Origin of the sequence: Tamilnaduibacter salinus (assembly GCF_003096655.1) — a bacterium.
Taxonomy (GTDB): Bacteria; Pseudomonadota; Gammaproteobacteria; order Pseudomonadales; family Oleiphilaceae; genus Tamilnaduibacter; species Tamilnaduibacter salinus.
In genome coordinates this window covers 230,501-288,171 of sequence record NZ_QEKQ01000004.1, presented here as the reverse complement: position 1 = coordinate 288,171, position 57,671 = coordinate 230,501, and the positions used below count along the sequence as shown (strand labels likewise).

Below are 57,671 nucleotides of genomic sequence, written 5' to 3'. Positions count from 1 at the left end.
GAAATGCCCGAGGACAAGATCCGCAAGGTGCTCAAGATCGCCAAGGAACCGATCTCCATGGAGACACCGATCGGCGACGACGAGGACTCGCATCTGGGCGACTTCATCGAGGACATCCAGGCGCTGTCCCCGGTCGACTCCGCTACGGCAGAAGGCCTGCGCGAGTCCACGCGCTCCGTTCTGGGCGGCCTGACAGCCCGCGAATCCAAGGTGCTGCGCATGCGGTTCGGCATCGAGATGAATACCGACCACACGCTGGAAGAAGTCGGCAAGCAGTTCGACGTCACCCGCGAGCGGATTCGTCAGATCGAGGCGAAAGCGCTGCGCAAACTGCGCCATCCGTCCCGCTCCGACCACCTGCGCGGCTTCCTCGACGAGCAGGGCTCGTCCTCCTGACCCGGTGGCGGGCGCCTTCCCGCCTTCGTATAATGGCGCCCGCTTTCAGATTTCGTTTTTCAGGTTGGGCCTTTAGCTCAGTTGGTCAGAGCAGTCGACTCATAATCGATTGGTCGCTGGTTCAAGTCCAGCAAGGCCCACCATTCCTTTTCCTGAACTCAGACCATCAATCGACCTCGAGTCAGGAGCGCGCCGGAGAGTCGCTGGACTAATCCGGCCCCACATCACAGATGTGGGTCGCTCAGGCCATGCAAAGCGATGCTTTGCGAACGGCATGGCCTTCGCCCAGCATTAAGCCAACTTACAGAAAGCCAGCGTACTCTCGCAGGCGAGACACCGTCTGGGGAAGCTGTTGCCTCTGAAGGATCGCCAGAAAATCGTCAACGCAATACTCGGGGTTCGTCAATGCGGCACGCTGGGCATGAATAGCCCGACAGCAAAGGGCAGGCGCCATGTCGATCTGGTAAAGAATAAAGTCGTCGGGATGGATGATGTCGATGTCGTACGGGCGGACGAACTCTTCAGGGAAGTCTTTGAGGTTGAATGTGATGATCGCATTGGCATTGCAACGTATGGCAGCCGCCAGCACGTGCCGGTCGTCAGGGTCTGGCAAAGTCAGACAGTCTATAAGAACCTCATAACCGTGGACCTTCGCATCCCGGACATGCCGATCCATCAGGTCTCTGGCCCGTTCAAGCGTCGTCCGGGAATGCTTCCCTGAGCGAAGAAGGGCATTGATCCACTCGTCGTGAATCGCATCCGTCCATTGCGCTTTGAACAGATCTGTCAGGGCAAGACGCATCAATGTATCCCGCAAGGGGGCGGGGTACAGCACGCAAGCATCGTAGACAACCGTGAACTTGCTCATGACTCTCTAGTACCCCATGCCCTCTTGCTGAGATAACTCGGCCAGTTCATCCAGCGCGACACGTCGTTGCTCGTCGGTCTGCTCCTTGTACGCCAATACGTCCTGCAGTTTGACCCTCCGATGCGAACCGACTTTACGAAAGGGAATATCGCCCTCCTCAAGCAGGCGAACCAAAAACGGTCGGCTGACATTCAGCAAGTTCGCAGCGTCCTGCGTGCTGACCTCCTGGTGATAAGGGATCAGGCTGATTGCATTACCCTGTGACACCTCGCCGAGAACATCCAGCAGGATCTGCAGGATATGGCCCGGCAACACCATCTCATCAGACTCACCACCGTCGCCACGCAACGACAGATTGACCCGGTCGACATTCGCGTACTTTGACAGAGTACGACTGGATTGCTTGGCCTGCTCAACCTCCGCCGGCGTAGGCAAATGGACAATTTTCTGAGCCGACATCACATGTCTCCCGATGCTGAAATGACGATCTTTCTTGAGAGGTATTGTGGCTCACAAACGAAATATTCGAAACAATCGAAATAGACGAAATAATTATAAGGCCTGAAGGAAATCGGGAATAAACGTCGTCAAAACCGTCGACGACGTTACCCGAGCAGCAAAGGCTGCGTCGTCACGCCTCACCCGCCCCGGGATACACCGAGCTCGGAGCACTGTGCTTCGCCAACAACAGCCGCAACACCAGGTGCGCGAGCTTGTCTTCGGCCTCAGTCGTGGCCATGGCGCGTTCAGCCATGCTGGCGTGCTCTTCCATGTCATCGAGGATGAAATCGCGCAGGCGCTCGGGGAAGGAGCCGTGCATGATCTGGTTGGGGTCGTTGTGGCGAACCTGGCTCATGACGGATTCATCGCGTTCAATCCGTCCGGCCAGCCCGTAGGCGTAGTGGAGCTGATCGTCGTCGTTGATTTCGCTTCCGAAGATTTCGTTGAGCGAGTCGATGATTTCAGACAGACGCTTCTTCTCCGGGTCGTGCGGTTTGCCGGAGCCAAGACCGCTCACCGGCTGAACGGTGTACTCCTCGCCGTCCTCGCCCAACGCTACCTGATGCTCGGCCTGTTTGTTCAGGCGGTAGTGCGTCAGCGACAGATCGGACACGTCGATGTCGTCGTCCAGGCGCTCCATGCGCAGGAGTGGGTGCAAGCCCCGGGCATACACGCACAGCCGTTCGAGATCCGCGTCATCGTAGAAGATGATCTGTGAGAGGAATTCATACGCCCGCACGTAGCTCTGAAGGTCCTTTCGGAAGGTGTCCAGGGCGTCCCGCGCCTCTCCGGCCTCCTTGAGCTCGTGCTCAGCGCGCTTGAGGCCGTGCTCATCGCCATTTTCCTCAGCTTGCTTGGCCTCGGCTTTCGCGCGATCCATTCGGGTCTGTGCGTCTTCATAGCGAGCCCGAAACCGGTCTTTCGCTGGGCGGCAGGCGTGATTCAGGCGGGCCTGCCTGGCGTCCGGGTCGAAGAAGGCGTTCGCGTAGGCGGTGACTTCATCCCAGGTGTAAATCCCGGAGTCGTTCAGCTTGTCGAACAGGTCGTAGACCACCTGCGCATCGGACACGTCCGCCAGCTCGGTCTGCTGATAAAACGGCTCGAACGCCTCACGGATGTCTTCAATGTCATTCACGAAATCAAGAATGAACGTGTCCTTGCCGGGGAAGATCCGGTTGAGCCGGGAGAGCGTCTGCACGCACTCGACACCCTTGAGCTTCTTGTCCACGTACATCGCGCAGAGCTTGGGCTGGTCAAAGCCGGTCTGGAACTTGTTCGCTACCAGCATAACGTTGTAATCGCCGGTATCGAACGCCTCGGCATGGTCACGCCCGTGGAGCCCCGGGTTCAGAAGCGCACTGGTTTCAGTGACTGACTCCGGAATGACATCGTCCGCGGCCACCTCGCCCGAAAACGCCACGAGCGGGAACACGTTGTCGTAGCGATGCTCCTTAACATACTCACTCATCGCGAGCATGTAACGCACCGCCTCCTGGCGACTGGCGGTGACCACCATCGCCTTTGCCTGGCCGTCCAGCAGGTGGCGCACGTTGGCTCGAAAGTGCTCGACGATGACCTCCACCTTCTGGCGGATGTTGTACGGGTGCAGTCGGACCCAGCGCGCCAGCGTCGCCGACGCTTTGCGGGATTCGACCTCCTCGTCATCCCCATACGGATGGGCCAGCCGCCACGCGACACTGTAGGTGGTGTAGTTGCGCAGCACATCGAGAATAAAGCCTTCCTCGATAGCCTGGCGCATGGAGTACAGATGGAACGGCTCGGGCCGATTGTCCACGCTGGCCGGTTCATCCGGGTTGGGTGGCCGGCCAAACAGCTCCAGCGTCTTCGCCTTCGGCGTGGCCGTGAACGCGTAATAGCTCAGTTTGGTGGGCGGTTGGCGTGACGCCACCGCCGCATCCAGCATGGCCTCCGCGCTGACTTCCTCCGTCTCGTCGTCCGCCTCATGACCCAGAATCGCCTTGAGCTTGGTGGCAGAGCTGCCCGTCTGTGAGGAGTGGGCCTCGTCCGCAACTACTGCGTAGCGGCCTTGCGCCAGGCTCTGATTCGCCTCTAGCGCGTCATACAACGCCGGGAACGTCTGGATGGTCACCACGATGATGCGGGTGCCCCGGGCGAGCGCCTCCGCGAGCTGCTCGGATTTGCTCTGGGTGGTTTTCTCATCCCGGGTAATCGGGCACACCATGCCCTCGGTGCGCTCGAACTGGCGGATGGTGTTCTGAAGCTGGCTGTCCAGCACCGTGCGGTCGGTAATTACGATGACGGAGTTAAAGAGCTTGTTGTCCTGCTCGTCATAGAGCCCGGCGAGCTGGTGCGCCGCCCAGGCAATGGAATTGGACTTGCCGGAACCGGCACTGTGCTGGATGAGATAGCGCTCACCGGCGCCTTCGTTCCGGGTGGTGTCGATAAGACGGGTCACCGCATCCCACTGATGATAACGCGGGAAGATCATCGTCTCTTTCTTGCGGATGTTGCCGTGGAAGTCCGGCTCTTCCTCCTGCTCCAGATGCAGGAAGCGCTGAAGAATCCGCAGCCAGGCGCTCGGGGCGAACACCTCGTTCCAGAGATACCCCGTCGCATAGTCATCGGGATTGGCCGGGCTCGGATTGCCTGCCCCACCCTCCAGTGTGCCCTTGTTGAATGGCAGAAACCGGGTGTCCTTCCCCGCCAGTTTGGTGGTCATGGCCACCTCGTCCTGGCTGACAGCGAAATGCACCAGCGCCCCCGTCTTGAACGCGAGCAACGGCTCATACTGACGGGAGGTAGGCGCCTTCAGCGGTCGGTCGAACTGGTACTGCCGCTTGGCGCGTTCCACCGACTGTTTGAACTCGCTCTTGAGCTCCAGCGTCGCTGTGGGAATGCCGTTCACGAACAGCACCAGATCCAGCCGAGGGTTGTAGGTACCCTCCTTCGCGTACGGCGAATAGGACACCTCCGGCACCACGCGCAGCCGGTTGGCGGTAAAGCGCTGCTCCGCCTCCGGGTTCATGCCGTGGTCGGGCTGGAAGGCGCAGGTGTCGATGTAATGGCCGGGCAGGCGCACCGGATTGCGCAGGACGAAGAGCGTGCCTTTCTTGCGCCGCTCCCGGTCCACCGCCACGCACAGCTGACGCTCCGGATTCCCGGGGTAGGCTTTGGCGAACTTCTGCCAGCGATCCGGATAGGCCTCCTTGAAGAAATCCACCAGATCCTGGGTGTAGAGCGCCAGCTCCCGGTCATAGCCGTCCGCCTTGCCGGTCTGCCACCCCTGGGCGGTCATCTCGTTGATGATGTCCTTCTGGAACTGGTGCTCTCGTTCGTCGGCCATGACGTTGCGCTTTGCTCTGTCTTATCGAATTGCTCCCACTCTAGACCATAAGCCGTATTCGTTGAATCGGGCTTAGGCCGGAGCTTCTTCGCTGGCGGTGGATTGAGGGAAGGTTTCGGAGACCGGTGGTTCCCAGTTGCGGACATCGATCTTGCCGGTGACAGCTGCCGATATCAGGGCTGACCGGCGCTCTTTCATGAGGGCAATAGATCTCTCTGCTTTGTCAACAAGGGCATCTGACTTCGCGAGCTTGGCCTCTACCTCATCAACGATCCCTTTCTGTTCCCGAATGCCAGGTAGAGCTATTTTCACCTCTTTTAGGTCGGCCACCCCAACGTTTTCTTGTGTGTTTGCGTTGATCGCATTTGAGATTCCCTGAATGAAAGCATCAGACTGAAAGTAGAAGAATAGATAGATCCCAGATACTAGGTTGACTTGTGGCCTGATCGTCACGCATGAGTAAGAAACAACGAATTCTTTACTAATGTCGACATAAGAGACAGTCCCAATAGTTGCATAGCGAGCCATAATGACATCGCCTTCCGATGTTCTTATTTTTCTGGTCAACTTCAGGAACTCATCACGCGAGATCTTTTTGCACGAGTCAAGGTCAATTTCGCTTGCAAACCTACGAAGGTCTCCAGTCATGACGTACGGAATACCGGAATCGACCGGAGTAGGCATGTAATGATCTACGTCTGCAACAAGTTCAAGAGCGTGTTTTAAAGAGGCTACACTCCAATGCTCGGGCACCTCGCCCAGCCACTCCACCCCGGAATCCTTCATCGCCACATCCGGATCCAGTCCCTTGGTCACAGCATGGGAAATCACCGCCTGGCGCTTTTCCTTGAGCAGCTCGATCAGGCGTTGCTGTTCGGCGATCAGGGCGTCGATGCGGGCGGTTTGGTGGTCGAGGAAGCGGGCGATTTGGGTTTGTTCGTTTAAGGGCGGATACAGGCCTGTGAGCCTCCCAAATACTTCCGGATACAACCTCAATCGTGAATCGATAACTCCCGAAGAAAAAGTTTTGAAATAGCCAATATACTCATCACTTCGGAGCAGATAATGGTAATATCGAGCATGAACCTCACACACAAAACGGAAGACTGCATATGACGGACTCACGATTCCATAGTGATCAGAAACACCGAGCCCGCGCTTCCATGCGAGCATGATGTTCATGACTAGATCGGTGGGTTCGCAAAGCTTATACCCCTCTAATGATTCGGCCCGACTTAGATGCTCGCCATCTTCCATTACCTCCATGCGAGGCTTTACCCCATAGTACTCGGAAACAGAAAGGAGCTGCTCTTCCCCGGTTTGAGAGCCTCGGTTAACCTCCTTGAGAATCTGCTTAAACCTTACAATTGCCCAATGACTGGGAACTTGATCAAGCCCGACGAACCCCGCGTCTTTGTACTCTGGATAACTCGGATAGCTCATACCGCCATCTCCTCAATCATCCGCTTGACCATGTCCGTGCATTCCTTGATGCCTGCATCGATCCCAGCATGTCCGTTCTCTGAATCGCTTGGAAAAATCATCCCTCTCCCCTTGTGTTCAACACGGCGTCACGCCAGAACGGCTCGTCGCCCCAGGTTGCCGGGAAGCCCATGTGCGGTCTGGATACCTGCGGGTAACGATTGAGCAAAGCCACCTACCGTTCAGCACATCATCAAAGCGGCTGCCCTGCAGAAAACGATGCTCCGCCCGATTCGGTTGATAGAAAGGGCGTGTGTACGCGGATAACCGAAAGTAGCTGATATTGGCGAGAAAGTGTCGGGCGCGATCCGCATCAGGCACATTCAACCCACGGTCACGCAGCGTCTGGATTTGTTCGTCAATACTGTGGGCAGGCTTGTGGAAGTCGGTCATTGACGACCCCCAGACACAAAAAACCCGCCAAAGTGTGCATCGTGGAGAGGCATGGCGGGTGTGTTATCCAGCATATTAAGAAACACGGCCCCACCCGTCAAGGCACGGGGGGCGGCATGAGTAACGGTCCCATCCACCCGCATCATCACGCCGAGAGTTCCTCAATCATCTGCTTGATCCGGTCGGTGCACTGCTTCAGATCCGCATCAATCTCTTCCAGCGGCCTGGGCGGTTCGAACACGTAGAAGTGGCGGTTGAAGGGGATTTCGTAGCCGACGATGCCCACTTCGCCGTCCTTGTCATCAGTTTTGGACTCATCGATCCAGGCGTCCGGCACATGGGGCAGGACTTCGCGCTCGAAGTAGTCGTAGACGGACTCGCCGAGCGGGACGTTCTCGTTGTCACGCAGGTCCGGATTGGGTTCGATGCGGCCTTTTTTGTCCCGGCAGTAGTCGGCCTCGTCGTCGTGTTCCCCCAGGGCCTTCCAGATGTTCTTGAGCTGCGCCGCGCTGGGGTAGAACTGCGCGTCGGTGCAGGCGTTTTTCAGGGCGGCGAGGAAGTCTTCCCGATTACGGTAGATTGTGTCGCCCAACGTGTCACAGGCAGCCAGTAGGGCGTTCTGTTCGTCCTCCGAGAGTTTGCCGAAGAACTTTTCCTCCTGCAGGCGGGCCAGGCGCTCCTCGCTGGCCTGGAAGTTGAGCTGCAGTGGGCGCTCCACGGTGATGCGCCGGTAGCCAAAGGCCTGGGTCGGGAAGATCTTGCTCTCGTCCGTCTCCTCGAACCGGCCGTACTGGCGCACGATCGCGTCCTGCTCGGACTCGGGGATGTAGTGGCGCTTGCTGCCCAGCGATTTGCGCATCTTGGCGTAGCGGTCCGTCGCGTTGATCAGCTGCACTTTGCCTTTGCGTACGTCTGGCTTTTGGTTGGACAGCACCCAGACGTAGGTGTTGATGCCGGTGTTGAAGAAGGCATCGGAGGGCAGCGCGACAATGGCCTCCACCAGGTCGTGCTCCAGCAGGTAGCGCCGGATCTCGGATTCACCGCTGCCGGCACCGCCGGTAAAAAGCGGCGAGCCATTCAGGATGATGCCAATGCGTGAGCCACCGTCCTCGCGGGCACGCATCTTCGCGACCAGGTGCATGAGGAACAGCAGGGAACCGTCGGACACACGCGGCAGGCCTGGGCCAAATCGCCCGTTGTAACCCTGTTGTTTGTGCTCCTTTTCCACCTGCTCGCGCACCTTCTTCCAGTCCACGCCGAACGGCGGATTGCTGAGCATGATGTCGAAGTGCTCGCCCCGGAGCTGGTCATCGGACAGCGTGTTGCCGCGCCTGATATTCCGAACCGGCTGACCTTTGATCAGCATGTCGCCCACGCAGATGGCGTAGGACTCCGGGTTGAGCTCCTGACCGCTCAGTGACACCTGCACGTCGTTGCTGATGGCATTGACGTAGGCCTCGCCTTCGGAGAGGAAGCCCCCCGTCCCGGCTGTCGGGTCATAAATGGTCAGGATGCGCCCCGGCTGGAGCCGGTCTTCCTCACCGGTGAGCACCAGTGATGTGGCGAGGTGCACGATATCGCGCGGCGTGAAGTGTTCCCCGGCCGTTTCGTTGGAGCTCTCCGCGAATTTGCGGATCAGCTCCTCGAAGATCGCGCCCATGCCGTAGTTGGAGATGCGCTGGGGGCTGAGATCCACGGCGCTGAAGGCCTGAACCACCTGATAGAGAAGGTCGCTGCCCTCGAGCAGCTGCACAAAGTCCTCGAAGTTGAAGTGTTCGAAGATCTCCCGCGCTTCCTCACTGAACGAATGCACGTAGCTCAGCAGGTCTTCACCGGTCTGGGTGTCGGACAGCTGGGACAGGGTGAGCTTCGAGGCGTTGTAGAAGTCCTGCCCGGAGGCCCGGCGCAACAACCGGTCTCGGGCCGTCTCCGGTTTGTTCTCGTGCTGCTCCGCTGCCGCCAGCACCGCTTCCTTGGTCGGCGCCAGCACACATTCCATCCGCCGCAGAAGCGTAAACGGCAGAATGACCCGCCCGTACTGGGACTGCTTCATATCACCGCGCAACAAATCGGCGATGGACCAGATAAATGAGGCCAGTTCGGAATGGTTCTCCGTGTTCATGACTGCTCCCTGGTGAGGTGATACCGCGCGAAGAACAACACGCGCCTGCGACAGGTCGTGTCGGTTCGGTTTGCGCGTTTTGGCGCATAGCGTGTCCTGAAATCAGGATGGCGTCAAAGGATCGGCCCCCGGTTGAGTCGTTGTGCCGGGCTGAACCAATACCGGGGCTTAGTCACTCGCTCCAGGGAAGACGTTTTGTGGCACTATCATGGCGATGATGAACGACTGGCAAACCATCTGCCGTCGCTCCCCGGGCAAGACTCTCAGCGGGCGCTATCTGTAATGGATATGGGCGTACCGGAAAACTGGAAAAGCTGGTGGTAACACGGGGAGGCAGACAATAAGAACCCCCGCGTTAGTTTCTTTCGAAACCAAGAGGCAGGGGCCGTGTTGGCAACGATAGTAGTGCCGTAAGACTGGCTTATCAACCAGCTTGTTAGACACTTTTTGCATAAAAGGGATCATCAGCCCATGGCCATCGAGCAAGGCATCTGTGAACTCAAACCATCAATCGGCCTCGGGTCTGGACCACGCCGGAAAGTCGCTGGACGACGCCGGTACTTGCAAGAGCATCGGCGAGCCATCCCTGCATTACACTGACGACGTGACGCTCAGGTCCGGCAAGGGGCCCCCTCAGGTTTGCGCCAGCTGCTCCCGTCGCCGCGAACGTTCCAGGCGCTCGTACGTTTCGTTCTGCTCTCCGAGTACGCTCGCCACGTACTCGATGTGCTGCCCGGCACACTCTCGGGCGTCTTCTGCCCGACGTTCCACAATGGCTTCGAACAGGCGACGGTGCTGCGCCATGAGCTGACTCTGAGTCTCGGCATCCTTCGCGTACATGCCGCCGATGTTGGTGACCACATTCACCTGCAGCAGACTGAAAATGCCGCGGATGGTATGCAGCAGAATCGCGTTGTGACTGGCTTCGGCGATGGCAAGGTGGAAGCCCGCATCGGCCTCACCTTCCTCCTTCAGGCTGGTCTCGTCGCATTCCGCATAGCAGGCCTGAAGCGCTTCGTAGGCTTTTCGGATATGAGCAAGATCCGGCTCCGTGGCCCTCAGGGCCGCATAGTAGGCGCAGTCTGCTTCGACCGTCCGGCGGAATTCGAGAAGATCGCTCTGAGCGCTGGCACGGTTGCGCAGGAGTGTGATCAGCGGATCACTGAAGCTTGACCCGAGTGATTCGGAGACGTAATTCCCGCCTCCATGACGACTGACAAGAAGCCCGTTTGCACCCAGCTTCTGAACCGCCTCACGCAGGGACGGGCGGGAAACACCAAAGCGCTCAGCCAGGACCCGTTCGGCAGGAAGTCGCTCACCAGGCTGCAACGTTCCCTCCAGGATCATGGTCTCCAGCTTTTCAACGATCGTGTCAGCAATACGTGTCGGCGCAATTCGTTCGACAGCCATAGCCTCTCTTATCCGTGTGATCCGGCCCTCTATTCTGCGCTCTGATCGAGCGGCGTGGAAGATTCCAGCGCCACATTGCCACCAAAGTCTGACCAATTTCCTTTGACAGCCCACTCTGAGCGACCCTAATGTAGAGGCGCCAAAGTTGTTAATTGGTATTACCAGTTAACCGAAAAACAACGATAGACGCAACTGCGCCGAAGCACCGGCGTCTCAGGACCACCCGTCATGACAGATCTGTTCTACGATGCCTCGCCCAACGCGACGCGCATTGTCCAAAGCAACAAAGCCGGACGAGAGTACCCGGAGAAGCCGGACCGAGTTGTGCTGTTTGGCACCTGTGTCGTTGACCTGTTTTTCCCGGAGGCGGGAATGGACGCGATCCGACTGCTCGAACACCAGGGCATACAGGTCGATTTTCCACAGAACCAGAGCTGTTGCGGACAACCTGCCTGGACATCCGGCTATCGCGAACAGGCGGAGTCCGTGGCCAGAGCCCAGCTGGCACTGCTCGACACCGGCACGCCGGTCGTTGTGCCTTCCGGTTCCTGTGCGGGCATGATCCGCCACCACTACCCTGGACTGTTCAATCACGAACCCCAGACCCGGGACCGCGCGTTGCGTGTCGCCGAGAATACGTTCGAGCTGACGGAGTTCCTGCTGAATGTCTGCCGGGTTCGCCTGCAGGACCGTGGCCGCCATCGCCAGGTGGCGCTTCATACCTCATGCACGGCACGCCGTGAGATGCAGACGCACCATCACGCCAGAGGCCTACTGGCGCAGCTTTCCGGCGTCACACGAGTCGATCACGATCATGAAAGCGAGTGCTGTGGCTTCGGGGGCACCTTCTGTGTCCGCATGCCCGATATTTCAGGCGCTATGGTGGCGGACAAAACCCAGTCACTGAGCCAGTCGGGTGCGGACGAACTCATCAGCGCCGATTGCGGCTGCCTACTCAATATCAATGGCGCGATGAACAGACAGAACCTCAATCTCAAGGGGCGCCATATAGCCAGTTTCCTTTGGGAGCGTTGTCAGGAGGGCTCATGACACAATCCATCCCGGTGACCAATCTCGACGGCGATTTCAAGACTCGGGCGCGCCACGCGCTGGATGATGCACAGCTGCGCAACAACTTCCGCACCGCGATGGATGGTCTGATGCACAAGCGCGAACAGGCCTTCAGCGACCCACAGGAACGTGAAGACCTTCGGGATCTGGGCAACCGCATCCGTGCCCGCGCCCTGTCCCAACTCCCGGACCTGCTCGACCAGCTGGAGCAGAGGTTGACCGCCAACGGCGTCCGGGTGCACTGGGCGGAGACCACCGAGGAAGCCAACGAAATCGTTCATCGGCTAATCGAAGCCCAGGAGGGGCGGCAGGTGGTCAAGGGCAAGTCCATGGTCAGCGAGGAAATGGAGCTGAACGACTACCTGGCGGAACGAGACATCGAATGCCTGGAATCGGATCTGGGCGAATACACCGTTCAGCTCGACCATGAAAAACCGTCACACATCATCATGCCAGCCATCCACAAGAACGCCCGGCAGGTTGCACGGCTGTTTCAGGAGAAGCTCGGCGGGGAACTCAGTGACGATATCCATGAGCTGGTCGGCACCGGTCGCCAGATACTGCGACAAAAGTTCATGGAAGCCGACGTCGGCGTCTCCGGCGTGAACTTTGCCGTGGCTGAGACCGGTACGCTGGTGCTTGTGGAAAACGAGGGCAACGGCCGAATGAGCACCACGGTGCCACCGGTGCACATTGCCGTGACCGGCATCGAGAAAGTGGTGGCCAACCTCCGGGATGTGGTCCCATTGCTGTCACTACTGACCCGCTCGGCGCTGGGTCAGCCCATCACCACCTACATCAACATGATCTCCGGACCGCGCAAGGACGACGAACGCGACGGGCCGAGGGAGGTTCACCTGGTCCTGCTGGACAACGGCCGTAGCCGCGCCTTTGCGGACGCCCAGCTCAGACAGACGCTCAACTGTATCCGCTGCGGGGCGTGCATGAACCACTGCCCGGTCTATACCCGCGTGGGAGGCCATACCTACGGCGAGGTCTACCCTGGCCCCATCGGCAAGATCCTCACCCCGCACCTGGTCGGCCTGGACCGCGTCCCGGACCATCCCTCGGCGTCGTCGCTTTGCGGTGCCTGCGGAGATGTCTGCCCGGTCAAAATACCGATACCGGAATTGCTCCAGCGATTGCGCGAGGAGAACGTCAGACACCCCGAGGACTCGGAGGCGGCCGTCGCTGGCGCGGGAAGCCGGTACTCCAACCGCGAGCAACTGATCTGGAGGGGCTGGCAGTGGCTGAATACCCACCCGCGAATCTATCGCCTGTTTCTTTGGGGCGTCACCCGTTTGCGTCGACTTCAACCCGCGCGGCTGCGCCCCTGGACCGATTACCGCAGCGCACCGACGCCGGCAGCTCGATCGCTGCATGAACAGGCTCGCAACCACATGAGGAGCAAATCATGAGCGCCCGTGACGGGATTATGCGTCGGCTACGCGCCGGCCTTGAGGGGAGTCAGCCTCGACCGGACGAGTTCGACGCAACCCTCGTCACCAGGACATGGCGCTATGACAGCACTGAAGCCAGAGTCGAGCGGCTCACTCGCCTCTTGGAAGCCGTCCACACAGAGGTACACCGGACAACTCAGGGCGACTGGCCTCAGCGTCTTTATGAGCAACTGCGCACGCGAGGAATCCCCAATCTTCTGTTTGCGCCGGAAACCCCACACGGCTCCCAACTGAGCAAGGCCTGGGAGGTCAACGGGTCAGAGATCCACCTTACCCCTTGGGACGGCCCGATCGAAGAGTGGAAAGAGACGCTGTTCAACGACGTTAGTGCGTCTCTCACCGGCTCCGTCGGGGGCATTGCCGCCACCGGCACCCTGGCGATCTGGCCGGATCGTCATGAACCAAGGTTGATGAGCCTCGTCCCGCCGCTGCACATCGCGTTGCTGAAGGCCAGCACCATCGCCGACAACCTCTATGACCTGATGCAGACCCAGGACTGGGCGTCGGGAATGCCTACCAATCTACTGCTGGTCTCCGGTCCATCCAAGACCGCCGACATCGAGCAGGTTCTGGCCTACGGCGCTCATGGGCCGAAAGAACTGATTACGCTCATCCTGGAGGATGCATGACCCTGCCAGAGGAGGCCCTTGAGGCCATACGAGATCGCATTCCCGCCAGGCGAGTCTATACCGATGACATTTCAACTCTGGCCTATGGCACCGACGCCAGCTTCTATCGGCTCATCCCCAAGGTTGTCGTCAGGGTCGAGCAGGAGTCGGAGGTCGTTCACCTTCTGGGCATTGCCCGACGATACCAGGTTCCACTGACGTTCCGGGCCGCCGGGACCAGCCTGTCAGGCCAGGCAATCAGCGACTCCATTCTGGTCCTGCTGGGCGATCACTGGCAGGGTTACGACATCCGCCACAACGGTCGCCAGATCCGGTTACAACCCGGCGTGATCGGCGCGCAGGCCAATGCGTGGCTGGCGCCCTATGGCTACAAGATCGGGCCAGATCCTGCCTCCATCAACAGCTGCAAGATCGGAGGCATCGTTGCCAACAACGCCAGCGGCATGTGCTGCGGGACCGCCCAGAACAGCTACCAGACCATCCGTCACATGCGGCTGGTACTGGCCGACGGCAGCGTGCTCGACACCGAGGACCCCGCAGGCGTCCAGGCATTCCGAGCCAGGCATGCCGAACTGTTGGCACGACTGAATCAGCTGGCCCGGGAGACACGAGCGGACACCACTCTGAGACAGACCATTGAACACAAGTACCGTCTGAAAAACACGACGGGGCTGTCGCTCAACGCGCTGGTGGATTTTGACGATCCGCTCGACATTCTTGTCCACCTGATGATTGGCTCGGAGGGCACGCTTGGGTTTGTCAGTGCCGCCACCTACGACACGGTTCCTGACCCCGCTCATAAAGCCACAGCACTCATCATCTTTCCGGACGTGGAAACCTGTTGCCGGGCCGCATCCGACCTTCGGAAACAGCCTGTTGATGCCGTCGAACTGCTTGATCGCCGGAGCCTTCGCTCGGTGGAGAGTAAGCCGGGCATGCCCGACTGGATTCGTGACGTGTCTGACAGCGCCTGTGCGCTTCTTGTCGAGACCCGGGCGAGCAGTCCTGACAGCCTTGAAGAGCGGCTTGATAAGACCCGCGAGGCACTGGCCGCTTTCCCCGTCGAGCAGTCCGCCGACTTCACCACCGACAGAGCCAGATCGGAGCAACTCTGGGCCATCCGCAAAGGCACCTTCCCGGCGGTTGGTGCCGCCCGCCCGGTCGGTACCACCGTCATCATTGAGGACATCACCTTCCCGCTGGACCGATTGGCAGAGGGCGTGATGCGCCTTCAGACGCTGTTTGAGAAGCACGGCTATCACGACGCCATCATTTTCGGCCACGCGCTGGAGGGCAACCTTCACTTCGTTTTCCCGCAAGGATTCGATGATTCCGCAGAAGTGGCCCGCTATGAGGGCTTTATGCAGGAGGTGTCTCACCTGGTCGCCCGCGAGTTCGGAGGATCACTCAAAGCCGAACATGGTACCGGGCGCAACATGGCGCCGTTCGTCGCACTGGAGTGGGGCGAGCAGGCCTGGAACCTGATGTGGTCCATCAAGGGGCTTCTGGACCCCGATCATATCCTCAACCCGGATGTTGTCCTCTCCCGCGATCCGCAGATTCATCTGAAGAATCTCAAACCAATGCCAGCGGCCGATCCTCTTGTGGACCGCTGTATCGAATGCGGCTTCTGTGAGCCGGTTTGCCCCTCACAGGGACTTACCCTTTCGCCCCGGCAACGGATCGTTGTCTGGCGTGACATCCAGGACCGCCGGGCAGCAGGCGAGGATACCCGAAAGCTGGAGCACGCCTTCCACTATCGGGGCATCGACACCTGCGCCGCCACCGGCCTGTGCGCCCAGCGCTGCCCGGTGGACATCAACACCGGCGATCTGGTACGCCAGATTCGGGCACAAAACGCCCGGGGCCATACGGGGGCACAATGGCTGGCCGACCACTTTGCCGGCATACTGACGACAACCCGGCTTTCCCTTAAATTGGCAACCGCGACTGAAACCCTGCTGGGCGCACCGATAGTCCATCGTTTCAGCCAGAGAGCGCACCAACTCTCCGGAAAACGCCTGCCAGTGAGTAGTCTGGCCATGCCCCAACCGGTCCGGTTTATCCCATCGCCCACAGCGCCCCGGACGACCAAACCCCGAGTCGTGTACCTGCCCGCTTGCGTGTCCCGCGTGATGGGCCCCAGCCGGAGCGATGCCGAACAGGAGCCATTGATCGATAAAACACGCCAGCTGCTGGAAAAGGGCGGCTTTGAAGTCATCATTCCAGAGGGACTGGACTCCCTGTGCTGCGGCCAGCCTTTCGCTTCGAAGGGGTATCCAGACCAGGCACGACAAAAGCGTGAGCAATTGATAGCAACCCTCCTCCGGGCCACAGGGGATGGCCGGGACCCGGTATACTGCGACACCAGCCCATGCACACTGCAGCTGCAGGACGCCGCCCGGGAGGCCCGCATCAGGCTCTACGATCCGGTTCGCTTCATTCATGAATACCTTCTGGATCGATTGGCCATTGAGCCCGAGGACACCCCCATCGCCGTTCACGCGACCTGCAGCACCCAACACCTTGGCGAAGCGAGCGGGCTGATCGACATCGCTCGGCGCTGTTCAAACAACGTGGTTGTTCCCGAAGGCATTCACTGTTGTGGATTCGCGGGGGACAAGGGATTCACGACACCGGAACTGAACGAGCACGCGCTGCGGACTCTACCGGCACAGGTGCAGGGCTGCCGGGAAGGCATCTCGACCAGCCGGACCTGCGAAATCGGGCTCAGCGGCCATAGTGGGCTGGACTATCACAGCATCGTCTACCTGCTCGACCGTGTCAGCCAACCGCTGACACACCACCCCTGATAGCGTCCCGTCTGGTTAATTCGCTGACCGACTGAGAGCCCTGCCCCTCATCGGGGCCCCCTGAACACCCCGGAGCAATTGGTCAGTCCACTTCTGCAAAGAACCGCCACAAACCGCTGGCAATGCAGCGACGTCATCGTCAACCCAGGGAACATCGGCCGACTCGATGGGTATCCATTAGTCTAAGACGATCCGCAGCGCTGACGATTAACGCAAATCTCGCATCACCTTCTTAATCGATTTTATCCATTTTTCGATACGAACCACGCGATTTTCGGAGGACTTCGACCAATATGCGTCACTCTGCCGCAACAATGGAGCAACTTATTATTGGTCATACCAATTTACTTTTTGCCTTGAGTCATCAGCCAGACACCGCTACCTTCTGTCACACGGTCTGATTGAAATTCGATCAGGCAAACGGTTGTCACGACAACACCCCGGGTAGAGCCATTGAGAGGCACTACACTGAAGGGAACCAAGGAACCAACAATCACAACAAGACAGTTCGGAGAACACAACGATGAAACTAGTCCGATCGATTATCGCCTGCGCCAGCGCAGTGGCACTGTCCACAAGCGTTGCCTTCGCGGAGGATCTGCGCTGGAAGATGCCAGTGGCCTTCTCATCCAACCTGCCCGGCCTGGGCTCACCGTCCGCCTGGGTCGCCGACAACCTGACGACGGCATCCAACGGTTCCATCCAGGTTCGGCTTTATGAGCCTGGCAAGCTGGTACCCGCATTCGACATTCTGCAGGCCGTTTCCGATGGCAAGGTGCAGGCCGGTTATACCTGGATTGGCTATGACCAGGGCAAGGTACCGGCAATACCGCTGTTTGCGGCGGTCCCTTTTGGCATGAAGCCGTGGGCCTACATGGCCTGGTACTACCACGGTGGCGGACATGAGCTGCTTCAGGAAGTCTACGCCAACAAGGGCTTCGACGTTCACGCCCAGCTGTGCGGCATCATCGGCCCCGAGACGGCCGGCTGGTATTCCGAACCCATCGAAACCCTTGAAGACTACAAGGGCATGAAGATCCGCTTTGCTGGGCTTGGCGGCAAGGTTCTCGAGAAACTCGGAGCATCCGTCACGATGATGCCCGGAGGGGAACTGTTCCAGGCGCTGGAGAAGGGCACCATCGACGCGACGGAATTCTCCATGCCCGCCATCGATCAGATTCTGGGTTTCAACCAAGTCGTCAAATACAACCTCTTCCCAGGTTGGCACCAGCAGTTCACCGCCCAGTACATGCTGATCAATCAGAACGAGTGGGATAAGACGACCGAGGCCCAGAAAGCCCTGGTGGAAGCCTCCTGCACGGCCGCCACAACCCGTGGGCTGGCCGAAGGCGAATACAAAAACGGAAAGGTACTGGAAACGTTCCAGGAGAAGGGGGTCCAGGCCGACCAGATTCCCAGGGACATTCTCACCAAGCTTCAGCAAGTCACCCACGAGGTACTCAAAGAGGAAGCCGCCAAGGACGAGGACTTCAAACGGGTCTTCGAAAGCCAGCAGGAATTCCTCAAGAGCTACTCAACCTGGGCCAAGCGCGCCTACCTGCCCGTCGACATGACCACCATGGACGACAGCCAGTGAAGACATCAGGCAGGCCGGCGGGGATTCGCCAGCAATCCCCGTCGCTGCTTTTAACTTCTCGAGGCCCGAAATGGGCCTCGCTTGGTATTGAGGGGGCGGCTCATGCCCGAGCACGATGACAACCCAACCCTTTATGACGAAAACGCGACGATCGTCGGCGAAGTCGCGGAAGCGTCGTTGCATCATCACACGGAACTACCCCAGACCAGCGCCAGCCAGAAACTTGACCAATTGCTGATCTGGGTCGGCAAAAGCGCTTCCTGGCTGTGGCTTGCCACCGTCGCCGTGATTATCTGGGCGGTCATCGGGCGCTACGCCTTTGGCTCTGGCTCGGTGACGCTCGAGGAGTGGCAATGGCACATCGCCGGAACGGCCTGGCTGCTGGGCCTCGCCTACACTCTGGCTACCGACGACCATGTGCGGGTGGACGTCATCCACGAACGGTTGAGCATCCGGGCCCAGGCACGCATTGAGTTGCTGGGCCTTGTCGTCCTCCTTCTGCCGTTTCTGGGCCTCGCTCTGTACGAGATGACCCCCTACGCCATCAGTTCTTTCTCGCAGGGCGAAACCAGCCAGTCGCCGGCCGGCCTGTCCCACCGCTGGATTCTCAAAAGTGTGGTGGCACTGTCTTTTGCACTGCTGATCCTGGCAGCCCTGTCCCGACTGCTACGCGTCACCGCCCTGCTGTTCGGCTTTCCCAAGCCGATCCAGACCCACGACAATAAAAGGAAAGCAGCCTGATGTCTCTGGAAGCTCTTTTCGTCATCGGCATGTTCGCCACCTTTGGCGTCCTGCTGATGACCGGTTTTCCCGTCGCCTGGGTACTGGGCGGTACCGCCGTTATCTGGACGGTGGTGGGTGTGGTCGCGGTGGAACAGTTCGGCGCCAACCTCTGGTTCGACTACTCATCCTCCATGGGGCTGATCCCTGAACGGGTCTGGGGACTGGTTGAAAGCGAAACCCTTGTTGCCCTGCCCATGTTCATTTTCATGGGCATCATGCTGGATCAGTCCGGTATCGCCGAGAAGCTGATGAACAACATGGTCAAGCTGTTCGGGGCCATCCGCGGGGGATATGCCGTCACCGTGATCGCCATTGGCGTTCTGCTGGCAGCCACCACCGGCATCATCGGTGCCTCGGTGGTTCTTCTTGGCATGCTCTCACTGCCGGTCATGCTTGAGAACAAATACGACAAAGGCTTTGCAGTAGGCACGGCCTGCGCCACGGGCACACTGGGCATCCTGATTCCGCCCTCGATTATGCTGGTGCTGATGGCGGACCGCCTGGCCGTCCCGGAGGCCTCGGTAGGTGACCTTTTCATGGGTGCTTTCTTTCCGGGGCTGCTTCTGGGGGCAATGTATGTCGCCTACGCCATCCTGCGTCCGTTGCTACAGCCGCGCATCGCTCCGATTCCGGACGATCTCCCCAAGATCAGTCCCCGGGTCATCTGGGATGTCATCGTGGCGGTCATTCCAACAGCCGCCCTGATTCTCGGCGTTCTTGGCTCCATCTTCGCTGGTATCGCCACACCCACCGAGGCCTCTGGTGTGGGCGCTCTGGGTGCGTTGCTTCTCGCACTGGTGTCGCGGCGACTGACACTGCCGGTCATGAGGGACTCGCTCCACCAGACCACCCGGACCGCGGCCTTCATATTCGCCATCTTCGTCGGAGCAACCGCCTTCTCGGTCGTTCTGCGAGGGCTGGGTGGCGATCGCGTGATTGAGGAAGCCTTGCTGGGCCTGCCACTTGACCCCAACGGCATTATCATCGTGATCCTGTTCGCCGTTTTCCTCCTGGGCTTCTTCCTCGACTGGGTGGAAATCACGCTGATTATTCTGCCGCTTGTTGCCCCGGTCGTGCAGTCTCTGGGCTTCGATCTGGTTTGGTTCACCATTCTGTTTGCCATGTGCCTTCAAACGTCTTTCCTGACGCCACCGGTGGGCTTTGCCTTGTTCTATATAAAGGGCGTCGCGCCGCCAGAGATCAAGGTGACCGACATTTACAGGGGCGTTGTTCCGTTTATTCTCATTCAACTGGCGGCACTGATTCTGGTTTTCGTACTGCCCGCCATTGCGACCTGGTTGCCAAGCGTCGCTTACCAGTAGAACTTAACTGTCCTGATGACGGCAGCGTATATCTCAATGACGACGACGCCTGCATTGAGCCGTTCAACCCGCCAAGTAAGAGCGAACTGACGACACCGCAGTCCACTCGAATCATCTCCTCTGACCCGGGCGTTGCTCGAGTGGGGTGCAATGTGTCCGATCCGCCCTCGACCTGCCCACAGTTGCAGTCCATTTTCCAGACGGGTGGCCTCAATACGGAAATCATCGGGCCTGTCGACCCAAACGATCCCTCCAAAGGGGTGGAAGTACGACTCTATCCGACACTGCTGACCACAACGTCGGTCACGGTATACGCGGACCTGACGGGTCCACTCGCAGGCATTATTGACCTGGGAGGGGTGACGTTTGTGGAAACGCCGACAGGCAAGCAGGTGATTCGCATGAGGTATCAGGATCAAGACAACGATGGCATCCGAGACAGCTTTATTCGCGGGGTTATCAAACCAAACGGCAGCGATGCGCCTATTTTTGAGGCCAAAGTCGATCTCTATCTGGACGCGCCTGACCTTGAACCCACAGGAGGGCTTAGTCACAACGTTCACAGTTCTCCCGTGACCCTGGATCTCCGCGGGCGGGTCAAGTTTCTGACTGACGGACGAACCCTGATCGAACAACGAAACCAGAACACGCCAGCGGTGTCGGTCAGCGTCGGCGGTGGCGCGGTAACCTTCGATCTGCTTCTGCCGGTGGAACAGACCCTGCTGCAATTCCTCTCCAACCCGATCAAGGATCTCATCGCCCCTCCCGAAGAGTCCTGATCGGCGCGAACCCACCGGGCTTGCCATGGGGGCGCCCGGTGGTCTTGAAGCCGGGTCCCGCGCCCGGCTTCCCCGGACCCCGGCAAGGGGGTCTTCGTCCCTTTGGCCGGCCTCTCTCTCGGGCCGGCCCTTTTTTGGGGCGCTATCCCGTCCCGATGTTCAGAGGCATTCAGCCGAGACGCGCGTCGTCCCACGCCTTTGGGACCGCCAACCGGTCTGCGCTCATCATCTGAGCCTGTCACGACGCATCACCGTGCTAGGATAGGAAGCGGAATACCCGTAAGAGGATCGCAGTGAATGATCGGCCTGATTCAACGTGTACTGGTCCAGGTGATTGAAGACCAGGGAGGCGAGGCGGCACTGGACGCCATCTGTGAGCAGGCCGGCCTCCGGGAACGGCCGGATTTCCGGATTGATCAGGACTACGACGACAACGAATGCCTGGCGCTGATTCAGGCCACAGCGGACCATTTCCAGTTGAGCGAGGACGACCTTTTCCGCCTCTACGCCGATTATTTTATCCGGATCAGCCGCCAGCAGTTTCCGATGTTTTACGAGATGTCGGGCAGCGCCCGGGAATTCCTCGAACGACAGCCGCGCATTCATTCCACACTGGCGGCCTCGCTGCGTGACGAGTCATCGAGGGCACGGGTCCGGGACAAGTTCGATGCGTGGCACGACGGCGATTTTATTCACGTCCTCTACCGCTCGCCGAACCGGCTCTGCGGTCTCTACGAAGCCCTCTTCTATCGCCTGCTGGACGAGTTCGGCGAGCGAGGCCACCTGTCCGTGAAGGCCTGCCAGAAACGCGGTGATGAGGCCTGTGAGTTCTGTCTGGATCTGGAGTCCTGATCATGGCCGATTCCGAGAAGGCGCTCAGGGCCAGCATCAACCGGATCGCCGACCAGCTGTGCCAGGCGGTCGACGGCAACTACGACTTCCACGTCAACGCCAGCAGTGATGATCTGGACATCCAGAAGCTGTCGGTCCTCTCCAACTTCGTGCTGGAGTCGGTCCGCCGCAACCTGACGGAACTGGAAGGGGTCCGGCATGACCTGCAACAGCGCGTCGAAGACCGCACCCGACAACTCGATCGAATCATCAAGGGGGCCAACGACGGCGTCTGGGAGTGGGACCTGGCGAGTAACGAACTGACGGTGTCCGAGCGTTGGCGCACGATGTCCGGTTGCGAACACTGGCCGGGCACCTTCGATGCCGACGCCTGGCTGGCACGCATGCATCCGGAAGACCGAGGCCCCTTTCGCACCGCCGTTCTGCAACACACCAGCGGTGTGTCGGAACGCTTTTCTGCCCAGTACCGACTCGAAAACGGCCGGGGAGGCTTCCGCTGGATGGTCGCGCGCGGCATCTGCGATCATGATCCGGCATCGGGAGAGCCCCGTCTGATGGCGGGTACCCAAAGCGACATCACCGAGCAGAAATTCGTACACAGCGCCTCCGGACTGGCGAACAAGGACTATCTTCGGCTCGTTCTTCAACACCGGCTTGCTCCACCAGACGGGCCAGCGCCCTCGCTCATCGTCATCCGGCTGTCGAACCTGCCCCTGGTTCGGGAAAACCTGAGAAGCCAGGAGGAGGGAGAACTCGGCGCGGCCATCCGAAGACGCCTTGAAACGTGCATGGTCCCCAGTGATCTCGTCGCCCGGCTGGTGGACGGAACGCCCGCGATGCTGGTCCACCAGACAGACGCCCAAGAGCTGGAACAGCGGGCCTGCACCGTCCTTCAGGCATTTGACGAGCCCGTCACACTGAGTCGTCGCAGCGTCTGGCTGACCGCCTCAATCGGCATTGTCCAGAGCCACGAAACCGTGGGCCGGGATGCGGATGCCATGCTTCAGGGCGCCCACACGCTGCTGCGCCACATGCGCCAGAGGGCCACGGGCCACATCACCTTCTTCCAGCGCAGCATGCACAACGAGCATGCCCGCCGACTCGAGAGCGAACAGTTGCTGCGCGATGCCCTCGCCCAGCTCTGGGTGGAGCCGTTCCTTCAACCGCTGGTGGACACAGTAAGAGGCACTATTACCGGCTTTGAAGCGCTTTGCCGCATCCGGCACCCGGAAACAGGCCTCGTCTCCCCGGGTGAGTTCATTCCCGTCGCGGAAGAAACCGGGCTGATCCATCCGCTGTCGTTGCAACTGCTCGACCAGATTCTACCACTCCTGTCGGACTCCCGGATGACTGAGCGCTACGGAAACGCGTTTTATATCAGCTTCAATTTGTCTCCCGTACAGCTCCAGGACCCACACATGGGTGAGGAGATTCTCGAACGACTCCGTCACAGCGGTGTGTCACCGGAAAGGCTGAACATTGAACTGACGGAAACCGCCGTCATGGGCGATGCCAATACGGCCATTGAAATCATGGAACGATTCGCCACCGCGGGCTTTGCCATCTCGCTGGACGATTTCGGCGCGGGCTACTCGTCTCTTGGTCTGATACGAAGCCTGCCCCTGCAACAGGTCAAGATCGACCGGTCGCTGGTCTCCAGTGTGGATACGGACGACGAGAAGCGCGCCATCCTCAACATGATTCTTTCTCTCTGCGAACAGCTGGATCTGACGGCTGTTGTCGAGGGTGTTGAGACCGAGACCGAACTGGCCTGCCTGGCCGGCATGGGAGCCCAGCTGGTTCAGGGTTTCCTCTTCAGCCGCCCCCTGCCACCGGAGACGCTGCTCGATCAGGTTCCCCCCCGGGGCCTGCTGTCAGCGGCGGGCTCGTGAGTCCTGTTCGAGCGGGTCGTAAGCGCGTAGTCTTGGGTCAGAAACAACAACAGTCGAGAGAGCGGATTCATGAATACCGGCACTCACTTGCGAACCTGCCACCTGTGTGAAGCCATGTGTGGCGTCGCCATCGAGGTGGAGGACGGCGCCATTCAATCGGTCAAAGGCGATCCCGACGACCCGTTCAGCCATGGCCATATCTGCCCGAAAGCCGTCGCCCTTCAGGACCAGTACAGCGACCCGGACCGGCTGAGAAGGCCGCTGCGGCGCACCGCCGATGGCTGGCAGGAAATGGAGTGGGACGCGGCACTGGACCTGGTGGCCGAACGCCTCGCGCAGGTCCGGCACAATCACGGACGCAATGCCGTCGGCGTCTATCAGGGCAACCCCAATGTCCATAACCACGGGGCCCTTATTGCCGGCCAGTCCTTCCTGCGGGCACTGGGCACCCAGAACCGCTTTTCGGCCACATCCAATGACCAGCTGCCCCACATGCTGGCCAATCTGGAGATGTTCGGCCACCAGGCCCTGTTCCCGGTGCCGGACATCGACCGCGCCGACCTGTTCATCTGCATCGGGGCGAACCCGATGGCATCCAACGGCAGTCTGATGTCCGTTCCGGACTTCCGCGGGCGCCTGAAGGCACTGAAGGATCGGGGCGGCGAGCTGGTTGTTCTGGATCCGCGCCGCACCGAGACCGCACGCCAAGGCAGTGAGTTCCACTTTGTCCGGCCCGGCACCGACGCGTTGCTGCTGATGGGGATGATCCACACGCTGTTCGATGAGCAACTCGTGGACCCGGGAGCGGCCGCTCCCTACGTCAAAGACGCCGATCTGCTGCGGCTTGCCGCCCTGCCCTATGCACCAGAAAGGGTCGCCGAACCGACCGGCGTTGAGGCCGACACGATCCGTTCACTGGCGCGCCGACTCGCGGGAACCCATCGCGGTTTCCTCTATGGCCGCATCGGCACCAGTACCCAGAGTCATGGCGGTGTGGCGACCTGGCTGATCTACGCGATCAACATACTGACCGGTAAGCTCGACACACCAGGCGGGCTGATGTTCACGCATCCGGCAATCGATCTGGTGGCACTCGGTGCCCTATCCGGGCAACACGGTCATATCGGCCGGCGCCACAGTCGTGTGAGGGGACTGCCGGAATTCGCCGGCGAGTACCCCGCCAGCACCATGGCGGACGAGATGCTGACGCCGGGCGACGGACAGATCCGGGCCTTCGTGACGATTGCCGGTAATCCGGTGCTGTCGAGCCCTGGTGGCCAACGTCTGGATGATGCGTTTTCCGGGCTCGATTTCATGGTCTCCGTCGACTATTACCTCAACGAAACGACCCGCCATGCGGACGTGATCCTGCCGCCCACTCATGCTCTGGAGCGCAGCCACTACGATGTCATCTTCAACATGCTGGCGGTCCGAAACGTCGCCAAGTACAGTGAGCCGCTGTTCGAGCCCGACGCGGATGGGCGGCACGACTGGCAGATTCTGCTGGATCTCGCCCACCGGCTGGAGCAGCACAAGCGCGGCGGCGCTCTGCCCCTGCGGCAGGAACTGGGCTGGCGAGCCTTTCGCAAAGCCGGCCCGGACACACTGCTGGACGTCGCCCTGCGAACCGGGCCCTACGGACCCACTCCGGGTCGGCTGACACCTCTGTTCCAGACCGCTCTGGACCGGATTCAGGCCATCCTCCCGGAGAAACACCCGCTGCAGGGTCTGTCCCGCCTGAGCCCACTCGACCGGCGCTGGCGGGAGCGGCCCAAAGGGCTGTCACTCAGAACACTGAAGGCCTCGCCCCATGGTGTGGATCTGGGGCCGCTACAGCCCGCCTTGCCGGACCGTCTCTACACCCGGGATGGGCGCATCCACCTGGCCCCGCGACGGTATCTGAGCGATCTCGAACGACTGTACGAGCGACTGACCCAGACGCCCACCCAGGATCTGTTACTGATCGGGCGCCGCCATGTGCGCAGCAACAACTCCTGGATGCATAACAGCCAGCGTTTGGTGAAGGGCAAGGAGCGCTGTACCCTCATGATCCACCCACGGGACGCCTCCCTGTGTGGCGTGGACGATGGGTCACTGGCGCAGGTGCAAAGCGAGGCCGGTCAGATTGTTGTGGCCGTTGAGGTCACTGACGACATCATGCCCGGCGTGGTTTCGATACCGCATGGCTGGGGCCACCATCGCGAAGGGACGGCCCAACGCGTCGCGGAAGCTCACCCGGGCGCGAGCATCAACGATGTGGTCCGGGACGATCAGGTCGATCCGGTCAGCGGCACATCCGTTCTCAACGGTCAGACCGTATTTGTCCGTAAGGCACGTCGCCAGGATGCCGGCCGGAAAACGGTTGCCTGAGGCGTTGCTGGACCCAATACACTCAAACGACAGGAGCGACGGATGCCCGGTTGGTTGCAATGGGGACTGATTCTGGCGGGGCTCGCGGCCATCGCCTTCCTCGCCCGCTTCATCACACAACGGCTGCGTGCCGAACGTCAGCAGCAGCGCAGCGACGCAAAAACCCGCGCCCTCCAGAAGGAGCGCCGCGACAGCATGGTCGAAAGCATTCGGGTGCTCGCGATGGCCGTGGAGCAGGACCAGATGGAATATTCCGAGGCCTGCCTGCGCATCAAGGGCCTCCTGGACCACGTCAAACCCGAACTGCTCGACGAAACGCCCTACCGGATTTTCCGGGAGATCCACGAGCGCATCGAACACATGCCTACCCACGAGGAACGTCAGCAGACGGATCGTCATTTCGTGCGCAAGATGGACAAGGAACGCTTCGCGCTCGAACAGGAACACGCCGATGCCATTCGACGGGCCGCGACGGCCGTACGTCACCACCCATTCGATTAGTTAAGGAAGTGCTTAGCCGCTGAAGGGCGAGCCGCTGACGGCTCTGGCTGGACGGCAACAGCTATTGACGGACATCCCCCGTCTGAACGCTGTTGCTGTTTCCGTGGCCCGAACCGTCAGAGGCACGCATTCGGTCGGCGAATGAACCAGACGGGACACGAGTGTCCGGCAACGCCCTCACTGGCGGCCTGACTGCCGCTGGCGTCCGCATCCTCCGCGGTCTACTGTGAAAGAAGTCACTGACGAGGAGGAGCTCTTATGAACTGGCCCACACCACGCGACACCGCCATTTCAGTACTGGTACTGTTTTCGTTCACTTTAAGCGCCAGCGCCGATACGGTCTCGATACGGGCCGATTCATGGTACCCAATGAACGGCGACCCCCGCTCAGACAAACCCGGCTACATGATTGAGCTGGCGGAGACCATCTTCGGTCAGCATGGCTACGAAGTCGACTATCAGAATCTGCCCTGGGAGCGCTCTCTCCAGTCTGTGCGACGCGGCAATCACGACTGTGTGGTCGGTGCTTATGAGGCCGATGCGCCCGACTTTATTTTCCCGGACACACCATGGGGATATGACCAATCGGCATTTTATGTCGACAACGACAGCACTTGGCAATACGAAGGGCTCGAGTCGCTGTCATCCGTGACAATGGCCATTATTGGCGGCTATGCCTACGGTGAGGCATTCGATGCCTACGTCCAATCCCATCCAGAACAGGTCCAGTCGCTGAACGCCAACAACGCTCTGGAACAGAACATTCGCAAAGTCGCCGGTGGACGGGTGGATGTATTGATCGAGAGCCCCGCAGTTCTCGAGGCACAGCTCCAGGACATGGGCATGTCCGGTCAGCTCAAGCAGGCCGGCACACTGGGCGACCCGGTACCGATGTACATCGCCTGCTCTCCGGCCAACGCCGAACGCAGCAATCAGCTTGTCGAGCTGGTCAGTCAGGGGACGCGCGCTCTGCGGGATAGCGGGGAACTCGAGCGGATCATGAACCGCTACGGCCTTGACACCTGGTAACGCAGTACCAATCATCCAAAAAAGCCGGCTCCGTCGCCGGAGCCGGCAAGCTCACCCGCTTTTGCAGATCGGGCCGGACGCACGTCGGCCTTTCCTTCTCAGGACGGGATTCGTCAATACGCCTGCCGCCATGAATGACCGCAGCACGCACTCCTCAATGTCGTTTACGCAACACCGGCACCAACCGATCGGTCTTCGCGCAACGGCGCCGGCGCGGCGATGCCATTTTCCTTCACCAGAGCGTCCCCCTGTTCCGGCTCAAGTTGTTGCCAGAAGTGCCGGTAGTATTTCTGGATCACCTGGTCTTCCGACTGCGACGTCAGACGCAAGAGCTCAAGCCGCTCCCTCTCGTCTCCCAGATGGAAGCGCCGACCACCGCGACGCCGGTACTGGGTACCGAGTTGCTGGAGATGAAAAATCGTACCAGAACTGAATATCGGCCTATCCATGGGACCACTCCCTTATTACAAAGACACGACAGCGGGCCGCGTTCAACGCCCTTATTCCCTCTTCTAACCAGTAGGATAGACAACAAAATGGCGGAATGAGCCCCCGATGACAGGCCGTCATACGGGGCCAGGCAGCCCGCCCCACTTTGTGACGGGCTTCACGTTTGTTTTTGCGGGGATTTTTCTTTCGAGAGCCTAACGATTGGTTACATTTCGTTACAAAATATGGAGGCTAGCATCAGGTGCATCAGGTACTGACACCGTCATCGTTGTTCCTGTGACGCCAGTAGGGCCAGCGGCGATGCGTCTTTCCCGAGTAACTTACGGCAATACACCCGAAAGTCATCAACAGAGAAGTCCTCCAAAGCCGCCTCAAGCCGCGCCGCCTCGTCCAACGGCTCACCATGACGCCGGATAACGCTCCACCAGTAGGAACCATACCGCTTCAAGCTCTGCTTCCTGGCACCAAGCGCTTGCCTGAGACCATTCTTGTATTGCTCGAACATTGGTTTTTTCAGGGTGTTCAACCGTTCCAGGAACGAGCGTTTCGCCTCTTGAAGATCAGAAACCACTGCCTGAGAAGCACGGTCCGGTGCCTGCAGAAGCGTCACCAAACCACGCCGCTGATAGCCTTCTGTCAAGGTCGCAAATGCGACGTATCCCTTCTCTTTCCCCTGACGGAATGCCTGGAAGACGTGTCCATGCAGCATCTGGGCGACCAACAGAGCAGGCTCCTCAACCTTCGACGGATCACCGGCCCCGAAATAGAGCAACGCGGCCGCACCCGAGGCCATGACGGACGACTCGCTCTCCCCACTGACTGGCCCCGGCTCTGGCAATCGGTTCGCCAATGGCTTGAAGCCACCTTTCTGGGAACTGGATACCCATTGACCCATCGAGCGTGCCTGATCCGGCGTGTAATTCCCATAAACAAACAGATCAAGTGCCGGACGTCGCCAAAACCGACGGTGAAACCGCGAGAGGTCCTCCACAGTGGCTTGGCGCATCACGGCGTTTTCCGGACCCGGTTCGCCAACTCCGGGATTGAGCCGGACCTGGAGAGAGGCCATGAGTTGTCGGAACGGCTGCGAATCCCTTAATTGGCTGAGTTTCAGCGCCGCTCGGGCTTTGGCGCGTCTGAGCAGGGTCGGCGTCATATCCAGCGACCGGATGTTCTTCAGTACCTGTTTCACAAATTCAGGCTGCTTGGCAGAGAAACCGCTGAAGCCCATCGTCATTCCATGGTTGGTCCGCTGCATGGTCAGCGTCAGACCCGCTTCTGTGCCTTCACGGCTCAGTGGATTCAATGCTTCATGCAGTGCGTGCAAGTAGAGCTGAGTCAGCGCGGGAGATCGTTGACTGGCATTCACGGCATCCGACTCAATCGCCAGCATGATCTGCCCCCGAGGCGTGCGAAACTCAGCGTCCTGCAAATGCCATAGTCGAAAGCCCTCTGAGGATTCCAGAAGTCGGGGTCTATCAGACTTGCTCTCAAGTGGATACACCGATCTGGACGAGGCAAGAAACGGGTTGGCTTTCGCCTGGATGGAAAATGACGTGGGAGTCCCCCCATCACGCCACCGAGCACGGGTGCCCTCGCTGACCATTTCTGCAGCGTAGGACTGGCCAGACGCCGGATCGGATTCCGGGAGATGTTCAACGTCTCCTCGATGGGTAACAATGACTCGACTGGGCCTCAGCGCATCCAACGCTGAGATCACCACCCCCCGGTCAAATTCATGCATTAGGCGGGGACCGGAGAGCACCTTTTCCATCGGGTAGCGTTGCAGAATCGCTGAAAGCTGGGCAAGGTCGGCCATGACTGACTGCTTCTGCGGGTGCCTGAACTGCTCGCGGGCCTGGCGTTGCTGCTGCTGGTAGAGTCGCTCAAGTTCCTTGCTGTTCCGTAAAGCCTCCAGATACGCAAACACCTGTCCGATCACTTGATGTCGGGCGCCTTCACCTTTCTCAGTTAACGACAGTACGATATCGAACGTGGCATAGTGCTCCGTCTGCACTCGCGACGTCACCTCCACATCGCTTACCCAACCTTTTTCACGTAGGGCAGGTACCAGTCGACCCGATGACTGGCTGGTCAGATGCCGACCGATGAATGTATAGGGTTTGACCCGACTCAGCTGATGCTCCGGCATTACCGAAAAGCTCAACATCAGGCGACTGACGTCGCTTTCTTTCTGGAGGCGCAACATCTTCGGTGTCTGCGATGGTTCGATCAACGGCACCTCATTCGTGTCGGCCACGACGGCATCTTTAATTTCTGACGATGCCAGCACCTGAAAATGCTCACGAACCTTCTCCGCCAGCTCCGACGTTGGTGAAGGACCGATCACCACAAGCTTCATTCGCGAGGGCACGTAATAGCGCCGATGCCAAGCTTTAAGGCGTCGCGTCAGCACAGCATTGTCGATCTTTTGATAGGACTTTGCGTTGCCCAGACTGAAACGTGCGAACGGATGGTCCGGGTTGATTTCCCGCTTGAACACAGAAAGCGCGCGCCACGCCGGGTCCATGCGCCGGCCTTCAAACTCGGACTGAATGGTTTCCACCTCCCCGGCAACCGCCTCGGGTTCCAGGGAAGGCGAGGCGAGAAAACTGGCAAATCGAGACAGCCCTTCATCAAGGGCATCCGCCCCTACCTGGAAGAAAAAACTGGTCATGTCAGGCGCCGTATAACCATTAAAGGTCCCGCCGGAGCGATTCACATAGTTGGAAAAACCGCCCTGTTCCGGATAAGCGTCTGATCCGGCGAACACCATGTGTTCAAGCAGATGAGACAGGCCAGGCACATCGTCCGGGTCACGATCACTGCCGACCGATACCGTAAGCCCGGCCCCGGCGACAGTTGTTTCCGGATCGGACACCAACAGCACCTCAAGGCCACTGTCCAACTGAATGGCACTGTACTCGCGCAGGTCCAGCTTGGGCTTATTGATCGCGCCCTGCACGGCGCTGGCAATCAGGGACAGCAGAACAACAACCACTGACAGGCATTTCCTTTGCACAATAGACTCCTTATACAGAATACGAATATAGGGATTGGTCAGCATTACTCCCGTTGAAGGCTTCGATAACCCGCAACACGGGATTCGAGGGTCCGAATGCGTACCTGGGCGCGTAATGCCTCCAGATAGGCCTGGAGCAGCTCACGATTGAAGCCTTGCATTCGCTGCTGGAATTCGAGTTCCGCAACCCGTGAGCCCGCACGCCCCTCTTGGTAGTCGTACCAGGCATCCAGCCGAAAAAGGGGTTGGGTCAACGAGGCCTGATACCGCGTTACAGTGATTTCACGCCGCTGTTCGGTAACAGACCCGGGCGGAGTGGGCTGGTCAGACCACTCCCGTTCCCGGGAATGCTCCCCGGAAAGACTCAGACTCGGAAGTAAGCCGGCACGCCCCTGCGCCAGCGCCTCCGTGCCCGCATCACGCCGATGGCGAGCCGCCTGGAGTTCAGCATCATGCTCAAGTGCAAGCGAATGCACGTCAACAAGGTCGGGCGTCACCTCAGACGCCACGACATGTCCGGCAAAAAAAGAAAGCAAAACCGCACACGAGAGTGCGGCACTCTGCGTCCGTTGCATTGCACCAATCATCCTTTTGGTGTCCATGTGGACAAACTGCCGTTCGGATACAGCTTGCCCGTTCATCCCATAGGAACCGTGCACCAGCTCGAACACACCAAGCAACTCCGTAATACTTGCTATAGGCGCTATGTGACACCCATCACAATTTCTAAAAGGCAAGTATTGAAGGCAAGTAATTACCCGGCCTAGGTTTGAAACCGTTGCTCCATGACCGGTCAGGGACAACACGGAAGTGATTGGTTCAATTAATCAAAGACTGCGCGGTCTTAGCCGGGGCTTGCCAGGGAGGGGGTATGAAGCGAAAGTCAGAGACTATATGGCTTTTCTGCGTTTATATTGTAGGTTCTGGGGTTTCTTTTTGGGCTAGGGGCTATCATTCAGATTTCGAGTACGGAGACATTCCCCTGCTTTTCGTTGTTTTCGGTTTCGGGTTTTTGTTTGTTTATGTATTTGGTCGATTTCTGGATCGATGGTTCCGTTAGGAAGCGACTTTGAAAACCCTCACTCTCGATACTTTATAGGCGACTGTCGGTACCTGGACAACCTGAGCTCAAGTAACAAGTGCAGCACCACCCGCTCATGCCAAAGTGCTGTAGCTATTATCTGAATTCAGGGACACTACGTCGCAGACTGCATCATCCCCGCCATCGCGAGGATGCTGTCGCGCTTGTCCAGCATGAGGTCGAACTGTTCGGCAACGTCATCGCGGTTCAGGCCGAGTTCGTCATAGAGGTCATCCGGTACCGGCTGGGCCACTCCCATGTCGATCCCCCGCTCGATCAGCAGTTGCCGACTCAGCCAGAGAATCCGGGCATAGACCGCGTTGGGGCCGCGGTATCCGGGGTTCTTCTGGTAACGCAAAGCGACGGTGACTTCGTCCGGCATGCCCCAGTTTTCCATGAGCTGCGCGCCGAGTTGCTCGCGGGTGACGCCCAGCAGCTCATGCTCGATCACGGAAGAGTCGAGTTGTGGATTGGCTTCAATGTTCCGGCAGATCAGACGGAACTGGGGGCGGAACACCTGATTCAGTACCAGATAACCAAAGTTATGCAGCAGCCCGGCCAGATAGGACAGCCCGAAGGAGGGCCGCTCACCACGGCGCATCATGGCGGCCAGAACGCCGGCTGCCTGCGCCTGCCAAATGGCCTGCTGCCAATAGCCGATATAGCCCTGCGGCTCATCTTCGGGCGGATGGAGGGCCCGCCCGAGCGACAGCCCCATGGCGAGATTCATCACCAGATCGAACCCCAGCACCCGGGAGACCGCGTCGTGCACGGATCGCACCTGCCCGGCCGCCGCATAGAAGGAGGACGACGCCCAGCTCACCACCTGCGCGGCCAGGCTCGGGTCGTTCTCGACCACGTCCACCAGATCGCCCATGAGGGCATTGGGATTGACCCGCAGGTGGATGATTCGTTGCGCGGTTTCCGGCAGCGGCGGGAGCTCCAGCGTGTCCTCGAGACGCTGCTGGATGCGACGCCCGGTAAAACGCTGGACCGCGGTGTGAACCTGCTCCAGGTCGCGCTCCGGATCGGAGTCATTCACGTCAATGTTTTCGACCGGCACGCTCACTGACAGCCGTCGGGCCTGGCTGGTGAGTGACTGAAATGCCTCCCGCGGCATGGTGACACGAGGGCCGTGCGGCGACACCACCAGACTCACGCCATCCTGGCGGTCAACGCGCTCGTCCACCACGGTCGACCACCCCGTCAGGCCCGGCAAAGCGGGCAGACTATCCACGCCCAGACGTTGTTTGAGCCGTTGGTGCTCTTTCTCCCCAACCAGACGGTAGGACGATTTCAGGGCCTGATTGAGCCGTGACAGATCCAACAGATCCCGGCATCGACAGATCACCTGGAGTTTGTCCGCGCCTTCCTGCAACAGGACCATGCGGATGTCGTCGTCACCGGGCTGGATGTCGGCCACCTCATACACCGGCGAATCCGGGTCGGCATGGGCATCCAGAGCGTGCTTCACGGCAGTGGGTAATTCCATGATGTCTGTCTCTCCTCATACCTAATGCGGCGTTCGCGCTGGGAATGAGCGCTTCATTGTTGTTTTTCTCATCCGATGGTAGCTGAAACCATTCACACATCACCATAGCGGATACGCTCGCCCAACCACCGCTGGATGAGCGCGTTCACGCGACGGTCGTCATCCATCAATGCCGGCGCCTTCTTCCGAACGGCCTCGATCCAGCCCCGATCGCGTTCGAAATCCGCGATGCGGAACTGCATCAGGCCGGTCTGACGGGTCCCCAGCACCTCGCCAGGACCCCGTATTTCCAGGTCCTTCTCGGCAATCACGAATCCGTCCTGGCTGTCGCGTAACACCTGGAGCCGCGCCTTGCCATTCTGGGACAGCGGCGGGTGGTACATCAGGACGCAGTAGCTGGCGTCGTGGCCGCGGCCGACCCGGCCCCGCAACTGGTGCAGTTGCGCCAGACCCAGCCGCTCCGGATTCTCAATGATGATCAGTGACGCGTTGGGCACGTCCACGCCCACTTCGATAACGGTCGTCGCGACCAGCAGATCCAGCTCCCCGGCCTGGAACCGGTGCATAAGGTCCGCTTTCTCCGAAGCCTTCAGACGCCCGTGAACCAACCCGATGGACAGCTCGGGCAACCGTTCGCGCAACTCGTCAGCCGTCGCCTCTGCCGCCTGACACTGTAATGCTTCGGATTCCTCGATCAGCGTGCAGACCCAGTATGCCTGACGGCCCGATTGGCAGGCGCCACGCACCCGCTCCACCACCTCTTCCCGCCGGCTGTCGGGGATCGCGATGGTCTCGATGGGCTGCCGCCCTGGGGGCAGCTCGTCGATCAGGGACGTATCCAGGTCGGCGTAGGCGCTCATCGCCAGGGTCCGGGGAATCGGGGTGGCCGTCATGATCAACTGGTGGGGCGCATAATCGCCGGCGGCGCCCTTATCCCGCAGCGCCAGTCGCTGGTGAACCCCAAAACGGTGCTGCTCGTCGACAATGACCAGCCCCAGCCGCTCGAACGCCACATCGTCCTGGAACAGGGCGTGGGTGCCGATTACCAGCCGAGCATCCCCCGATGCCATGGCGGACAGGACGGCGTCACGCGCGCGCCCCTTGGTCTTGCCACTGAGCCAGGCGGGCGTCAGGCCAAGCGGCGCCAGCCAGTCCCGGAAGTTCACATAATGCTGTTCGGCCAGAATTTCCGTCGGCGCCATGAGCGCGACCTGTGCGCCGGCAGCGATCGCCTGCAGAGCCGCCAGGGCCGCCACTACGGTTTTGCCCGAGCCGACATCACCCTGCACAAGCCGGAGCATTGGCAGGGGTTGGCTGAGGTCCTGACGAATGTCGTCGACGACCCGATTCTGCGCCCCTGTCAGTGCAAACGGAAGCTGGTCGAGAAAACGGTCCGCCAGATCCCCCTGCGGCAATAATGCCAGCGACTGACGCGACTGGATCTGGGCCCGCACCTTGAGCATGCTGAGCTGGTGGGCCATCAACTCTTCCATCACCAGCCGCTGCTGCGCCGGGTGCTGCCCTTCCATCAACGCCCGGACCGGCGCTCCCGCCGGCGGCGCGTGGACCATCGACAGGGCATCGGTAATGGTTGGGAACTGGTACTCCTCCAACACTCCGTCCGGCAACCATTCGCGAACCGGGTAACGACTGAGATACCGTTGCGCCTGCTGACACAGGGACCGCAGGCGCGGTTGCTGAATGCCTTCGGTCAGAGGGTAGATCGGTGTCAGGGTGGCCTGGTCCGGCGACGGCATGGGGGGTGGGTTGACCTGGTATTCCGGGTGGTAAAATTCCATCCCCGCCCGGCCCGGCCGCACTTCGCCAAAACACCGTACCCGCGTCCCCTCGGACAGCTGCTTTTTCTGTGCGGCACTGAAATAGAAAAAACGCAGTGCCAGAAACCCCGAATTGTCCCGTACCGTCACCTGCAGGCTCCGGCGGCGGCCCATGACCATATCGGCGCTGACCACCTCGCCCTCGACCACGGCCACGTCGCCCACGTGAAGGCTGCCAATCGGCGTCAGTCGCGTGCGATCCTCATAACGGTAGGGAAGATGGAACAGCAGATCCTGCAGCGTATGGATTCCCAGACGCGCCAGCCGGCCGGCGAGCGCATCGCCAACCCCTTTGAGGGCGGTAACCTGAATGTCTTCCAGTGACGTCATAAGAGGGAGTCCAAACGCTCAGGCGGGCCGGCGTGATGCCACCCCCTGAACGGCCCGGATCAGGCGGTCGCGGCGCTTTTCGGTAGCGCCCGATCGGATTTTTCGATCACCCGGCACTGGCTCGCCGCCAGCGACAGCACGTCGATGGCCTTGGGCCGGGGGAACGTGACCCGCCAGGCCAGCGCCACCGAGCGGAACGGCACCGGAGACTGGAACGGGCGAACGGTAAGGATGTCTTCACGGTATTCCATGGCCGTCGCAGCCGATAGCGGGAGGACCGTGATGCCCAGGCCCGAGGCCACCATGTGGCGGATCGTCTCCAGCGAGCTGCCTTCCGTGACAAGATTCGCCGGCCCCTTTGCCGCAGTGCGACTGGAAATCGCCTCTTCCAGAGGCGGGCATGACTCCAGTACCTGGTCACGGAAACAATGCCCCGGGCCCAGCAGGAGCAGTTGCTCATCGGCAAGCTGATCCGGTGTCAGGGCCTCTTTGGCCGTCAGCGGGTGATCGGACGGCAACAGCACGACAAACGGCTCATCGTACAACGGCAGCGTCACCACCTCCGGCTCCTCAAACGGCAGCGCGATAATAATGGCATCCAGCTCCGAGTGACGCAGTTTCTTGCGCAGGTCGGCCGTGTACCCTTCCTCAATGAACAGTGGCATGTCCGGCGCCCCGCGACGCAGCTCCGGCAACAGATGGGGGAAGAGGTACGGGCCGATGGTGTAGATGGCCCCCACTTTCAGTGGCGACCCCAGCTGGTTCTTGCCGTCCTGTGCCAGATCCCGGATGACGCCCACCTGGTCCAGCACGCGCTGGGACTGCTCGATGATCCGCTGACCGGTTTCGGTGACCCGGATGCTGCTCTTGCTGCGCTCGAACAGAGCAATACCCAGTTCTTCTTCCAGTTTCTTCACCGCCACACTGAGTGTGGGTTGACTGACGTGACACTGCTCGGCCGCGCGGCCAAAATGCTTTTCCCGTGCCAGTGTCACGATGTACCGTAATTCCGTCAGGGTCATGGGCGTCTCCGCGCTAATGTCTCATGCCGTATCAATGAAGCATAGAATAAGGATTAAGATTGACTATGGCAATCAGCACTCCCCGCATCCTGATGGCTGGCTGCGGCAAGCTCGGCACGGCCATCGCCCGTGAACTGACGGACGAGGCCCGGGTCTTCGGCCTGCGACGCCACCCGGACGACCTGCCAGGCCCCATCATCCCCTTCGCTGCCAATCTGCAGGAGCCGACAACACTGACCGGCCTGCCACCCGATCTGTCGGTGGTGGTCTATTGTCTGACGCCGGACGCCTATACTGACGAAGGATACCGAGACGCCTTCGTCAACGGCCTCCGAAACCTGCTGGAGGCCCTTTCCGACGCCCGGGAACAGCCGGCACTGCTCTTCGTGTCCAGCACGGGGGTCTACCATCAGGATGACGACAGCGTCGTCGATGAAACCAGCGAGACCCGCCCCGAACGTTTCAGTGGTCAGCGTGTTCTGGAGGGCGAGCAGCAAGCCCTTGATAGCGGGCTCCCGGCGACCGTCGTGCGATTCAGCGGCATTTATGGCCCAAGCCGTGGCCGTTTTCTGGAGAACGTGCGCCTGGGGCAGATCGATCCACCCCGGCCGGGCCCTTACACCAATCGCATCCACGAAGACGACGCTGCCCGCGCCGCGGCGCACCTTGTGCGACAGCGACTGGCCGGAGCGGACGTGGATGGTCGCTTCCTCGCCAGTGACGATGAGCCGGCCCGGCTCGACGCGGTTGTGGACTGGGTTCGTCAGCAGACGCACTGCGCCGACCCGGCGCCCGATGCCAAGCGCGGTGGCCGGGCCGGTAGCAAGCGCTGCGACAATCGTCGGCTGCGCCAGTCAGGCTTCACGTTCCGCTACCCGAGCTTTCGGGACGGCTACCAAGCGATGCTGGGTTAGCTGAGCACCATCACGCCATCCATCTCCACTGCCGCCCCTTTGGGCAGCGCGGCAACGCCAATGGCGGCGCGGGCCGGATACGGTTCCTGAAAGAAGGTCGCCATGACCTCATTGATGGCGGCGAAGTCGTTGATGTCGGTCAGGTAAATGTGCAGTTTGACAATGTCTTCCAGACTGCCGCCCGCCGCCTCGCACACCGCCCTGAGGTTTGCGAACACCCGCTTGGCCTGATCGGTGACATCACCGGCCACCAGCGTCATCGTTTCCGGATCGAGCGGGATCTGACCTGACAGGTACACCGTGTCGCCCGCCTTGACGGCCTGGGAATAGGGGCCGATGGCTTCCGGGGCCGTATCGGTCTTGATCACGGATTTGTTGGTCATGCGCGATTGGCTCCTTGAGAAATCGTTCGGGAAAAACGCCAATCGTTACCGGCAGGCCGGTGGAGTGTCAACTGTTGTCCGGGCTCAGTGACGCACCCGGGTAATGTGGCCCACCGCACGGATATTGCGGATACGACGCATGACCCGCGCCAGGTGACGCCGGCCATTCACACGGAGCTCCAGGTTCACAATACTGAGCCGGGCGTTCTGTTCTTCGACGTTGATCCGTTCGATATTACCGTCCGCCATGGCAACGGCATTGGCCACCTCGGCGATCACACCGCGCTGGCGCTCCAGCTCCACGCGCAGCTCCACGGAAAATTCGTCGGCGATGTCCTTGGCCCATTTCAGATGCGTGAGCTGGTGGCGCTCGGCTTCATTCTCCGGCAACCTGTGGCACGTGTCACTGTGCACCACCATGCCGTGCCCCGAATCCATCACGCCCATCACCGGGTCGCCGGGGATCGGCTTGCAGCAATTGGCGAATCGCAGCAGAAGCCCTTCGGTGCCACGGATGGTGACCGAATCGCGTTTGGACTCGCCACTGACTTCCCCGGCCCCGGCAATCTTTGCCTGCGCGGACTGGCGCTGACCGGTCACCAGTTGCCGGGCAATGATGTACGCCATGCGATGCCCCAGACCGATGTCCCGCAGCAGGTTGTCAAAACTGGAGACGCGGTTGTGGCCGGCCACATGCTGTCGGTTGTCTTCAGAGAAATCGGCAAGGCGGTGGCCGAAGCCCGAGAGCGATTTCTTCAGCAGGGTCTTGCCCAGATCCAGGGACTCGGTGCGCTTCTGGTTCTTCAGGAAATGCCGGATACTGCTACGGGCCTTACCGGTCACCACAAAACTCAGCCAGGCGGGGTTGGGACGAGCGCCGGGCGCCGTGATGATTTCCACCGTCTGCCCACTCTGCAACGGCTGGCTGAGTGACCCCAGATGACGATTGACCCGACAGGCCACGCAGGCGTTGCCAATATCGGTGTGGATGGCGTAGGCGAAATCGACCGGGGTGGCGCCGCCTGGGAGCTCCAGAATCTTACCCCTCGGGGTGAACACATACACTTCATCCGGGAACAGATCCACCTTGACGTGCTCGATGAACTCGAGCGAATCGTCCGCCCGCTCACGCATCTCCATCAGACCCTGAACCCACTGGTCCACCCGTCGCTGACTGACTTCCAGAACCGGTGACTCGTCATTCTTATAGAGCCAGTGGGCGGCAATGCCGTGGTTGGCAATGTGTTCCATTTCCTCAGTGCGGATCTGGATCTCGATGTTCACATGCATGCCGAACAGCGTGGTGTGCAGAGACTGGTAGCCATTCGCCTTGGGCATGGCAATGTAGTCCTTGAAACGCCCCGGCAACGGCTTGTAGAGGCTGTGCACGGCACCTAGGATGCGGTAGCAGTCGTCCACCGAGTCGGTGATGATCCGGAAGGCATACACATCCATGATTTCATGGAAGGATTTGTGCTTGAACTTCATCTTGTTGTAGATGGAGTTCAGATGCTTTTCGCGCCCGATGATCCGGCCCGGAAGGCCCCGCTCCTGGAGCTTTTCCTCCAGCTTGCCGCGAATGTCGTCGATGATTTCCCGGTGGCTCCCGCGCAGTTTCTTGACCGCCTTGGAGATGTATTTGGAGCGCATCGGGTAGAGGTTCTTGAACCCCAGATCCTCCAGCTCGGTGCAGAGGGTGTGCATGCCCAGGCGATGGGCAATCGGCGCGTAGATGTCGAGGGTTTCGTGGGAAATCCGCTGGCGCTTTTCATACTTCATATGCCCCAGCGTGCGCATGTTATGCAGCCGGTCGGCCAGTTTGACCAGGATGACACGAATGTCCCGCGCCATCGCCAGCGTCATCTTCTGGAAATTCTCCGCCTGGGCCTCGGCCCGGCTCCGGAACTCAATCTGGGTCAGCTTGCTGACACCATCCACCAGCTCCGCAACCGACTCCCCGAACTGTTCCGACAGGGCGTCTTTGGGAATACCGGTGTCTTCGATGACATCGTGGAGCATGGCCGCCATCAGGCTCTGATGGTCCAGCTTCAGTTCAGCAAGAATGCGGGCAACGGCGAGAGGGTGGGTAATGTAGGGGTCGCCGGACCGTCGGGTCTGCCCTTCGTGGGCCTGCTCGGCATAATAGTAGGCCCGCCGCACCTGATTAATGCGGGACGCGTCGAGATAACCACTGAGCTGATCCGCCAGCGTTTCGACCGTCGGCTTTGTCGCCTCTGCTTCCACCGCACCTCCGGGTACCACGCACAAAAAGCCTGAACGAGCGTTCAGGGTCACTACCTATCACTATATAAGTCGTGGCGCAGATTTCAACCGGCAAGCAGCATGCCGGGCCGCAGGAATGCGGCCCGCGAAAGGAGGTTGGAACGACGTACCGGGGTTATTCGGCCTCGGACGGGGCGTCGCCACCACCCGCCTGAGTGTCGGCCGCTTCCGCCGCCTCTTCCTCGGACTCGTCGTGATTGAGGATGTTGCGATCCACCAGCCCGCCGGAAATCTCACGCAGTGCAATCACCGTGGGCTTGTCGTTTTCCTCATCCACCATCGGATCCACATTCTGCGTGGACAGTTGCCGGGCCCGTTTGGTGGCCAGCATGACCAGCTCAAACCGGTTATCCACGTGATCCAGACAATCTTCTACGGTGACTCGTGCCATGGTTACCCCGAAACAACGTTCAGCTTAAGGATGGAATTCGGTGCTGCATCGCCGGACGCAGCGGACCGCGTAGTATAGTCGCTTGTTAGCAGCTTGGAAAGAGGCGCTACGTCAGCCGGCTCAGCAAATCAGCCTGCCGCGGCCCCTGGCGGGAGATATGCAGGCGCTGGGCGCACACCACGGACAGCAGATCTCCCAGCGCCCGGTCAAAATCGTCATTCACAACCAGGTAATCAAACGCGAGCGCGTTGCGGCACTCATCCGCGGCTTCCTCAAGGCGGCGCTGGATCACCTCGTGATCATCCTGCGCCCGCTTGGTCAGCCGCTCATGCAGCGCCTCGGGTGACGGCGGCAGGATAAAAATGCTCACGCAATCGGGAATCAAATGACGCACCTGCTCAGCGCCCTGCCAGTCAATCTCCAGGATGACATCCCGTCCCTCCGCCAGGGTCTTCTCGACCCAGCTCTGGGAGGTGCCGTAATAGTTGCCGAAGACCTGGGCATGCTCGAGGAAATCGCCGGCCTCGATCATCGACTCGAAGGTCGGCCTGTCGGTGAAGTGGTAGTTGACGCCATCCTGTTCGCCGGGGCGCATCGCACGCGTCGTGTGGGAGACCGACACGCAAAGCACGGGGTCCTGCTCCAGCATCGCGGCCACCAGACTCGTCTTGCCGGCACCGGACGGCGCGGAAATCACGTAAAGGGTGCCTTTTTTACAGTCGTCACTATGCGGCTCGGCCATCATTGAGCTCCGATAATCCTGTTATTCCGACCGCCCACCTCGGGCCGCAGCATTATAAGTATCTTGGAACTCCCTGCACAGTAATGCCGGCACCAATCAGCCCAACGACACAAAATACTTAGAAAAATCAACGACTCCAATTGTTATTTTTTGATAAAGGCACTTCACACCACAAATTACTTTGACTTAATCTTTCGCCCCCTAAAGATAGGAGGCTACGAGATGAGACCATTTTTCACAGCTTTTATAGCTATCGCGCTCTCGGGCTGCGCCAGCCATGCTCAATTTCAAGCGCCCGATTCATACAAAATCGTCAGCGACGATTTCAATCAAAAAACGATTCACCATGACATTCTTTATAGTCAGCCAGAACCCGGCATCCTGAACGACATCGAACAGCAACCGATGTCGCCTATTGGTGAATCGGAACTCTCTTCTGTCTCGCGGAGAACACTTGCCAATACCGATAGCATTATCCAATCCCATTTGCCGGCAGGAATGGCGACCGTAACGTCCGAAACGTCTGCCGACTACTTGATGAGCGTCCGCATCAAGGCCTATAAAAAGCACGGCCCGACAGCTTGGGACTATGAATTTCTGAAAAGTTTCGGAATTGGTCTTTTCACGCTCGGGCTCGGACCAGACCTTTGGGACATCACTGCAGAATTCGACGCCGTGTATGAGCTCAAGACGAATAGTGGCTCAACGGTTCACCAGAAGCGATTCGAGATTCGCGATAAAGCTGACCATCAGGCTGCCTTCTACGAGTCGCTGACACCACTCTATCGAGCTTCCAAGCAGCTTTACGAACAGCAGCTCCACCAGACACTCAACACCTTCTTCAAGCAGGTAGAAGAAAAAGGTTTTGCAACACAGGGATCATAAGCAATGAGAGCATCAATCCGACTTGCCATCGCCACCATCGCTATTGCCGTTATTACCGGCTGCGCAACACCGTTGACTGGGGGACAGAAACAGGAGCTTAGAGGATATCAGGCAAAAGGGCTGGCTATTGAGGAGAAGAATCCAGGTGCGGCGGCCGCTTTGGGGCTTTTGCCGGGAGGCGGCTCTTTCTATGTTCGCGAATATGGAGCTGGAATCGTAAATCTCTTATTCTGGCCAGTGTCAATTCTGTGGGACCCAGTCAGCGGCTACCAAGGCGCTCAATCGATCAACTACTACGCGACCAAACAAACGCTCCAACGAAAAAAGAATAAGGCCGTTAGTCAACTGGAAGACAAGTTGATGATGGAGACAATTTCAAAACAACAATTTATTTCCAAAAAACGGCAGATTGAAAACAAATACGACGCGTACTAACCCCTCAGTCCCGCAGCCAATCACCTCTGGAAACTCCCGCCCCAGAGAGGACACTGGCGCCTAAAAAGGGACTTCATCGCAGAGTTGCCCGCCGCCGCTGGTGGTGGGCCGCTCCACCATCGAAACAGCTACTCCAGGTTCTGCACCTGTTCGCGCATCTGCTCGATCAGCACCTTCAGGCTCACCGCATGGCGAGTGACGTCGGCGTCCAGGGATTTGCTGCTCAGGGTGTTCGCTTCCCGGTTGAGCTCCTGCATCAGGAAGTCGAGGCGTCGGCCGATCGGCCTGTCGGCGTCGAGCGTTTCACGGACTTCCCGGACGTGGGCATCGAGACGGTCCAGCTCCTCCGACACATCCGACTTCTGCGCCAGCAGTGTCAGCTCCTGCGCCAGACGGTCCTCGTCAAGCTCCACACCGGCAGCCTGAAACCGCTCTCGGATCTGCTCAGACTGACGCTCCAGCAGCCGGGGCATTGCCGAGCGCACCTCTGCGACCCGGTCGCTCATCTCCGTGAGGCGCTCGTCGAACAACGGACGTAGCCGTTCGCCCTCGCGTTCGCGCACAGTGATCAATTCATCGAGTGCCTCACCAAAGAGTTGCCGGGCTGCCTCATGGACGGGTGCCATGTTGTGGGCCGGCGCTTCCAGCACACCCGGCCAGCGCAGCACTTCCAGGGCGCTGACATGGGCCGGATTGTCGAGAATACGATTCACCTGGCGCGCGGCGTGGTTGAGCGACTCGGCCAGCGCCATGTTGACCGTGAGCCCTTCCTCGGTATTTTCCTGAAGGTTCAGCCGCATCCCCACGTCCACCTTGCCCCGTCCCAGGCGGGTCCGCAGCGTCTCGCGCAGCTCGTTTTCCAGCTCACGGAGTCCTTCCGGCAATCGCAGAGACGGCTCCAGATACCGGTGATTGACGGTTCGGAGTTCGCAGGTGAGTGTTCCCCAGGCCCCCTCGGTATCCTTTCGGGCAAACGCGGTCATGCTTCGGATCATCACGCAACTCCGGTCGGGTGAAAGCGATTGGCTCACCCAGTCTACCAGCGCAACGCAGCGGAGGGGACGTGTTACACTCTGCGCTCTTTTCCAGCCGAAACCGGCCGTCTCTCAACGGCCGTTTCCACATACTCATCCGTTATGAAAGGGGATTCCATGCGACCGAGTGGACGCGCACCGGAACAACCGCGTGATGTGCGCATCACACGCCAGTACACCAAGCACGCTGAAGGCTCTGTGCTGATTGAATTCGGCGACACGAAAGTGATCTGCACGGCCTCTGTCGAGAACAAGGTACCACCGTTTCTGCGCGGGGCCGGTCAGGGCTGGATCACTGCGGAGTACGGTATGCTGCCCCGCTCCACCGGCAGCCGAATGGGCCGCGAGGCCGCCCGCGGCAAGCAGGGCGGGCGCACCGTCGAGATCCAGCGGCTGATCGGGCGCTCACTGCGCGCCGCCGTGGATCTGAAAAAGCTCGGCGAAAACAGCATCACCATTGACTGCGACGTCATCCAGGCCGATGGCGGCACCCGCACCGCCGCGATCACCGGCGGCTGCGTGGCACTGGTCGATGCCCTCAATAGCATGGTCGCCAAAGGCACTCTGAAAGCCTCGCCGCTGAAACAGATGGTTGCGGCGTTGTCCGTCGGCATCTACGAAGGCGCTGCGGTGGCCGACCTGGACTACCCGGAAGATTCGTCGGCGGAGACGGACATGAACGTGATCATGACGGACCGGGGCGGCTTCATCGAACTGCAGGGCACCGCTGAAGGCGAGCCATTCGAGCAGTCCGAACTGGACAGCATGCTGAACCTGGCCAAGCAGGGTATCAACCAGCTGTTTGAGATCCAGAAGAAGGCGTTGGAAGAAGGCTGACGCGCCTGAAGATCGATCCAGGGAAGGATCGTTTTTCGCCTCGGACACGAATGGTTTCAAGGTCTTAAAGTCCGAAAGTTTTAAGGCGGACAAGCGCCTGAGATGCACACTTTGCCAACTTTAAAACCCTCAGACTTTAAAACTGTCTGACCCTCCAAGTGTTGCTTGAAGGCGTTTCCGTGATTTCCGAGTTTTTCCGTGGCCAACCAACCGTTTTTCAGAACCCAATCTCAATGTCGTAATCGACGATCACCGGCGCATGGTCGGAGAAGCGGGTTGAATCATCGATCCAGGCGTCTTCAATGCGACGGCGGATACCCGGCGTGGTGAGCTGGTAGTCGGTACGCCAGCCGGCGTGTTTGCGCCAGCCCTCGGCCCACTCGGGCCACCAAGTGAACTGATTCCCTTCCTTGTTGATTTCACGGAAAGCGTCAATACAGCCCATCTCCTCGAACAGCCGGTCCAGCCAGGCACGCTCGTGGGGCAGGAAGCCAGACACATCCAGCTTGTGGTAGCGCGGACTGGTGTCGGTCACGTGATGGGCGGTCTGCAGGTTGGCACCGAAGATGAACTGGCGGCGTTTGCGGAGCGTTTTCTGCATATGCAGGCCAAACGCCTGCATGAAGGCATCCTTGTGATCGAGCCGGGTTTCATCGGTATCGCCCAGCGGCTCATCTTCTCGGCCCAGGGCACAGGGGGCCAGCACACAGGCCACGCTCACCTTGTCGAAATCGGCCTGCAGGAACCGGCCTTCCCGATCCGCCTGCTCATTGGCAAACCCATAAATGATGGCCTTCGGGAAATGGCGCGTATAGATCCCGACGCTGCCCTGCTCGTTCTCTTCCCCGTCAATGAAATAGGCTTCGTAGCCTTCCGGCGTGTACCGCGGGTCGTCAAACTCCCAGGCCCTCATGCGATGGTCCTGCACACAGACCACATCGGCGTCCTGGCTTTTCAGCCACTCAAAGAACCCGTTTTCAATGGCCTGCTTAAGACCGTTGACGCTGATGGAAACAACCCGCATATGTAATCCCTGAGAATTTTGCGTGTATGATACCGTTTTCGCACCAATTGAAAAGCTCCGAGAGTGCCCGGAATGCACGACTATCAGCGAGATTTCATCGACTTTGCCATACGCCGGAACGTGCTTCGTTTCGGTGACTTCACACTCAAGTCCGGACGGACCAGCCCCTACTTTTTCAACGCTGGCCTGTTCGACACCGGCAGCGACCTTCTGCAGCTCGGCCGAGCCTACGCGAATGCCCTGCAAAATAGCGGCCTGAATTATGACATGCTGTTCGGCCCTGCCTATAAGGGCATTCCGCTGGGCACAGCCACCGCAATGGCCCTTGCCGACAAGGGCGATGATCGCCCCTGGGCCTTCAATCGCAAAGAGGCCAAGGAGCATGGCGAGGGCGGCAACATCGTCGGCGCCCCACTTCAGGGCAGAGTGCTTATCATCGACGACGTGATCACCGCCGGCACCGCCATCCGCGAGTCCATCGACACCATCCGTGCCGCCGGCGCCGAGCCGGCGGGCGTGCTGATTGCCCTCGACCGACAGGAACGGGGCCAGAGCGACCGTTCCGCCATTCAGGAGGTTGAGGCCGAGTTCGATCTGCCGGTGGTTAGCATTGTCCGGCTGGAGCAGATTCTCGCGTACCTCCGGGAAACGCCCGGTTTTTCAGACCGTGCCGAGAGAGTCGAGGCTTACCGACAGGCCTACGGCGTCTAGTGTCCCGTCTGGTTAATTCGTTGACCTACTGCGTACCGCTGACGCCTCTGGCCAAGGCGCCAGGCCGCCGGTGTGGTGGTTCTACATCAAGGGTTGGCAACGCAGGTCCAGAGGCGTCAGCGGTGCGCCCTCCGGGAGCGCCTGAACGCTTTGATAGCGGTGTTGCGGCAGCTCGATTTGGAACCACCAAACCGTCGCCACCGCGCCTTGCTCTCAAAGCGTTCAGGCGCTCAGTAGATCAGCGAATTAACCAGACGGGACACTAGTAACACGAGCCGACCGTGTTGCCTTGGCGCTTTCTGTTATCCTGAAGATGTTAAAACTCATCCTCATCATCACCGGAATCCGCGAGACATGACAGCCAAACGACAGGCGATTCTGGCAACAGCGCTGTGTATCGGTCTGACTCCGGCTCTCGCCGTGGCGTCAACAATGTATCGGTACACGGACGAGAACGGTAAGACGGTCATCAGCAATACCGTTCCCTCAAATGCCTCCGAGCGAGGCTATGACATCCTCAACTCGCAGGGCCGTGTGATCGAGCGGGTCGAACCGGCGCCGACGGAAGAAGAGATTGAGGCCCGCAAGGCGCGTCAGGAGCGAAAAGCACAACAGGAAGCCCAGCGCAAACAGGATGCGGAGCTGCTCCGCACGTACAGCCACCCGGACGATGCGGTCCGGGCCCTGCGTCGCAAGCTTGAGGAACGACGCAGCCTCGTTCAGCTCAAGCGCGGCAACATCTCCGTTGTACGCAGCCAGCTGGCCGAGCAGGAACAGCGTGCCGCGGATATGGAACGCGCCGGCCAGACGGTCTCGGAGGCGGTTACCGAGAGAATTGATCGCCTCCAGTCCCGAATCAAAGAGATCCGCAGCGAGATTGAGGAACAGCAGGCGGAAACACGCGTCATCCGTGAGGAATACGAGGAGAAGATTCGGCGGCTGGAAACCATCACCGGCAAGGAGCGCACCCTTTCCATCGAACTGCCCGACGCCGATGGCCCGACGTAAAAAAGGCACCGCCCCGCGGTGCCCTTTTCAGTCGGCGCGCTGAGTGCGCACCTGACAGAGTCAGCGGTTTACGCGGAAGCCGTCGACTTCTTGGCCGTGCTCTTTTTCGCCGTGCTGGTCTTGGCGGAAGACGACTTCGCCGTGCTCTTCTTGGCAGTGGACGAAGATGATGTGGTCTGCTTCTTGGCCGTTTGAGCGGTTTCAGACACCTTCTCGCCCGCTTCAGACACGGCGTCTGCGCCTTCAGCCGCTTCCTTCTCCAGCTTGGCGACCAGGTCCGCAGCGAAGCTGCCGAACCGGCTGTTCAGGCCCCGCAGTTGCTCGAACAGGCTTTCGCTGTAGCCGTCATAACGCTGACGAAGGCTCTTGACGCTGTATTCACGAACGTCTGCTTCAAGCTTTTCAGCATACTCAAACGGCTTCTCGGCCAGCTTCTTCTGCTGCTCCTCAGCCGCGTTGATACCTTTCTCAACAACTTCCTGAATCTGTTCCTGATAGTTCTTCAGTTTACCCATGGTGCTACTCCTTCGACGGAAAGGGATGATTGACTCAAGGCTCGCTCATCGTCGGCTGGCGAACCTTTGACTGCGATTCGCAGAAAACCGTACGTCGAAAAATTAGAATGTTCATACTAGGAGTCTGCGCGGTAGAAATCGTGCCAGGCGAGATCGTCCCACTGCGAGGGCATTTTGACGGTCATTTGAGGCGCATAGTGGTTCTATGTAACGAAAATGAGCGCTCAAAAGGGACCGCAGTGGGGCGGTCGCAGCGGTGCGACTTTCTACCGCGCAGGCTCCTAGTGTCCCGTCTGGTGTCTCGTGCGGTTACGGTCCGGTAATGGATCGCGAAGACTGGTTGCGATACAGCTGGGTATCGGCATAATAGGCAGTCACTTGGAGGAGGGATGCGCACGCACCCGGGTTGTCCCTCTGACATCCATCGTTCAGCGGTGCCATCAACATGTCAGCGATACGCTCAAAACGCCTGATCGCCAGCACCATCTTCTTCGCAACCGCTTTTCTACTCGCAGCCTGCAAAGACCCGGAAACCACTGAGACGGCAGCGGGTACCGTCGCTTCCGGCAACGGAGTCGCTTCCAGCAACGAAGTCGCGTCCGGCAGCAGCGTCGCCGATGGCGGGAACAAGTCGGGGTCGATAATGGCGTCCGTGACACTCCGCTGGACGCCGCCGGGGAAGAGGATGGACGGCAGCAAACTATATCCTGCCGATATCGAGGGATACCGAATCCGTTATCGACTTAAAACCGAAGAGCAGTTCCGGTCCGTCACTGTGAACAACGGAAGCGCCACGGAACACACACTAACCCTGGAAGCCGGCGTCTACATCTTCACCATCGCCACCATCGACTCGCTCAACCAAGAAAGCAGGCCCTCCCATCCGGTCACCGCCTCCGTCATCTAGTGTCCTTGAACACAGGAATCCCGAGGGGATCGCGGTAACGGCTACCACTCAAAGATCACCCAGCTCGGCACCACCATCTGGGAGCCGTCCTGGCGGATGTACTCGCCATCTTTGGCGGGGACGAGGTAATAGACGGGCCCCACATCTGGCTCCACCCGAATTTCGCGAATCTCGCCGCCCACCCGGTACTCGTAATAGGTTTTGTCCTCGCCCGGGCGTATAACGACCCGCCCCTCCGAGGCCGGCGGATAGTCGGACGCCCGGACGGCATTGTTGCCGCTGTCCTGGGCAGACGCGACCAATGGCAGGAGTAGTAAAAGAGCGAAAAGGCCACGAACCGCACGCATGGTCACCTCAGACATTCTCGGGTGGTCGTTGACTGTTATTATACAGCCCAATCACTCTGACACACTGGGATTCGATTACCTATGAGCCAGAACGACACGGCCCCCATCGTCCTTGTGGACGGCTCTTCCTATCTCTTCCGCGCCTACCATGCCCTGCCCCCGCTGACCAACAGCGCCGGACAGCCCACCGGAGCCGTCAAGGGCGTGGTGAACATGATCCGTCGTCTGGATCAGGATTTCCCCGGTTCCCGCGTCGTGGTCGTGTTCGATGCCAAAGGCAAGACCTTCCGCCACGAGATGTTCGAGGACTACAAAGCCAATCGTCCACCCATGCCGGACGACCTGGCCGAGCAGATTGAGCCCATTCACGCGATCATTGAGGCCATGGGGCACCCGCTGCTGATCGTTCCCGGCGTGGAGGCTGACGATGTGATCGGCACCCTCGCCCGCCAGGCCACCGAACAGGGAATCGACGTTGTGATCTCCACCGGCGACAAGGACATGGCGCAGCTGGTCAGCGATCACGTGACGCTGGTCAACACCATGACCGAAACCCGGATGGACCGCGATGGTGTCTACGAGAAATTCGGTGTTGGCCCCGGACAGATCATCGACTACCTCGCCCTGGTTGGCGACAAAGTCGACAACATACCGGGGGTGGAAAAATGCGGGCCGAAGACCGCGGCCAAATGGCTCCAGCAGTATGAGAGCCTCGACGCGGTCATGGAGAACGCCGACGCCATCAAGGGCAAGATCGGCGAGAATCTGCGAGCCGCGAAGGCAACACTCCCGCTCAGCCGCGATCTGGCCACCATCCGTACGGACGTCACGCTCGACTTTGGGATCGACGAGGTCGCCGAGCGGGCTCCCAACCACGAGCAGTTGCTGGACTGGTTCCGGCAGATGGAGTTCCGCTCCTGGATTGAGGAACTCAGTGGCGATGGACGTGACACGCCCGGCAACACGCCGGATGCCCCAAAGGAAACCCGCTACGACATCGTGACCGAACAGGCTGCGTTCGAGACCTGGCTGACAGCACTCAAGGAGGCCGGCGAATTCGCCTTCGACACCGAAACCACCAGCCTCAATTACATGGAGGCGGCCATCGTTGGCGTTTCTTTTGCGGTGACCCCCGGCGAAGCGGCCTACGTGCCACTGGCCCACGACTATCTGGGAGCGCCGGATCAGCTCGACAGAGAGAAGGTGCTGGCCAGCCTCCGCCCGCTGCTCGAAGACGCGGAGCGACGTAAAGTCGGCCAGAACCTGAAATACGACATGAACGTGCTGGCCAATCACGGCATCACACTGCGGGGCATTGCCGACGACACGATGCTGGAGTCCTATGTGCTGGACTCGGTGGGCACCCGGCATGACATGGACAGCCTGGCACAGAAGTACCTGGGGCAGACCACCACCAAATTCGAAACCATCGCCGGCAAGGGCGCCAAACAGCTGACCTTCAACCAGATCGACCTGGAGCAGGCCGGCCCCTATGCAGCCGAGGACGCGGACATCACGATACGGCTGCACCGCACCCTGCGCCCGCGCCTGAAGGAAACCGCCTCGCTCGAATCCGTCTATACCGCCATCGACATGCCATTGGTCCCGGTACTGTCCCGGATGGAGCAGCGCGGCGCCCTGATCAGCGCCGACACACTGGCCCGTCAGAGTCAGGAACTGGCCACTCGCATGGCGGAGCTGGAGAAGGAGGCCCATGAGGAGGCTGGCGAAACGTTCAACCTCGGTTCGCCCAAACAGCTTCAGGCCATTTTCTACGAGAAGCTGGGACTGCCGGTGATCCGCAAGACACCCAAAGGTGCCCCGTCAACCGCCGAGCCGGTATTGCAGGAGCTGGCACACGACTACCAACTGCCACACCTGATTCTCGAGCACCGCAGCCTGAGCAAACTCAAGTCCACCTACACCGACCGGCTGCCGGAAATGATTCACGGCAACACCAGCCGCGTCCACACCTCGTATCATCAGGCCATCGCGGCCACGGGGCGCCTCTCCTCCTCGGAGCCGAATCTTCAGAACATTCCCATTCGCACCGAGCAGGGCCGGCGTATCCGGCAGGCCTTTATTGCCCCGGAGGGATTCAAGCTGGTCGCCGCCGACTACTCGCAGATCGAACTGCGCATCATGGCGCACCTGTCCGGCGACGAGGGACTGCTGACCGCGTTTGCGGAGGGCAAGGACATCCACCGCGCCACGGCGTCCGAGGTGTTCGATACCCCGCTCGCTGACGTTACCGGTGACCAGCGCCGCAGTGCCAAGGCGATCAACTTCGGGCTCATCTACGGCATGTCGGCCTGGGGCCTGTCGCGGCAGCTTGGCATTGAACGCAACGAGGCGCAGCAGTACGTCGACCAGTATTTTGAGCGCTATCCGGGGGTCGCCCGTTACATGGATAACATCCGCCAACAGGCGCACGAACAGGGGTATGTGGAAACCCTGTTTGGCCGACGCCTTTACCTGCCCGATATCGGCGCCCGCAACCACCAGATGCGCCAGGCTGCCGAACGCACGGCGATTAACGCCCCCATGCAGGGCACGGCCGCCGACATCATCAAACGGGCCATGGTGGATGTGGATCACTGGCTGATGGACCACCATCCGGAGGACGCCCAGATGATCATGCAGGTGCACGACGAGCTGATTCTGGAAGTGCGTGAAACCGCCCTGGATGACGTGATCGAGAACCTTACCCAGCGGATGAGCAAGGCCGCTGATCTGGACGTGCCGCTCTTGGTGGATGCGGGCGTGGGGGATAACTGGGACGAGGCGCATTGAACAATGCGCCCCGCGGTATAAACCGCTCTATTTCCCTCGACATCCGTCGCGGCGACCGGCCGGCTCAATACCGGAACCGAATGGTCGCCGTCACCAGCCGTCCGCGGTCGTTGTAACCGAACACCGTTTCGGCTTCCTGATCGAAGACATTCCTGGCTTTCGCTTCAAGTTCAACCCCATCCCGGACCTTCCAGGAGGCGGAGAGGTCCGTCACCGCAAAGCCGGCCATGCGCACACGCTGGAAGGCAGCAAAGTCCGTGTCATGGCTGTGGCCCTGACTGCGCACATCGGCCCGCAGGCTGACGTCGCTGATCTCATAGCGCGCCGAGGCGCGGCCACTCCACTTGGGGCGCCGGATCAACTGCTCGTCACTGTCAGCGTTGACCGCGCGCGTGTAACCGGCAGCCAGTTCGAACCACCACTGGTTCCAGTCATAGGCAACGCTCGCTTCGCCACCCCGGATGTAGCTGGAGTCCACGTTCTCCGGCTGAGAACCCGGGAACACAATCAGATCCTCAATCTCGGAATAGAAGGCGGCGATGCTGTAGCGCCAGTGATCGCCGCTGCCTTTCAAGCCGATTTCAGCCGTCTCGCCTTGCTCCGGGTCGAGGTTCGGGTTGCTGAACCCCGGGAAGTAAAGATCGACAAATGTGGGCGTCACAAACGCCGTCCCGTAGCTGGCATAGGGCTTGGCCGCCGGCGTGATCTCGTAACCAATCACCGCATTGCCGGTCGTATGCTCACCGAACTGTTCGTTGTTGTCGTGGCGCAGACCCAACTGGTAGGAAAAGGCCTTCCAGCCGCCCAGCAACTGCCCGAATACAGCGTTGTTGAATCGCTCTTCGTCGATCGCTGGGGTGGGGCCGAAGGCCCCCTGTTGAGTCGGCTGATCGTAGTCGTCGTCAGTGCGCTCAAACCCCAACTTGGCGTCCATATTCGCCAGGACCACATAGTCCAGCGTGGCGGACGCTTTCGTCTGAGTACCGATGGTGCTTTTGCCCTGTGGCTGATCGTCCACATAGTCCCGACGGCGCTCCGTCGCCTCGGAAAGCGTGAGATTCAGGGAGGTACGGTCCGACAGCTGCAGATCGGTGTAGGCCTGGAGCGTGCGCTGCAGAAAATCACTCTTGTCGGCCCCCATCGTCGAGGACTGATCAAATTCGTAGCGGCCCTCAGACTGGTACAGGCGAGCGCCGACAGCGGCATTGTCCGTTACCTGGCTTTCAAAGCCGCCATTGATGGACGCGTTATCAAAGCCATCATCGTCCGGCTCAAACCCTTTCTGCGCGTCGTTCCCCCCAGTCTGGAGGCCACTGACCGTCAGGTCCCAGCGCGTGCCATCCTGAGCCCCCCCCAGGTACTGAGTGATCCCGTAGGTGTCCTCGGTTCCCGCCGTCAGCTCGGTCATGCCTTCAAACGACACGTCCGGACGGCGGCTGAACACCTGGACCACACCACCCAACGCATCGGACCCGTATAGACTGGAACGGGGGCCACGCACGACTTCGACACGCTCAACCTGTGACAACGGAATGTGCTGGATCAGGCCCGCCCCTTCCTGGGCGGTGTTGATTCGCACACCGTCCACCATTACCAACGTATGGTTGGATTCGGTACCTCGGGTGAACAGGCTTGTTTGCTTGCCGTACCCGCCGGAGTTGGCCACCGAAATGCCGGGAATGCCGATCAACAGTTCGTCCAGCGTGTTCGCCGGGCTGTTTTCAATGTCTTCCCGGGTAAAGGTCGTGACCGAGGCATTGGACTGATTCACCGTTTCGACGGTCTTCGCCGAGGTGACGACAATGGGGTCAAGTTCTTCAGCCTCGACTGCCAGTGGCGCCAGAGTGATCGCAATCGCCAGGGACAGGCGGGTGGGGGTAGTCACGATGATGTCTCCTCTCTGCACATGGACGGGCACGGAGGAGACAGGCGGCGAGAGAGGCCATCAGCCGGAACGCACCACCGGTGACGCCCTCCGCGACACCGCATTGGCCCGCCCGTTCCGGTATGCGAACGGGCTGGAGGCAGACGGCCGGTCTCCGGGCTTCTGATCCGTGCGATGCACGTCAACAACCACCTTCCCAGGTTTCCCCAGTGGTTCTGGTTGCCGAGGACCGCCCTTCAGGACGGTCGATCAGTTACCGTTGCGGGGGCAGCGCTGGAATCACACCAGCTTCCCGTCACCGCCTGCCTTGTTGATCTGTTGGACGCGCACTTTATGTCGTAGTCGCCGTCACGTCAATTCGGTGATGCAGCGTCAAAAGGGCGCAGAACGAGGCCCCTCTGCCCCGTAACAGGTCACGAATACCACGAAAAACAGCCCGATACCGGAGGCACGCTTTTCGCATCCTGTCCGTGATCCCGACTTCGGGATTCGACGCCACCATCGGTAGAGAGGAAGTAACATGGTGACACCTGAGGCAGATCGTACCTGGCTGATGGATCATTCATTACTGCGCCTGGTTCATCAGTGCCGCCGACTGATCCAATCGGAGTTCGGCGTCAAACTGCACCTCACAGACGACGACCTCGAGCACCGCCTGGCACAGTATGCCCGCCAGTCCCGTTCACGCCAGCTCCAGCAGCTCTGGGAGCGCCTGCTGGAAGCCCGCCCAACCCTGAACGACCACAGCACCGACGGGGACGAGCGCCCCCACCGCGTCTATCGCGGACGCGTTATGCCTGAGCCGGAAGAGACAACCGCCGAATCGCCTGCCAACAACGAGGCCGACTCGGCCCGGACCCGCACCATTACCTACCGCGGGCGAAAGATCGAGGTTCCTGTCTAGGAGTCTGCGCGGTAGAAATCGTGCCAGGCGAGATCGTCCCAATGCGAGGCCATTTTGACGGTCATTTGAGGCGCATAGTGGTTCTATGTAACGAAAATGAGCGCTCAAAATGGCCTCGCAGTGGGGCGGTCGCAGCGGTGCGACTTTCTACCGCGCAGACTCCTAGTGTCTGCCCGCTAGACGCTGGGTGTCATTCACGACCAGTGATTGAGTTCAGGAACCCAGAGCCGCTCTCCGTGCCATTCCACGGAACGTAACGGGTGGTCATAGACCCGTTGCAGGCGGCTCGCGGTCAGCATGTCCCGGGCCTCACCATGGTCGTGCCCGCCACCGGGATACAGCAATAACACCCGATCAGCCAGCCGGGCCGCCATATTGATGTCGTGGACCGCCATAATGATGAGTCGGTTCTCGTCCCGTGCCAGCAACCGCATGCGGCTCATGAGCCGGGCGCGATGACGCAGGTCCAGGTGATTGACCGGCTCATCGAACAGGCAGACGCGGGGAGACTGGGCGAACAGGGTGGCCAGCGCGACCCGATGCTGCTCACCACCGGATAGGCGATCGACCGGCTGATCCTGCAGACGGATCAGGTCACAGTCCGATAGTGCCGCATCAATCGCCTGCCGGTCGGCCGCGCTGATGGCCCCCCAGCCGGAATGATGAGCGAATCGACCAGCACCCACGGCTTCCCGGACCGTGAACGGGAAATCCAGGTTCGGTTGCTGAAGCAACAGACCGACTTCCCGGGCAACCAACCGGCGCCGCGCCCGATGGAGCACGCGATCACCGAGGCGCACCGACCCGGCGAGGGGCGGCAGCAATCCGGCCAGCGTCAGCAGCAGCGTCGACTTACCGATGCCATTTTCCCCGAGCACGGCCCAGATCTCCCCACCCGATGTGGACAGTGACAACGGTTCGGAGAACAAAGGCTGGCGACGCCCCACGTTCAGGGCCGTCAGGGTCATTTCCGGAATCGTCATCCGCCCACGCTCCGTCGCCGCAACAGATAGAGAAACAACGGGATACCGACCGCCGCCGTCAGTACGCCAACAGGCAGTTGCCGTGGCGCCAGGACCGATCGTGCCGCCGTGTCCGCAACCACCAACAGGGCGCCCCCCGCCAGCAGGCTCGCCGGCAACAGTACCCGATGCCCGGCCCCGAGCCACTGTCGCATCAGGTGCGGCACCACCAGCCCGACAAACCCAATCGGACCGGCCAGTGTCACCGCACAGGCGGTCAACAGGGATGCCGTCAGGTAGCAGGCCCATCGCACACGGGTGACTTCAACACCAAGCGCGGCCGCCTGATCGTCGCCGCGGGCCAGAATATCCAGTGCTGGCGCCAGCGCAAAGGCCAATACGCCACCCAGCACCAGCGGCACCAGCGCCCAGCCGGGCGACGCCACACGCGACAGATCGCCCATCAGCCAGAACAGCATCCCCCGCAGGGACTGATCCGGCCCCAGCACCAGCAAAAGGCTGATCACCGCACCCCAGCCTGCTGCGATCACCACACCGGTCAGCAGCAGGCGTTCGCCCCGGCCAAAGCCGCCGTGACCGCCGAGGACAAACACCAACACCATACTCACCAGACTGCCGGCAAAGGCACTGCCGGAGACCCACCAGCTTCCCAGCCCCAGTGTGATCGCCCCCAATGCGGCGACGGCCGCCCCTCCGGAAATGCCGAGCACATAAGGCTCCGCCAGGGGGTTGCGCAGCAATACCTGCATCAGCACGCCCGCCACCGACAACAACCCACCGACCAGGAACGCGGCTACGGCCCGGGGCAGGCGCAGGTCGTACAGAATCGTGCTCTGCCAGTCAGGAAGACGCCCGCTCACGGCGGCGAACGGGTCAATGACCACCGAGCCCCACCCCATCGCCAGCACAAAGCTGGCCAGGCCAAGCAGAAGGAGTATTGGTAGCCAAAGCAGTCGGCGCGACACGTCACAATCCCGGGCGTCCAGTGTGGGAGGGCAGTATAGTCAGCCAGGGACGCCGGTTAAACGGGCAGGGGAATGCCCCGATGGGCAGCCCGTTCAGGAAACGGGCCGGAGACCACCGGGGGCGGCGAGTCAGAACGACTTGCTGACCTGCACGGCTGCCGTCCAGGCGTCGAGCTCGTACGTGCCCTGCAGATTGGCGTTGTTGGGCAGCGGCTCATCGTTCACAGTGTATTCCCGCTCATCGATGGTGACCTGATCCAGCAGAAGAATACCGGCAGCCACATCGACCGTCCAGCCGGACGATTCATCCGCATACTGGGTCCCCAGGGTCAGCCAGTCCCGGTCGCTTGACGGCACCCGGGCCGTAATATAGTTCGGGTTGACCGGGGTCTCGTCCCGCTTATATCCGGCCTTCAGCGTCCAGGCCGATGTTGCCTTCCATTCTGCACCAATCGAGTAGCTCCAGGTGTCCTGCCAGTTCTCGGACACATGCCCGACATAGTCTTCGGAACGGCTGTTCTTCGGATCGTACTTGGCATCACCGATGGCCGAGATCGCCCCGTTCTCCTCACGGCTGATCACATCCAGCGCTTCGAAGCGACTCCATTTCGCCCAGGTGCCACCGGCCAGCAGTGTCACGGTATCGGTCAGGCTGTGGCGCAGGCCAAACGTCAGACTCTCGGGCACTTCCAGCGGAACAACAACCTGCTCGGAGAGCGTGGCACTCTGTACAGCGCCACCTGTCAGCGCAGAGGAGGTATCCGGGTAGGGGCTCAGGGTGGCATCGCCTTCCAGCTCCAGCTCCGTGCCGGTTCGCGCTGACAGGCCGACTGTGGTTGCGTTGTCGTTGAAGGTGTAGAGCATGCCCGCTGTGAAGGTCAGAGCAAGATCATCA

At 60.1% G+C, this 57,671-nt stretch carries 48 protein-coding genes, 1 tRNA gene and 1 riboswitch (2 of these 50 running past the window's edge); of the genes, 24 read left to right on the top strand and 25 right to left on the bottom strand.

Features of this window, described 5'->3' with window-relative positions:
* A protein-coding gene (gene rpoD, locus C8D92_RS08100) for an RNA polymerase sigma factor RpoD (RefSeq protein WP_095609460.1) crosses the window boundary here: on the top strand, positions 1-396 show its 3' end. The gene continues 1,428 nt to the left of window position 1, outside the view; the window shows 396 of its 1,824 coding nt (coding positions 1,429-1,824); its start codon lies off the left edge, out of view; it ends in the stop codon at positions 394-396.
* A gap of 66 nt (positions 397-462) precedes the next feature.
* A tRNA-Ile gene (locus C8D92_RS08095) sits at positions 463-539 on the top strand.
* Positions 540-697: 158 nt separating this feature from the next.
* Here C8D92_RS08095 and C8D92_RS08090 read toward each other — a convergent pair.
* The 7 genes from C8D92_RS08090 to C8D92_RS08060 form a co-directional block, all read right to left on the bottom strand.
* The gene (locus tag C8D92_RS08090; RefSeq protein WP_095609470.1) at positions 698-1,264 is read right to left on the bottom strand and encodes a PIN domain-containing protein; all 567 of its coding nucleotides are present in this window, start codon (positions 1,262-1,264) and stop codon (positions 698-700) included.
* Positions 1,265-1,270: 6 nt separating this feature from the next.
* Positions 1,271-1,723, bottom strand: coding sequence for a helix-turn-helix domain-containing protein (locus tag C8D92_RS08085; RefSeq protein WP_095609471.1), 453 nt, complete (start codon positions 1,721-1,723; stop codon positions 1,271-1,273).
* Positions 1,724-1,895: 172 nt separating this feature from the next.
* A complete protein-coding gene (locus C8D92_RS08080) occupies positions 1,896-5,090 on the bottom strand; it encodes a type I restriction endonuclease subunit R (protein WP_095609472.1) in 3,195 nt (1,064 codons plus the stop codon).
* Positions 5,091-5,162: 72 nt separating this feature from the next.
* A complete protein-coding gene (locus tag C8D92_RS08075; protein WP_095609473.1) occupies positions 5,163-6,533 on the bottom strand; it encodes a restriction endonuclease subunit S in 1,371 nt (456 codons plus the stop codon).
* Between the two features lie 117 nt (positions 6,534-6,650).
* Entirely contained in the window at positions 6,651-6,965 is a 315-nt protein-coding gene (locus C8D92_RS16025) for an Abi family protein (protein WP_095609474.1), read from the bottom strand.
* A gap of 145 nt (positions 6,966-7,110) precedes the next feature.
* The gene (locus C8D92_RS08065) at positions 7,111-9,087 is read right to left on the bottom strand and encodes a type I restriction-modification system subunit M (protein WP_095609475.1); all 1,977 of its coding nucleotides are present in this window, start codon (positions 9,085-9,087) and stop codon (positions 7,111-7,113) included.
* Between the two features lie 633 nt (positions 9,088-9,720).
* On the bottom strand, positions 9,721-10,497 hold the full coding sequence (locus tag C8D92_RS08060; protein ID WP_095611640.1) for an FCD domain-containing protein: 777 nt from the start codon (positions 10,495-10,497) through the stop codon (positions 9,721-9,723).
* 228 nt (positions 10,498-10,725) lie between these two features.
* Between C8D92_RS08060 and C8D92_RS08055 the strand changes: the two genes are divergently transcribed.
* The 13 genes from C8D92_RS08055 to C8D92_RS07995 all read left to right on the top strand — a co-directional run bounded on the left by C8D92_RS08055 (position 10,726) and on the right by C8D92_RS07995 (position 27,595).
* Positions 10,726-11,547, top strand: a complete 822-nt coding sequence (locus C8D92_RS08055) for a (Fe-S)-binding protein (RefSeq protein ID WP_095611641.1) — start codon at positions 10,726-10,728, stop codon at positions 11,545-11,547.
* Entirely contained in the window at positions 11,544-12,986 is a 1,443-nt protein-coding gene (locus C8D92_RS08050) for a LutB/LldF family L-lactate oxidation iron-sulfur protein (RefSeq protein WP_116919014.1), read from the top strand. Before C8D92_RS08055 ends, C8D92_RS08050 begins: the two co-directional genes overlap by 4 nt.
* Positions 12,983-13,657, top strand: coding sequence for a LutC/YkgG family protein (locus tag C8D92_RS08045; protein ID WP_116919013.1), 675 nt, complete (start codon positions 12,983-12,985; stop codon positions 13,655-13,657). Before C8D92_RS08050 ends, C8D92_RS08045 begins: the two co-directional genes overlap by 4 nt.
* The gene (locus tag C8D92_RS08040; RefSeq protein WP_116919012.1) at positions 13,654-16,470 is read left to right on the top strand and encodes an FAD-binding and (Fe-S)-binding domain-containing protein; all 2,817 of its coding nucleotides are present in this window, start codon (positions 13,654-13,656) and stop codon (positions 16,468-16,470) included. The genes C8D92_RS08045 and C8D92_RS08040 overlap by 4 nt, the downstream gene beginning before the upstream one ends.
* Before the next feature lie 523 nt (positions 16,471-16,993).
* Positions 16,994-18,067, top strand: a complete 1,074-nt coding sequence (locus C8D92_RS08035; RefSeq protein ID WP_095611645.1) for a TRAP transporter substrate-binding protein — start codon at positions 16,994-16,996, stop codon at positions 18,065-18,067.
* A gap of 102 nt (positions 18,068-18,169) precedes the next feature.
* A complete protein-coding gene (locus tag C8D92_RS08030) occupies positions 18,170-18,808 on the top strand; it encodes a TRAP transporter small permease subunit (protein ID WP_116919011.1) in 639 nt (212 codons plus the stop codon).
* Positions 18,808-20,172, top strand: a complete 1,365-nt coding sequence (locus C8D92_RS08025; protein ID WP_095611647.1) for a TRAP transporter large permease — start codon at positions 18,808-18,810, stop codon at positions 20,170-20,172. Before C8D92_RS08030 ends, C8D92_RS08025 begins: the two co-directional genes overlap by 1 nt.
* Before the next feature lie 368 nt (positions 20,173-20,540).
* On the top strand, positions 20,541-20,951 hold the full coding sequence (locus tag C8D92_RS08020; RefSeq protein WP_133243120.1) for a hypothetical protein: 411 nt from the start codon (positions 20,541-20,543) through the stop codon (positions 20,949-20,951).
* 297 nt (positions 20,952-21,248) lie between these two features.
* Positions 21,249-21,803 (top strand): heme NO-binding domain-containing protein, encoded by a 555-nt coding sequence (locus C8D92_RS08015; RefSeq protein ID WP_116919009.1) that lies wholly within the window; start codon positions 21,249-21,251, stop codon positions 21,801-21,803.
* Between the two features lie 2 nt (positions 21,804-21,805).
* Entirely contained in the window at positions 21,806-23,695 is a 1,890-nt protein-coding gene (locus C8D92_RS08010) for a putative bifunctional diguanylate cyclase/phosphodiesterase (RefSeq protein ID WP_116919008.1), read from the top strand.
* A 69-nt stretch (positions 23,696-23,764) separates the two neighbouring features.
* Complete coding sequence (locus C8D92_RS08005; protein WP_116919007.1) at positions 23,765-26,065, top strand: molybdopterin-dependent oxidoreductase; 2,301 nt, start codon at positions 23,765-23,767, stop codon at positions 26,063-26,065.
* Between the two features lie 42 nt (positions 26,066-26,107).
* Positions 26,108-26,566, top strand: coding sequence for a DUF2489 domain-containing protein (locus C8D92_RS08000; protein WP_095611871.1), 459 nt, complete (start codon positions 26,108-26,110; stop codon positions 26,564-26,566).
* Positions 26,567-26,824: 258 nt separating this feature from the next.
* On the top strand, positions 26,825-27,595 hold the full coding sequence (locus tag C8D92_RS07995; RefSeq protein WP_116919006.1) for a substrate-binding periplasmic protein: 771 nt from the start codon (positions 26,825-26,827) through the stop codon (positions 27,593-27,595).
* A gap of 164 nt (positions 27,596-27,759) precedes the next feature.
* On the opposite strand, the gene C8D92_RS07990 is transcribed toward C8D92_RS07995, so the two are convergent.
* The 6 genes from C8D92_RS07990 to C8D92_RS07965 form a co-directional block, all read right to left on the bottom strand.
* Positions 27,760-28,044 (bottom strand): hypothetical protein, encoded by a 285-nt coding sequence (locus C8D92_RS07990; RefSeq protein ID WP_095611869.1) that lies wholly within the window; start codon positions 28,042-28,044, stop codon positions 27,760-27,762.
* 263 nt (positions 28,045-28,307) lie between these two features.
* Positions 28,308-31,067, bottom strand: coding sequence for an insulinase family protein (locus C8D92_RS07985; RefSeq protein WP_165819253.1), 2,760 nt, complete (start codon positions 31,065-31,067; stop codon positions 28,308-28,310).
* Positions 31,068-31,111: 44 nt separating this feature from the next.
* On the bottom strand, positions 31,112-31,576 hold the full coding sequence (locus C8D92_RS07980) for a TolC family protein (protein ID WP_165819252.1): 465 nt from the start codon (positions 31,574-31,576) through the stop codon (positions 31,112-31,114).
* A gap of 687 nt (positions 31,577-32,263) precedes the next feature.
* Positions 32,264-33,640 carry an HDOD domain-containing protein gene (locus C8D92_RS07975; RefSeq protein ID WP_116919003.1) on the bottom strand — a complete coding sequence of 459 codons (1,377 nt, stop codon included), beginning with the start codon at positions 33,638-33,640 and terminating at the stop codon, positions 32,264-32,266.
* A gap of 92 nt (positions 33,641-33,732) precedes the next feature.
* Positions 33,733-35,808: an ATP-dependent DNA helicase RecG gene (gene recG / locus C8D92_RS07970; RefSeq protein ID WP_116919002.1), complete on the bottom strand. Its 2,076-nt coding sequence runs from the start codon at positions 35,806-35,808 to the stop codon at positions 33,733-33,735.
* Between the two features lie 59 nt (positions 35,809-35,867).
* A complete protein-coding gene (locus C8D92_RS07965; RefSeq protein WP_116919001.1) occupies positions 35,868-36,830 on the bottom strand; it encodes a hydrogen peroxide-inducible genes activator in 963 nt (320 codons plus the stop codon).
* A gap of 65 nt (positions 36,831-36,895) precedes the next feature.
* On the opposite strand from C8D92_RS07965, the gene C8D92_RS07960 reads away from it, so the two are divergent.
* The gene (locus tag C8D92_RS07960; RefSeq protein WP_116919000.1) at positions 36,896-37,744 is read left to right on the top strand and encodes a sugar nucleotide-binding protein; all 849 of its coding nucleotides are present in this window, start codon (positions 36,896-36,898) and stop codon (positions 37,742-37,744) included.
* Here C8D92_RS07960 and C8D92_RS07955 read toward each other — a convergent pair.
* The 4 genes from C8D92_RS07955 to gmk all read right to left on the bottom strand — a co-directional run bounded on the left by C8D92_RS07955 (position 37,741) and on the right by gmk (position 41,543).
* The gene (locus C8D92_RS07955; RefSeq protein WP_095612315.1) at positions 37,741-38,127 is read right to left on the bottom strand and encodes a RidA family protein; all 387 of its coding nucleotides are present in this window, start codon (positions 38,125-38,127) and stop codon (positions 37,741-37,743) included. The two genes, C8D92_RS07960 and C8D92_RS07955, sit on opposite strands and share 4 nt — an antisense overlap.
* Before the next feature lie 84 nt (positions 38,128-38,211).
* On the bottom strand, positions 38,212-40,371 hold the full coding sequence (locus C8D92_RS07950; protein WP_095612314.1) for a RelA/SpoT family protein: 2,160 nt from the start codon (positions 40,369-40,371) through the stop codon (positions 38,212-38,214).
* Between the two features lie 154 nt (positions 40,372-40,525).
* Positions 40,526-40,801, bottom strand: a complete 276-nt coding sequence (gene rpoZ, locus C8D92_RS07945; protein ID WP_095612313.1) for a DNA-directed RNA polymerase subunit omega — start codon at positions 40,799-40,801, stop codon at positions 40,526-40,528.
* 106 nt (positions 40,802-40,907) lie between these two features.
* The gene (gene gmk, locus C8D92_RS07940) at positions 40,908-41,543 is read right to left on the bottom strand and encodes a guanylate kinase (RefSeq protein ID WP_116919053.1); all 636 of its coding nucleotides are present in this window, start codon (positions 41,541-41,543) and stop codon (positions 40,908-40,910) included.
* A gap of 222 nt (positions 41,544-41,765) precedes the next feature.
* Between gmk and C8D92_RS07935 the strand changes: the two genes are divergently transcribed.
* Together C8D92_RS07935 and C8D92_RS07930 are read left to right on the top strand one after the other, a co-directional pair.
* A complete protein-coding gene (locus C8D92_RS07935; RefSeq protein ID WP_116918999.1) occupies positions 41,766-42,428 on the top strand; it encodes a hypothetical protein in 663 nt (220 codons plus the stop codon).
* Between the two features lie 3 nt (positions 42,429-42,431).
* Positions 42,432-42,863, top strand: a complete 432-nt coding sequence (locus C8D92_RS07930; RefSeq protein ID WP_116918998.1) for a hypothetical protein — start codon at positions 42,432-42,434, stop codon at positions 42,861-42,863.
* A 128-nt stretch (positions 42,864-42,991) separates the two neighbouring features.
* On the opposite strand, the gene C8D92_RS07925 is transcribed toward C8D92_RS07930, so the two are convergent.
* Entirely contained in the window at positions 42,992-43,858 is an 867-nt protein-coding gene (locus C8D92_RS07925; RefSeq protein WP_116918997.1) for a YicC/YloC family endoribonuclease, read from the bottom strand.
* Between the two features lie 156 nt (positions 43,859-44,014).
* Here C8D92_RS07925 and rph point away from each other — a divergent pair, with 156 nt between their 5' ends.
* Positions 44,015-44,734: a ribonuclease PH gene (gene rph, locus C8D92_RS07920; RefSeq protein WP_095612311.1), complete on the top strand. Its 720-nt coding sequence runs from the start codon at positions 44,015-44,017 to the stop codon at positions 44,732-44,734.
* Between the two features lie 217 nt (positions 44,735-44,951).
* Here the strand turns inward: rph and C8D92_RS07915 are convergent, their stop codons facing one another.
* The gene (locus C8D92_RS07915) at positions 44,952-45,758 is read right to left on the bottom strand and encodes an exodeoxyribonuclease III (protein WP_116918996.1); all 807 of its coding nucleotides are present in this window, start codon (positions 45,756-45,758) and stop codon (positions 44,952-44,954) included.
* Between the two features lie 72 nt (positions 45,759-45,830).
* On the opposite strand from C8D92_RS07915, the gene pyrE reads away from it, so the two are divergent.
* Complete coding sequence (gene pyrE, locus C8D92_RS07910) at positions 45,831-46,469, top strand: orotate phosphoribosyltransferase (protein WP_116918995.1); 639 nt, start codon at positions 45,831-45,833, stop codon at positions 46,467-46,469.
* 354 nt (positions 46,470-46,823) lie between these two features.
* Positions 46,824-47,477, top strand: coding sequence for a DUF4124 domain-containing protein (locus C8D92_RS07905; RefSeq protein ID WP_095612308.1), 654 nt, complete (start codon positions 46,824-46,826; stop codon positions 47,475-47,477).
* Positions 47,478-47,545: 68 nt separating this feature from the next.
* Here the strand turns inward: C8D92_RS07905 and C8D92_RS07900 are convergent, their stop codons facing one another.
* Positions 47,546-47,992 (bottom strand): hypothetical protein, encoded by a 447-nt coding sequence (locus C8D92_RS07900; RefSeq protein ID WP_116918994.1) that lies wholly within the window; start codon positions 47,990-47,992, stop codon positions 47,546-47,548.
* A 445-nt stretch (positions 47,993-48,437) separates the two neighbouring features.
* On the opposite strand from C8D92_RS07900, the gene C8D92_RS15585 reads away from it, so the two are divergent.
* Positions 48,438-48,899 (top strand): fibronectin type III domain-containing protein, encoded by a 462-nt coding sequence (locus C8D92_RS15585; RefSeq protein ID WP_133243119.1) that lies wholly within the window; start codon positions 48,438-48,440, stop codon positions 48,897-48,899.
* A gap of 41 nt (positions 48,900-48,940) precedes the next feature.
* Here C8D92_RS15585 and C8D92_RS07885 read toward each other — a convergent pair whose 3' ends face one another.
* Positions 48,941-49,246: a DUF2782 domain-containing protein gene (locus C8D92_RS07885; protein WP_116919052.1), complete on the bottom strand. Its 306-nt coding sequence runs from the start codon at positions 49,244-49,246 to the stop codon at positions 48,941-48,943.
* Between the two features lie 81 nt (positions 49,247-49,327).
* Between C8D92_RS07885 and polA the strand changes: the two genes are divergently transcribed.
* Complete coding sequence (gene polA / locus C8D92_RS07880) at positions 49,328-52,039, top strand: DNA polymerase I (RefSeq protein ID WP_116918992.1); 2,712 nt, start codon at positions 49,328-49,330, stop codon at positions 52,037-52,039.
* Positions 52,040-52,103: 64 nt separating this feature from the next.
* On the opposite strand, the gene C8D92_RS07875 is transcribed toward polA, so the two are convergent.
* Entirely contained in the window at positions 52,104-53,924 is a 1,821-nt protein-coding gene (locus C8D92_RS07875; protein ID WP_165819251.1) for a TonB-dependent receptor domain-containing protein, read from the bottom strand.
* Positions 53,925-54,052: 128 nt separating this feature from the next.
* Positions 54,053-54,242: riboswitch (cobalamin riboswitch) on the bottom strand.
* 202 nt (positions 54,243-54,444) lie between these two features.
* On the opposite strand from C8D92_RS07875, the gene C8D92_RS07870 reads away from it, so the two are divergent.
* Complete coding sequence (locus tag C8D92_RS07870; RefSeq protein ID WP_116918990.1) at positions 54,445-54,828, top strand: hypothetical protein; 384 nt, start codon at positions 54,445-54,447, stop codon at positions 54,826-54,828.
* A 194-nt stretch (positions 54,829-55,022) separates the two neighbouring features.
* Here C8D92_RS07870 and C8D92_RS07865 read toward each other — a convergent pair whose 3' ends face one another.
* The 3 genes from C8D92_RS07865 to C8D92_RS07855 all read right to left on the bottom strand — a co-directional run.
* The gene (locus tag C8D92_RS07865) at positions 55,023-55,811 is read right to left on the bottom strand and encodes an ABC transporter ATP-binding protein (protein ID WP_116918989.1); all 789 of its coding nucleotides are present in this window, start codon (positions 55,809-55,811) and stop codon (positions 55,023-55,025) included.
* On the bottom strand, positions 55,808-56,776 hold the full coding sequence (locus C8D92_RS07860) for a FecCD family ABC transporter permease (protein ID WP_095611531.1): 969 nt from the start codon (positions 56,774-56,776) through the stop codon (positions 55,808-55,810). The genes C8D92_RS07865 and C8D92_RS07860 overlap by 4 nt, the downstream gene beginning before the upstream one ends.
* A 129-nt stretch (positions 56,777-56,905) precedes the next feature.
* On the bottom strand, positions 56,906-57,671 hold the 3' portion of the coding sequence (locus tag C8D92_RS07855; protein ID WP_095611530.1) for an OmpP1/FadL family transporter. Its footprint extends 659 nt past the window's final position; the window shows 766 of its 1,425 coding nt (coding positions 660-1,425); the start codon falls outside the window, past its right edge; its stop codon occupies positions 56,906-56,908.

What these genes read in the sequence shown, in the direction of transcription:
- C8D92_RS07900 (WP_116918994.1), bottom strand. Translation starts at nt 47,992, where the DNA reads ATGGGTAAACTGAAGAACTATCAGGAACAGATTCAGGAAGTTGTTGAG.
- C8D92_RS07925 (WP_116918997.1), bottom strand. Translation starts at nt 43,858, where the DNA reads ATGATCCGAAGCATGACCGCGTTTGCCCGAAAGGATACCGAGGGGGCC.
- C8D92_RS07960 (WP_116919000.1), top strand. Translation starts at nt 36,896, where the DNA reads ATGGCAATCAGCACTCCCCGCATCCTGATGGCTGGCTGCGGCAAGCTC.
- C8D92_RS08055 (WP_095611641.1), top strand. Translation starts at nt 10,726, where the DNA reads ATGACAGATCTGTTCTACGATGCCTCGCCCAACGCGACGCGCATTGTC.
- C8D92_RS08085 (WP_095609471.1), bottom strand. Translation starts at nt 1,723, where the DNA reads ATGTCGGCTCAGAAAATTGTCCATTTGCCTACGCCGGCGGAGGTTGAG.
- C8D92_RS08040 (WP_116919012.1), top strand. Translation starts at nt 13,654, where the DNA reads ATGACCCTGCCAGAGGAGGCCCTTGAGGCCATACGAGATCGCATTCCC.
- C8D92_RS08010 (WP_116919008.1), top strand. Translation starts at nt 21,806, where the DNA reads ATGGCCGATTCCGAGAAGGCGCTCAGGGCCAGCATCAACCGGATCGCC.
- C8D92_RS07870 (WP_116918990.1), top strand. Translation starts at nt 54,445, where the DNA reads ATGGTGACACCTGAGGCAGATCGTACCTGGCTGATGGATCATTCATTA.
- C8D92_RS08035 (WP_095611645.1), top strand. Translation starts at nt 16,994, where the DNA reads ATGAAACTAGTCCGATCGATTATCGCCTGCGCCAGCGCAGTGGCACTG.
- C8D92_RS08000 (WP_095611871.1), top strand. Translation starts at nt 26,108, where the DNA reads ATGCCCGGTTGGTTGCAATGGGGACTGATTCTGGCGGGGCTCGCGGCC.
- C8D92_RS08090 (WP_095609470.1), bottom strand. Translation starts at nt 1,264, where the DNA reads ATGAGCAAGTTCACGGTTGTCTACGATGCTTGCGTGCTGTACCCCGCC.
- C8D92_RS07955 (WP_095612315.1), bottom strand. Translation starts at nt 38,127, where the DNA reads ATGACCAACAAATCCGTGATCAAGACCGATACGGCCCCGGAAGCCATC.
- C8D92_RS07990 (WP_095611869.1), bottom strand. Translation starts at nt 28,044, where the DNA reads ATGGATAGGCCGATATTCAGTTCTGGTACGATTTTTCATCTCCAGCAA.
- rpoZ (WP_095612313.1), bottom strand. Translation starts at nt 40,801, where the DNA reads ATGGCACGAGTCACCGTAGAAGATTGTCTGGATCACGTGGATAACCGG.
- C8D92_RS08045 (WP_116919013.1), top strand. Translation starts at nt 12,983, where the DNA reads ATGAGCGCCCGTGACGGGATTATGCGTCGGCTACGCGCCGGCCTTGAG.
- C8D92_RS07965 (WP_116919001.1), bottom strand. Translation starts at nt 36,830, where the DNA reads ATGACCCTGACGGAATTACGGTACATCGTGACACTGGCACGGGAAAAG.
- C8D92_RS08080 (WP_095609472.1), bottom strand. Translation starts at nt 5,090, where the DNA reads ATGGCCGACGAACGAGAGCACCAGTTCCAGAAGGACATCATCAACGAG.
- recG (WP_116919002.1), bottom strand. Translation starts at nt 35,808, where the DNA reads ATGACGTCACTGGAAGACATTCAGGTTACCGCCCTCAAAGGGGTTGGC.
- C8D92_RS07885 (WP_116919052.1), bottom strand. Translation starts at nt 49,246, where the DNA reads ATGCGTGCGGTTCGTGGCCTTTTCGCTCTTTTACTACTCCTGCCATTG.
- C8D92_RS08065 (WP_095609475.1), bottom strand. Translation starts at nt 9,087, where the DNA reads ATGAACACGGAGAACCATTCCGAACTGGCCTCATTTATCTGGTCCATC.
- C8D92_RS07865 (WP_116918989.1), bottom strand. Translation starts at nt 55,811, where the DNA reads ATGACGATTCCGGAAATGACCCTGACGGCCCTGAACGTGGGGCGTCGC.
- C8D92_RS08030 (WP_116919011.1), top strand. Translation starts at nt 18,170, where the DNA reads ATGCCCGAGCACGATGACAACCCAACCCTTTATGACGAAAACGCGACG.
- C8D92_RS08050 (WP_116919014.1), top strand. Translation starts at nt 11,544, where the DNA reads ATGACACAATCCATCCCGGTGACCAATCTCGACGGCGATTTCAAGACT.
- C8D92_RS07995 (WP_116919006.1), top strand. Translation starts at nt 26,825, where the DNA reads ATGAACTGGCCCACACCACGCGACACCGCCATTTCAGTACTGGTACTG.
- C8D92_RS07905 (WP_095612308.1), top strand. Translation starts at nt 46,824, where the DNA reads ATGACAGCCAAACGACAGGCGATTCTGGCAACAGCGCTGTGTATCGGT.
- C8D92_RS07915 (WP_116918996.1), bottom strand. Translation starts at nt 45,758, where the DNA reads ATGCGGGTTGTTTCCATCAGCGTCAACGGTCTTAAGCAGGCCATTGAA.
- gmk (WP_116919053.1), bottom strand. Translation starts at nt 41,543, where the DNA reads ATGGCCGAGCCGCATAGTGACGACTGTAAAAAAGGCACCCTTTACGTG.
- C8D92_RS16025 (WP_095609474.1), bottom strand. Translation starts at nt 6,965, where the DNA reads ATGACCGACTTCCACAAGCCTGCCCACAGTATTGACGAACAAATCCAG.
- C8D92_RS07935 (WP_116918999.1), top strand. Translation starts at nt 41,766, where the DNA reads ATGAGACCATTTTTCACAGCTTTTATAGCTATCGCGCTCTCGGGCTGC.
- C8D92_RS08060 (WP_095611640.1), bottom strand. Translation starts at nt 10,497, where the DNA reads ATGGCTGTCGAACGAATTGCGCCGACACGTATTGCTGACACGATCGTT.
- C8D92_RS08075 (WP_095609473.1), bottom strand. Translation starts at nt 6,533, where the DNA reads ATGAGCTATCCGAGTTATCCAGAGTACAAAGACGCGGGGTTCGTCGGG.
- pyrE (WP_116918995.1), top strand. Translation starts at nt 45,831, where the DNA reads ATGCACGACTATCAGCGAGATTTCATCGACTTTGCCATACGCCGGAAC.
- C8D92_RS08025 (WP_095611647.1), top strand. Translation starts at nt 18,808, where the DNA reads ATGTCTCTGGAAGCTCTTTTCGTCATCGGCATGTTCGCCACCTTTGGC.
- C8D92_RS07975 (WP_116919003.1), bottom strand. Translation starts at nt 33,640, where the DNA reads ATGGAATTACCCACTGCCGTGAAGCACGCTCTGGATGCCCATGCCGAC.
- C8D92_RS15585 (WP_133243119.1), top strand. Translation starts at nt 48,438, where the DNA reads ATGTCAGCGATACGCTCAAAACGCCTGATCGCCAGCACCATCTTCTTC.
- polA (WP_116918992.1), top strand. Translation starts at nt 49,328, where the DNA reads ATGAGCCAGAACGACACGGCCCCCATCGTCCTTGTGGACGGCTCTTCC.
- C8D92_RS08005 (WP_116919007.1), top strand. Translation starts at nt 23,765, where the DNA reads ATGAATACCGGCACTCACTTGCGAACCTGCCACCTGTGTGAAGCCATG.
- rph (WP_095612311.1), top strand. Translation starts at nt 44,015, where the DNA reads ATGCGACCGAGTGGACGCGCACCGGAACAACCGCGTGATGTGCGCATC.
- C8D92_RS08015 (WP_116919009.1), top strand. Translation starts at nt 21,249, where the DNA reads ATGATCGGCCTGATTCAACGTGTACTGGTCCAGGTGATTGAAGACCAG.
- C8D92_RS07930 (WP_116918998.1), top strand. Translation starts at nt 42,432, where the DNA reads ATGAGAGCATCAATCCGACTTGCCATCGCCACCATCGCTATTGCCGTT.